29 protein-coding genes, 2 tRNA genes and 1 pseudogene (2 of these 32 running past the window's edge) are annotated in these 57671 nt (G+C 54.0%); 18 read left to right on the plus strand and 14 right to left on the minus strand.

The window, feature by feature from the left end:
- From DXX3274_RS08780 to DXX3274_RS22765, 12 genes and pseudogenes are all read left to right on the plus strand, one after another.
- Positions 1–4884, plus strand: the end of a protein-coding gene (locus DXX3274_RS08780) for an SDR family NAD(P)-dependent oxidoreductase (RefSeq protein ID WP_042859472.1). It extends 15540 nt beyond the left edge of the window; the window shows 4884 of its 20424 coding nt (coding positions 15541–20424); the start codon falls outside the window, past its left edge; its stop codon occupies positions 4882–4884.
- Between the two features lie 45 nt (positions 4885–4929).
- A complete protein-coding gene (locus tag DXX3274_RS08785) occupies positions 4930–5199 on the plus strand; it encodes an acyl carrier protein (protein ID WP_040001544.1) in 270 nt (89 codons plus the stop codon).
- Between the two features lie 25 nt (positions 5200–5224).
- Positions 5225–6388, plus strand: a complete 1164-nt coding sequence (locus DXX3274_RS08790; RefSeq protein WP_042859473.1) for a cupin-like domain-containing protein — start codon at positions 5225–5227, stop codon at positions 6386–6388.
- Positions 6388–6750: a hypothetical protein gene (locus DXX3274_RS08795; protein WP_238556097.1), complete on the plus strand. Its 363-nt coding sequence runs from the start codon at positions 6388–6390 to the stop codon at positions 6748–6750. Before DXX3274_RS08790 ends, DXX3274_RS08795 begins: the two co-directional genes overlap by 1 nt.
- Positions 6751–6877: 127 nt before the next feature.
- Positions 6878–13915, plus strand: a complete 7038-nt coding sequence (locus DXX3274_RS08800) for an SDR family NAD(P)-dependent oxidoreductase (RefSeq protein ID WP_238556098.1) — start codon at positions 6878–6880, stop codon at positions 13913–13915.
- Positions 13908–30554: an SDR family NAD(P)-dependent oxidoreductase gene (locus DXX3274_RS08805; protein ID WP_042859474.1), complete on the plus strand. Its 16647-nt coding sequence runs from the start codon at positions 13908–13910 to the stop codon at positions 30552–30554. The genes DXX3274_RS08800 and DXX3274_RS08805 overlap by 8 nt, the downstream gene beginning before the upstream one ends.
- A gap of 79 nt (positions 30555–30633) precedes the next feature.
- Positions 30634–31461, plus strand: a complete 828-nt coding sequence (locus DXX3274_RS08810; RefSeq protein ID WP_042859475.1) for a hypothetical protein — start codon at positions 30634–30636, stop codon at positions 31459–31461.
- A gap of 23 nt (positions 31462–31484) precedes the next feature.
- On the plus strand, positions 31485–32924 hold the full coding sequence (locus DXX3274_RS08815) for a PfaD family polyunsaturated fatty acid/polyketide biosynthesis protein (protein ID WP_238556099.1): 1440 nt from the start codon (positions 31485–31487) through the stop codon (positions 32922–32924).
- 89 nt (positions 32925–33013) lie between these two features.
- Positions 33014–34912, plus strand: a complete 1899-nt coding sequence (gene fabD, locus DXX3274_RS08820; RefSeq protein WP_071603931.1) for an ACP S-malonyltransferase — start codon at positions 33014–33016, stop codon at positions 34910–34912.
- 68 nt (positions 34913–34980) lie between these two features.
- On the plus strand, positions 34981–36114 hold the full coding sequence (gene fabD, locus DXX3274_RS08825; RefSeq protein WP_042859477.1) for an ACP S-malonyltransferase: 1134 nt from the start codon (positions 34981–34983) through the stop codon (positions 36112–36114).
- 39 nt (positions 36115–36153) lie between these two features.
- Positions 36154–36873, plus strand: coding sequence for a 4'-phosphopantetheinyl transferase (locus DXX3274_RS08830; protein ID WP_050569844.1), 720 nt, complete (start codon positions 36154–36156; stop codon positions 36871–36873).
- A 72-nt stretch (positions 36874–36945) separates the two neighbouring features.
- A pseudogene (locus DXX3274_RS22765) lies at positions 36946–37059 on the plus strand (DUF736 family protein); the annotation flags it as partial.
- Positions 37060–37512: 453 nt separating this feature from the next.
- Here DXX3274_RS22765 and DXX3274_RS08835 read toward each other — a convergent pair.
- Together DXX3274_RS08835 and mtfA are read right to left on the minus strand one after the other, a co-directional pair.
- A tRNA-Asn gene (locus DXX3274_RS08835) sits at positions 37513–37588 on the minus strand.
- A gap of 109 nt (positions 37589–37697) precedes the next feature.
- Positions 37698–38489, minus strand: coding sequence for a DgsA anti-repressor MtfA (mtfA, locus tag DXX3274_RS08840; protein ID WP_042859478.1), 792 nt, complete (start codon positions 38487–38489; stop codon positions 37698–37700).
- A gap of 94 nt (positions 38490–38583) precedes the next feature.
- On the opposite strand from mtfA, the gene DXX3274_RS08845 reads away from it, so the two are divergent.
- The 4 genes from DXX3274_RS08845 to DXX3274_RS22775 all read left to right on the plus strand — a co-directional run bounded on the left by DXX3274_RS08845 (position 38584) and on the right by DXX3274_RS22775 (position 42088).
- Positions 38584–38673, plus strand: a tRNA-Ser gene (locus DXX3274_RS08845).
- A 430-nt stretch (positions 38674–39103) separates the two neighbouring features.
- Positions 39104–39451 carry a DUF3168 domain-containing protein gene (locus DXX3274_RS22770; RefSeq protein WP_071603932.1) on the plus strand — a complete coding sequence of 116 codons (348 nt, stop codon included), beginning with the start codon at positions 39104–39106 and terminating at the stop codon, positions 39449–39451.
- Positions 39452–39555: 104 nt separating this feature from the next.
- The gene (locus DXX3274_RS08850) at positions 39556–41748 is read left to right on the plus strand and encodes a discoidin domain-containing protein (protein ID WP_042859479.1); all 2193 of its coding nucleotides are present in this window, start codon (positions 39556–39558) and stop codon (positions 41746–41748) included.
- A gap of 172 nt (positions 41749–41920) precedes the next feature.
- Positions 41921–42088: a YqaE/Pmp3 family membrane protein gene (locus DXX3274_RS22775; RefSeq protein WP_042859480.1), complete on the plus strand. Its 168-nt coding sequence runs from the start codon at positions 41921–41923 to the stop codon at positions 42086–42088.
- 72 nt (positions 42089–42160) lie between these two features.
- Here the strand turns inward: DXX3274_RS22775 and DXX3274_RS08860 are convergent, their stop codons facing one another.
- From DXX3274_RS08860 to bioA, 12 genes are all read right to left on the minus strand, one after another.
- The gene (locus DXX3274_RS08860) at positions 42161–42715 is read right to left on the minus strand and encodes a flavodoxin family protein (protein ID WP_038922460.1); all 555 of its coding nucleotides are present in this window, start codon (positions 42713–42715) and stop codon (positions 42161–42163) included.
- A gap of 283 nt (positions 42716–42998) precedes the next feature.
- Positions 42999–44051, minus strand: coding sequence for a glycosyltransferase family 2 protein (locus DXX3274_RS08865; RefSeq protein WP_042859481.1), 1053 nt, complete (start codon positions 44049–44051; stop codon positions 42999–43001).
- 116 nt (positions 44052–44167) lie between these two features.
- The gene (locus DXX3274_RS08870; protein WP_042859482.1) at positions 44168–44563 is read right to left on the minus strand and encodes an acyl-CoA thioesterase; all 396 of its coding nucleotides are present in this window, start codon (positions 44561–44563) and stop codon (positions 44168–44170) included.
- A gap of 213 nt (positions 44564–44776) precedes the next feature.
- Positions 44777–45535 (minus strand): molybdopterin-synthase adenylyltransferase MoeB, encoded by a 759-nt coding sequence (moeB, locus tag DXX3274_RS08875; RefSeq protein ID WP_042859483.1) that lies wholly within the window; start codon positions 45533–45535, stop codon positions 44777–44779.
- Positions 45535–46770 (minus strand): molybdopterin molybdotransferase MoeA, encoded by a 1236-nt coding sequence (gene moeA / locus DXX3274_RS08880; RefSeq protein ID WP_042859484.1) that lies wholly within the window; start codon positions 46768–46770, stop codon positions 45535–45537. Before moeA ends, moeB begins: the two co-directional genes overlap by 1 nt.
- A 236-nt stretch (positions 46771–47006) precedes the next feature.
- Positions 47007–48704 carry an NAD-dependent malic enzyme gene (locus DXX3274_RS08885; RefSeq protein WP_039695702.1) on the minus strand — a complete coding sequence of 566 codons (1698 nt, stop codon included), beginning with the start codon at positions 48702–48704 and terminating at the stop codon, positions 47007–47009.
- Between the two features lie 281 nt (positions 48705–48985).
- Entirely contained in the window at positions 48986–49873 is an 888-nt protein-coding gene (gene cdd, locus DXX3274_RS08890; protein WP_042859485.1) for a cytidine deaminase, read from the minus strand.
- 190 nt (positions 49874–50063) lie between these two features.
- A complete protein-coding gene (locus DXX3274_RS08895; RefSeq protein ID WP_042859486.1) occupies positions 50064–51392 on the minus strand; it encodes a PD-(D/E)XK nuclease family protein in 1329 nt (442 codons plus the stop codon).
- 103 nt (positions 51393–51495) lie between these two features.
- The gene (locus DXX3274_RS08900; protein ID WP_042859487.1) at positions 51496–52191 is read right to left on the minus strand and encodes a CidB/LrgB family autolysis modulator; all 696 of its coding nucleotides are present in this window, start codon (positions 52189–52191) and stop codon (positions 51496–51498) included.
- Positions 52191–52601 (minus strand): CidA/LrgA family protein, encoded by a 411-nt coding sequence (locus tag DXX3274_RS08905; protein ID WP_042859489.1) that lies wholly within the window; start codon positions 52599–52601, stop codon positions 52191–52193. Before DXX3274_RS08905 ends, DXX3274_RS08900 begins: the two co-directional genes overlap by 1 nt.
- 144 nt (positions 52602–52745) lie before the next feature.
- The gene (locus DXX3274_RS08910) at positions 52746–54722 is read right to left on the minus strand and encodes a glycoside hydrolase family 3 protein (protein WP_050569845.1); all 1977 of its coding nucleotides are present in this window, start codon (positions 54720–54722) and stop codon (positions 52746–52748) included.
- 428 nt (positions 54723–55150) lie between these two features.
- The gene (bioA, locus tag DXX3274_RS08915) at positions 55151–56434 is read right to left on the minus strand and encodes an adenosylmethionine--8-amino-7-oxononanoate transaminase (protein ID WP_042861995.1); all 1284 of its coding nucleotides are present in this window, start codon (positions 56432–56434) and stop codon (positions 55151–55153) included.
- Positions 56435–56523: 89 nt separating this feature from the next.
- Between bioA and bioB the strand changes: the two genes are divergently transcribed.
- Both bioB and bioF read left to right on the plus strand, forming a co-directional pair.
- Entirely contained in the window at positions 56524–57561 is a 1038-nt protein-coding gene (gene bioB / locus DXX3274_RS08920; protein ID WP_042861996.1) for a biotin synthase BioB, read from the plus strand.
- Positions 57562–57671 carry the 5' portion of an 8-amino-7-oxononanoate synthase gene (gene bioF / locus DXX3274_RS08925; protein ID WP_042859490.1) on the plus strand. It continues 1045 nt past the right edge of the window, so the window shows 110 of its 1155 coding nt (coding positions 1–110); it begins with the start codon at positions 57562–57564; its stop codon lies beyond the right edge, outside the window.

Genomic DNA, 57671 nt, shown 5'->3' on the forward strand with positions numbered 1-57671 from the left:
TTTTTTGAATACCCGACCCTTTCAGCATTAAGTGGTTATCTGGCTAACACTTATCAGACGGTGTTGGCGGCGAAATTCGCCGATTTCTTGCACCAGGCAGGCGCGCGTGGCGCGTTTGTTCATCATGAGCGCGTTGACCCGTCTCAGGCGGATCATGCAGAACCCGCGATGGCCAGCTTCCGGCCAGGCGAGGCCGTCGAGGCGCGCCATACTGAGCCTGACAGGCAGGCGTTGCATGAGGCGATTGCGTCGTTGCTGGTGCAGGAAGTCTCCACGTTGTTGCATGTGGAGACGGCCGACATTGATATCGATACCGAGCTGAATGAACTGGGCTTCGACTCGATTCTGACAACCGGGTTTGCCAATAAGCTAAACCGGCAATATACGCTGGAGCTGCTTCCGACCGTGTTTTTTGAATACCCGACCATTGCCGGGTTGACCCACTACCTGACCGAGAACTATCAGGACTACTTCAGTCGCTTGTTTGCCGCAAAAGTGATGTTGCAATCACCGCTATCCAGCCATCCGTCGGCAGATGACGCCTCACCACTGCATGACGTTCGAACCTCGCAGGAAGATACATGCAGTGGCGTGCAGGCCGCGAGCCACCTGCCGCCGGCGCCAGGTTACCCACGTGATGAACACGAAGCGATTGCGATTGTAGGAATGAGCGGTAGTTTCCCTATGGCGCCGGATCTTGAAACGTACTGGGAAAACCTGCTTCAGGGAAAAGACTGTATCAGCGAAGTGCCGCCGGCGCGTTGGAATTGGCGGGATTACCTGCAAGAGGTGCATGCCGCTGAAAACCGCGACAGTATTCGTTGGGGGGGATTTATCCAGGATATGGCGGAATTCGATCCGCTGTTTTTCGGCATTTCTCCCCGTGAAGCTGAATTAATGGATCCACAACAACGTTTGTTGATGACCCATGCCTGGAAAGTCATTGAAGATGCCGGTTATTCCGCTGCTTCTCTGTCCGGCAGCACGCTGGGTATTTATGTTGGAACGGGGAACACCGGTTATTCCGGTCTGATTGTTGATGCGAAGCTGCCGGCGGAAGGTTTCACTGCCACGGGAATTGTGCCGTCGATCGGGCCGAACCGCATGAGCTATTTTCTCAATGTCCACGGTCCAAGCGAGCCGATTGAAACGGCGTGTTCATCCTCGTTGATCGCGATCCACCGTGGGGTATCGGCACTGCGCCATGAAGGTTGCGACATGGTGATTGTCGGTGGGATTAATACGCTGGTCACGCCGGATACGTTTGTCAGCTTCTGCAAAGCCGGCATGCTTGCTGCCGATGGCCGCTGTAAAACCTTCTCCAGCCAGGCTGACGGTTATGTCAGAGGCGAAGGGGTCGGGATGTTGTTGCTAAAACGCTTACCGGCGGCAGAAGCGGACGGTGATCACATCTATGGTGTGATCCGCGGCAGTGCGCAGAATCATGGCGGTCGAGCCAGCTCGTTGACGGCGCCGAATCCGAAGGCTCAGGTGGCCTTGCTGGAAAGCGCCTACCGGAATGCCGGCATTGACCCCGGCAGCGTCAGTTATATCGAAGCCCACGGTACGGGAACGAAACTCGGTGATCCGATCGAAATCAATAGTCTGAAAGCCGCATTTAAAGCCGTAAAAGCCACCTCTCCGCAGGAGGGAGACCACAACGTCGGCTGTGGTATCGGTTCGGTAAAAACCAATATCGGACATCTGGAAATGGCGGCGGGTATTGCTGGCGTGATTAAAGTGCTGCTGCAAATGAAGCATCAAACCTTGGTAAAGAGCTTGCACAGTGAGGCGCTGAACCCCTACATCGATTTCACCGGAACGCCGTTCTATATCGTTAGCGAAAATCGCCCCTGGCAAGCGCCGAAAAATGCGCAGGGCGAGCAACTGCCGCGCCGGGCTGGCGTCAGTTCTTTTGGCTTTGGGGGCGCTAACGCGCACGTAGTAATTGAAGAATATCGTGATACCCGCCCGGTATCGCAGGCAGTACAGGATCGGTATGTGATTCTGTTGTCTGCCAAAGACGAGGTGCGTTTACTGTCGGTTGCCCGGAATCTCAGGCAGTATCTGGAGCGACATCAAGGCGATGCCGAACTGACCTTGACCAATCTGGCTTATACGCTGCAAGTCGGGCGCGATGCCATGGATGAACGTTTGGGATGGATCGTCACGTCACTCGACGACCTGATGGCGAAGATCGACGATTTTCTGCAAGGTACCGCGAACCCTGACGATACATACCGGGGCCAACGCGGCGCTCATAAAAGCCTGATGGCCCAGTTCTCGGCGGACGAAGAGTTGCGCGAAGCCGTTGCCAAATGGGCCGAGCGCGGCAAGTACGCCAGGTTGTTGAATCTGTGGTGCCAGGGGCTGGCGTTCGACTGGTCGGCTCTGTATCGGGGGCTGCGCCCGCGCCGCCTCAGCCTGCCGACGTATCCCTTCGATCGTCAGACGTTCTGGCTTCCGGCGAGTCAGGAGAAAAACGGCGTTGTCAGGCAATTACCTGAGTGCCGTGCCGACCACCTGGTGCCGGACGAGTCTGCCGAGATGCCGCCGTCGTTATCGCAAGACGGAGGGGCTGAGAGCGACAGCGCTGACGTTAATCTTGAAACCTATCTGAAACAGCTCATCAGTCGGCAGCTCAAAGTCGCCGAAGAGATGATTAGCCCGGATCGCGCGCTCGATGAACTGGGGATGGATTCCGTCGTCTCCGTCGCGTTGTTGAACACCATTCGGGAAACATTCCCTGAGGTGTCTCGCTCGCTGTTTATGGAGTACCACACCCTGGGGGAAATTCAGCAGCATCTGCGTAGCCATCTCGGCGGGCAACGGATTATGCCGGGCAGCCCAACCGTGGCGGCAGAACGCGTGGTTCACACCAACCCGGCGAGCGCCGATAGCGCGCCGGCCCAAGACGAACCGGGGCGGAATGTCAGTATTATCGGCATGGCCGGTATTTTCCCTCAGGCAGAGCAGATCGCCGAATTTTGGGAAAACCTGAATGCCGGTCGTACGACGCTTTCTGTCTTGAGCGACAAGCGCAAATATCTGATGACGTTGCAGACGCGAGACAGCGGCTACAGCCGTATTGGCGGTTATCTCGACGGAGTGGAGTATTTCGATCATAAGCTGTTCAAAATTCCGCACAAAGAGGCGCAAAAGTTGGATCCTCAGCTACGCAAGTTGCTCGAAGTTATCTGGCAGGCGGTGGCGGATGCCGGATATACCCTCAGTCAGTTCCGTGAAAAACGAACCGGATTGTTTGTCGCGACACGGGGACATTCCGGTTATCAGGATATTCCCGCCAGACTGGACCCGGCCCAGACGGCACAGTGGCGCTTTCAGGCAGAGCAGATATCCGCTTATGCCAACCGTATCTCCAATATCCTGAACCTGGCAGGGTTAAGCGAAATTGTTGAAACCGGCTGTGCCAGCTTTCTGGTGGCAATCCGGCACGCCATGTGCGCCATCAGGGAAGGCCGCTGCCAGCAGGCGATTGTCGCCACGGCGGAGTTGGGGCTCTCTCCTTTTGTGCAGAATCGTACGGATGATCAGGCCTTATATAGCTCTCATCCTGTCACGAAAAGTTTTGGTCATGACTCAGATGGTTATGTGAAAAGCGAGGTGATCGGCGCCATTATCCTGAAAGCAGAGGATACGGCACTGGCGCAAGGCGATGCCATTTATGCCAATGTGAAGGCAGTCGGGGTCAGCCATGGCGGCAAAGCACCGCTGAAGTGGTATAGCCCGAATATCGAAGGGCAGAAATCAGCCATTGAGGCCGCGCTCAGCGAGGCTGGCATTGATCCAGCCACCGTTTCTTATATCGAACCGGAAGCCAACGGTTCCCAGTTGGGGGACGCGTCTGAATTGGTTGCTATTCAGGCGGTGTATGGTCCGTATTTGCAGAAGAAACAGCGTACGACGCCGGCACATCCTCTCCCGGCAGGCCGACCGACGCCGTCGATTGCCATCGGGTCTCTGAAGCCGCTGACCGGGCACGCGGAAACGGCATCGACCTTCCCGGTACTAGTGAAAATGGTGTTGTCGATGTGCTACCGCCGTCTGGCAAAAATCGACGGGTTGGGAGAACTGAACGAAGGTATCACGCTGGCTGATGGGTTTGAGCTGATCAGAGAGGACCGCACCTGGGAGAAACAGGGCGATGTACCCCGGCGAGGCGCTATCCATTCCATGAGTATCGGCGGGGTGAATGCGCACCTGCTGCTGGAAGAATTCGAGGTTAAGCCGCAGGTCGTTCACGGCGATGAGGTATTTCAGCCGTCTTCCGGGCAGGCGAACCAACCTTTTGTTTTCCTGTTTTCCGAAGCCGATGACGCCGGGTTACATACCCTGGTGGGCGACTACCTGGATTTCTTGCCCCGCATCCAGGCCGATATTGCTGCGGGTCGGTGGATGGCACCCGTGCCGGCGGCGGAAACGCAACCTGCGCGTGAGGCGTCCTATCTGGAGCAACTCGAATATACCCTGCAACAGGGGCGGGAACACCGGGCGGTGCGGCTGGCGGTTTGCGCTGTAAACATGGCGCAGTTGCAGGAACGTTTACAGCGTTGGCAGGCCCATGCGGGCAATCCCCTCAATATTGATGATAGCCGCCAGCCATCACCGGATATTTCCGGCGAACTGTCCGATTGCAGCAATGCCATACGGCAAGCGGTGATGGATTGGCTGGCGGGGCAGTCGGTGGATTGGATGACGTTGCGTCAGGCTGAAGGCCGGGGGAGAACGTTACAAAAACTCCATCTGCCGGCTAATCCATTGCGAAAGGTCTTTTGCTGGCATGAGGGTTTCGACGATATCAATACATTTGATGAAAACAATTCAGTATCGACAGACGCGGAGCCGCGCTCTGTTGTGGCGTAAACACGGAGTGAGTGTAGTTATTTCCGGATGAAATAGAGGTGAATAATGAATGAGTTAGATGAAGCGTTGTCAGGCTATCTGGTTGCATTGGCAGCCAGGATACTGAAATGTGAGCAAGCGAATATCGAGTGGGAAAGCGATATTGATGAATATGGTTTTGAGTCGATGGAAGTGAATCAATATTGTGCTGAGTTGAACACGTTTTTTTCTATCAAGTTAACCCCGGTGGTTTTTCTGGAAGTTAATTCGCTTCAGGGGTTGAGTGACTATTTGAAAAAGCATCATTTCAATAACCTTGAAACCGCTCTTCTCTGAGTCTGAATCCAAAAGGAAGATATTTATGGAAAAATATGACATCCAAAGCGAAACGCAACGGAAAGTGTTTGAAATGATGCCGTCTTTCTTTCTTGATCAGGAAGAACAGGCAAATTTTCACTTTATGATGCATATGCGTCTGCTATTGAAATCCCCCGATTTTATGGATACGTTCGAGCGTGATTTATTCGAGAAAAAATTGGCGGATTTGCAGGCAGCGTATCCTGATTTGGCCGATACGGACTGTGCCGATACGTTTATTAAAATGAAGTCTTACGATTTTTCAGATATGGATCGCACGACTTTTCAGAAAATGATCAATGATGCCAGTACGCCGCCGATTATTGCAAAAGGTTTTCTCAATGATACGAAAGCCGTTCAGGAGTGGAGCCATGATTATCTGATTGAACACTATAAAGATACGGAGATTATTGCAGTCGGTTATGATGAGAAGGGAAACAGTTTGAAAAAACTCAAGCTGGAGAAAATACTCCGTTCTCAATTGGACAAAGATTCCAGAGTCAGTTATTACATTAATAACTCGGCGGAAATTTTTAATGACTATCCTGACCTGATTGATGAAGTGGGGGCGGGTAAAATCCTTGATCTTTTCCATGGTCACTCAGCGAATAGTTTTAGTCAGTTATTTGTTGGTAATCTGCGAACCTGGGGAACTAACTGGCATCAGGGGAATGATATTTCCTGTGCGTTGATGATCAGCGGGGTAAAACGCTGGTACTTTGTCGATCCCCGGTTGGGGTATATCTTGCGCCCATTCCTTGATGGGGCAAATGGGATGTCAGCGAAAATGGATGCGCGTCTGGATATCAACTTCCATAAAATTCACAACCCACTTTACGCTTATGCGCCCAAGTTCTATGTCGATTTGGAACCGGGCGATGTCCTCTTTTTCACCAAATACTGGCCTCATGCCGTCATCAATACGACGCCGCTGCAGATCATGGCTAATATGCGGATGACGGAAGTGAATCTGGAGACCATGACAAAAGGGAAAGATGTCCCCACGCTTATGCCGGTGTATGACAATATCCTGAATTCTGATCCATCCTTTATCAAATTCAAATTCGATATTTTCAATAGTCTGGGTAAAAAATCCAAAACTATCGGAGATGATAACTATTTTTCTGCCTACAACACCACCAGTGAAGTTCTGAGTAAGGAAGATTAATGATGAGCGAGTATCTGATAAATTCCGGAAACTTTAATATGATTATCTGTCCGGCGGATAAAGCCTACTATATTCTGAATGATGATCAGGCATCGGAAGAGACGATAAAGGAGTTTCTGGCAGGAGGGAAAGTCCAGTATAGTCGGCTTAAGCCTCTCTGGTTTCGGTATCGGGCTGATGAATCGTGGCAGGATTTTGATAAAAAAGAATACCGTTTAGGGCGGGAGCTTTCTGAAGCAGAACTGATCGACCGTTTTGTATTGAAGAAATTTAACTTTGGCAGTCTGGTCGCGGTCAGGGATTCTCAGGACGGGACCATCAAAGTATTTAAGCGGGACAAATTGCAATTGTCGGCGAATTAGCGAACTGTTCATCTGAAGAGAAAAGGAATGCACGCCATCGTTTAATTCCCGGTCGCTGCACTAAGCACAAAAAACCGTGTGCAGCGATCGGGTAACGGCGTCAGGTAAGGCAATTGGAGGCTTGAACGTGACGAAGCAGAATAACGACAATAAAGAGGCTGCGGTATTAACGGAGATACAGGACGAGGTTACTAATAACGCGTTCTGGGCTAATGATCTTTTTTCGGTTTACGAAAAAGAAGCCGTGGCTATTATCGGCGTGGGCGGATTTTTTCCCGGCTCTGATTCTATCGAAGATTTTTGCCGGAAACTGGATCAACAGGAGTCGCTGTTTTCTCTCGTGCCGAAGAATCATTTTCCGGGGTCGGAGATGCAAACCCGGTATGGGGCATTTCTGAATGATATAGCCGGATTCGATCCCGAGCTGTTCAATATGGGGCCGATGGAAGCCGAATATATGGACCCCAGGACCCGCTTATTGTTGATGTCAGCCTGGCACACGCTGGAGGATGCCTGTTATCTGCCTCAGCAGTTACGGGAGGCGAAAGTCGATGTTTATATTGCTTCTGAAGGGGCTGCTTATACGCCTTTTCTCTCCAAAGCCGAACTGACCAGTTATTCCATCTTGGGCATGATGTCCTGGTCTTTGCCGAATTATCTCTCTCATGCTTTTCGTTTCAACGGTAAAAGCCTCTATATCGATACCGCCTGCTCCGGTGCGAGTGTTGCCTTGCATCAGGCGAAAGAGGCACTACTGCGGGGTGAGGCCGATTACGCGCTGGTGGGAGCGGCCAACCTTTTATTCGGCGATGCGCTGGCCGGTTCGTATTTAGGGCAGGAGTCTTTAGGTATTCTCGGCGGAGCGATGGCCTGTTTCCCTTTTCAGGCCAATGCGCAGGGCTTTTTGCCCGCCGAAGCCGCGGCGACCGTTTTGCTTAAACGCTTATCGCAGGCCATTGCCGATCAAGACAATATTCATGGGGTGATTTTAGGTTCGGATGTAAACCACACCGGAGGCTATGGCAGCCTGACGATGCCTTCAGCGGAATCGCAGGCGAAGGTGATGGTAAATGCATACCGCCAGGCCGGCATTGATACGGACACCGTTACTTATGTCGAGGCCCACGGCGCGTCGTCGCTTCTGGCTGATGCCGAAGAAATTAAAGGGTTGAAACATGCCGATGCGCAACTCACGACGCAGGCGGAACCGTCAAAGAGAAACCCATGTAAAATCAGTACGCTCAAGCCTAATATGGGGCACGCTAACTCGGCTTCCGGGATGGTCTCGCTGGTTCGCGTACTGCATGCATTTAAAACGCAGAAAAAACCGGGAATTAAAGACTTTTCAGTCTGTAGTGACAAAATCAGGCTGGATGGCTCACGCTTTTATATCAATGACAGCACAGAAGAGTGGTCGCCTCTGCAGGATGAGCACGGCAGAGACATTCCCCGCCGGGCCGCAATTAATAACTTTGGCGCCGGAGGAGTCAATGCCCATTTGTTGCTGGAGGAATATCCCCGCGTCGCTGATGTTCCGGCACACGGAAATGCCGTTGACGATGCAATGAAGCCGCAGGGGGGCGTCTACTTTCTGGCGCTGTCAGTCATGCATGAATGGCAGTGGATTCATTACGCTAAATCCATTCTGGCCTTTTTGCAGCAATCTCATGATATTCATCCCGATGCGCTGGAATATTTCTATCTGACGGCAAGAAACAAGTTTGAGCGGCGGGTGGTTTTCCGTTACACCAGTATCGACAATTTACAGGAAAAACTGGCTCAGTTTATTGCTGCGAATGGACAGAAATCGTACTACCTGAAAACCGGGCAACACGATGAAAATAAAGCCCTCGACATATTTACCCGCCATAACCGACTGTCTGATTTGCTAAAAACGCTTAGCTGGGAAAATGACAAAAGTGCGCTGATGGAACTTTGGATGAGGGGTGTCGATTTCCCTCTGACCGACCTCGCCGGGACATCGGGTTTTAGTAAGATCTCGTTGCCCCGGTATCCTTTCCACCTTGAGCCCTACTGGAGTACCGCCGATACCGCGGCATTATCAACGCCGGAGCCTCGTGAACATCGGATGTGGCGAGAGATTCACCCGCTTGTGCAGCAAAACACGTCGGATTTCAGCACTCAACGTTACCGCAGTTTTTTTAGCGGACTCGAGTTTTTTCTGGCCGACCATATTGTTAAAAGGCAGAAGGTGTTGCCCGGGGTGGCCTATCTGGAATTGGCCAGAGCGGCGATAGCGGATGCGGCCGGCCATTCTCAGTCGGTCATGCTGAAAAATGTGAGTTGGTTGAGGCCGATGATTGTTCAGGAGGTAGGATTGAATGTGTCCGTCGACCTGCATCCTGAAGACAGCGGTTATATCAGTTTTGAGATATACAGCGAGGAAACGTCTGCTGGCGGAACCGACCGCGTCACGCATTGCCGGGGCATGGCTCAGATGACGGCGTCGCCTGATGGCGATGCGCCGCTTCCGACTCCTGCTACATCATCAGTCGTCGATATCGCCGCGTTGCAGGCCCAGTGCACCGCCAGACATCTCGACAGCTCCGCGTGTTATCGCGCTTATACCGCGATGGACATCCTGCATGGGCCAGCTTATCAAGGTGTGATATCGATTGATGAAGGCGATAGCCAGGCTATTGCCAGGATTGTATTACCCGACTGTGTGGCGGATACCCGACATCAGTTTTTTTTGCATCCAAGTGTGATGGATTCAGCATTACAGATAGCGGCCGGCTTACTGGTGGATGCTGAACACCCTGAATTTGCCTTGCCGTTTGCGTTGGAAAGTCTGGAAATGTCCCCTCGGGATACGGCGACGGCTTTACCTGAGAATCTTTGGGTGTGGGTGCGTTTTACCTCCGGTTCATCGAAAACCGACCGAGTCAGAAAAATGGATTATGACTTATGCGATGAGCGCGGTTATGTCTGGGTCAGGCTCCGTGGTTTTTCATCCAGAGTGGTTGACGAGGCGACGAAAGGAACCGCGGCATTGACGATATCCGCCGATGCCGATACGCATTCGGTGATGCGGGCGGAGCCTGAAGCAAATGAAACGACCGCCGCAGGGAAGGCTTTGGCGGACGCAGCCCCGACGGCGAGTACAACGACAGGGGCGCTGCGAGAAACGCTGATCCCGCTGATGCAAAAATCACTGGCAAGGCTACGTAAGCTGGAGCCGGGCAAGATCAGTCTTAATACTGAACTGTCGCAGTTTGGTCTGGATTCGATTTTGCTGACGGAGTTTAGCAATCAGTTGAATCGCCAATATCATCTGTCGCTGACGCCAACGGTATTTTTTGAATACCCGACTTTGGGCGAGTTTGTTGATTATCTGGCGGCGACGCACCCGGCGGCATTCACAACGCCGCATTCTGAGCATGAATCACGTTTGCCGTCGGCGTTAACCACGGTATCAACGCCGACCAAGGCGGCGATACACGAACGCACCTTAAACGATGTCCCTTCTCAGCGTGAAGTTTCCCAACGCGCAACATTCCGCTCCCCGGGGCATGCGAATCCGGTTTTACCACCGCTACCGTCTGATAAAAAAACACTCGCTATAAAAACAACGGCTCCTGCCAGTGAGCCGATAGCGATTGTCGGAATGAGCGGTCGTTTCCCGATGGCCCGGGATTTGGACGCCTTTTGGGACAACCTGGTTAGCGGAAAAGATTGTATTCAGGAGATCCCGAAACAGCGGTGGGACTGGCAGGCGTTGTATGGCGATCCGGTTCGCGAAGTCAATAAATCCAATGTGAAATGGGGAGGATTCATTGAGGGTGTTGATGAATTCGATCCGCTGTTTTTTGGGATTTCGCCGAAAGAAGCCGAGTTGATGGATCCCCAGCAACGGTTGCTGATGACTTACATATGGAGTGCCATTGAAGATGCCGGTTACAGTGCCGGTGAAATTTCCGGCACCGAGACGGCGATTTTCGTGGGAACCGGCATGAGCGGTTACGGCGCTCTGCTCAGTGAAGCCCGGCTGCCGATTGAAGGTTATTCCCTGACCGGGATCGTTCCGTCGGTCGGACCGAACCGAATGAGCTTTTTCCTGAATATCCACGGCCCCAGCGAGCCGATAGAAACGGCGTGTTCGTCATCCCTGATTGCGATTCACCGGGCTGTTCAGTCCATCGCTGCCGGCGAATGCGAACAAGCTATTGTTGGTGGAGTGAACACGCTGGTGACTCCCGATGGTTATATCAGCTTTAGCAAAGCCGGCATGTTGTGCCAGGACGGTCGTTGCAAAACGTTCTCCAGTGCGGCCAACGGCTATGTTCGGGGGGAAGGGGTCGGGATGCTCTTTCTTCGCAAGCTCAGTGTTGCTGAGGCCGCAGGCGATCATATTTATGGTGTGATTCGGGCCAGTGCTGAAAACCACGGCGGCCGAGCCAACTCATTAACCGCACCGAATCCGAGAGCGCAAACGGCATTGTTGACGCGAGCTTACACCGACGCCGGGATCGATCCGCGCAGCGTCGGATACATTGAGGCCCATGGTACGGGGACGCCGCTTGGCGACCCGATAGAAATTGATGGGCTGAAAAGCGCTTTTCAGGATCTCTATCGTCACACGCCAGCCACAACGGATCTGGGAAACTCGCCGCAACATTGCGGTCTGGGATCGGTTAAGACGAATGTCGGCCACCTGGAGATGGCCGCCGGTATTGCCGGAGTCATTAAAGTCTTACTGCAGCTTCAGCATAAAACGCTGGTGAAAAGCCTGCATTCTGAACAAATTAATCCTTACATCCGGCTGGACGATTCCCCTTTTTATGTGGTGCAGGAGAACCGGCCCTGGGCCGCGCCTGTGGGCAGTCAAGGGCAGGCGCTGCCTCGCCGGGCCGGCGTCAGTTCTTTCGGTTTTGGCGGTGCCAATGCACACGTCGTGCTTGAGGAGTATACCGGAGGACAGAAAGCGCCGGATGTCGGCCAGCAGGCAGGGAAATCGGAATCCGTCATGGTCATACTGTCGGCAAAAAATGCGGATCGTCTGATGGCGGCTGCGGGAAATCTTTTGGCCCGGATTACAGCGGAAAATAAACCACAACCGGCACTGAGCGAACTGGCTTATACCCTGCAAGTTGGGCGGGACACGATGGAACAGCGTCTGGGGATCCTTACCTCGTCTATTGATGATCTGGCTGAAAAGCTGAGGGAATTTCTGGCGGGAGAAGACATCATTGATGATTTGTTTCTCGGTAATGTCAGGCAAAACAAAGAAATGCTGGACATATTCGCAACCGATGAAGACATGATGTCCACGCTTGATCAGTGGTTCCATAAACGTAAATACGCCAGAATTCTGGCGTTATGGGTCAAGGGAATGCCGGTTGACTGGTACCGGTTATACCCGCAACCGCGCCCAAAAAGAATCAGCCTGCCGACTTACCCGTTCGCCACCGACCGATACTGGATCAGCAATCCCCGTCATGCCGCGATGACCGTGCCGCCTGATGCAACGATAAACGCTTCAGTCACGCCGCTGCGCGCGAGTCAGTCGCCGACGGCGGAACCGGTCAATGAGCTGGCCGGGCGCGACGCCACGCCGGGTGCTCTCGCTGAGGTGCCGGCCATAAACCGGGCTGATGAGTACTTCAGCTATGTTGCGCGGTGGGAATCGGATGAAACCCCTCACGTCAGAACCTCGGCAACGGGAAGGGCGGATAACGTGCTGGTGGTCGGGAGCAGACAGGAAAACGAACTGGAAAATGCGTTAGTCGCTGAACTGGCCGGTCAGTCCGGGCGCCTGCTACGTCTCTCGCTGAGCAGCCAGGAAGGTCAAAAAGTGTACCGGATCGGGCTGGATCACTGGGGGGGTGATATTCAGGATGAAAACGCGATCCACGATTGTCTGGATGAGATAGGCGCGGTACAGCAGGTCTTTTTTATTGCCGCCGCCGTCGAGCAGTCGCTGGCCGACGCGGAAGCGATCACGGATAGCCTGAAACAGAACGAACTGCAACTGCTGCGTCTGGTGAAGTCGCTACAACAGCGGTTGGCAAAAGAGGCAACGATAGACTTTAGCGTGATCACGCAGGATAACCATCCATCTTCTCCCCGGGAAATTCGTTATCACGGTGCCGGAGTCAGTGGGCTGGCTTACTCGGTTGCTCAGGGGGATCACCGTTTCAGAGTCAGAAATCTGGATGTGTCCAGCCGCGATTTACAGACGCCGGAGCGGCGAGAAAAACTGATGCAGCAGATCGTCGGCGAGCGGATGAGTGAGCGGGGCGAACAGATTCGGTTGCTCTGCGGACGTCGCTACCGGCAGACCTTCTTTCGCCTGGATCCGCAGAGTTTCAGTAATGAGAATGGGATCAAGCATGGCGGCGTCTACCTGATTCTGGGAGGCAGCGGGACTGTCGGCCGTGTGGTGACCCGGCAGTTGCTGGAGCATTATCAGGCAACCGTGGTCTGGCTGGGGCGTCAGTCGGCATCCAGTCCCGCCGTTCAGAATGCGTTGGAGGCGATGGCAACCGTCGGTATCCGACCGGATTATGTTCAGGCAGATGCAACGGATCCAGCCTCTTTGCAGGCGGCGATGGCTCAGATCAAGCAGAAATATTCCCGCATTAACGGCGCGATATTCGCCGGTCTGGTCTTTGATGCCGAGAATACCGTCAGCCAGACAACAGAAGAAACATTCTGGCGGATACTTCAGGTCAAGGCGTCGGGGAGTTTTAATTTCTACCAGGCACTTCGGCACGAAGCACTGGATTTTCTGGTCTATTTCTCCTCCTGCCAGGCTTTCTCTTTCTCGGGTGCCGCGACGCTATCGGCTTATGCCGCAGGGATTACTTTCTCTGATACGTTGGTGCGGGCTTTACAGCATCACGCCGATTTTCCCGTAGGGATTATCAATTGGGGATTCTGGCAAGCTTCTCTTGCCGGGTTACCCGCCAGTCAAAGCATTTCTGCTCTGAGCGATGCAGAGGGTTTTGCCTGTTTTGAACGTTTTGTCACGCTGTTACAGCAAGGACGCCTGGAACAGCTGGTGTGCCTGAATGCTTCTGCACCGGTACAGCAACTGATGAACCTGCATCCGCAGGAGTCCATTCTGTTGAGCCATCAACGCCAACCATCATCCACGCCATCTTCATCTGATAAACGCAGCAGGAGGCTGAAAAATGCATAATATCTCTGACAATCAATGGGATGAAGAGGCCGATGCACTGCTGCAATCCCATCATCCTGATGCCATTAATCAGTGGTTGGTGAAACTGCTTTATGTACAGCTTGACAGGCTTGGCGTTTTTTCGGCGTCGCTGGATGCCGCGGATTTTTCTTCGCTTGCCGGCCGTATTGGGCTGGAACAGCAGTTCCGCGCCTGGTGGGCGGAGTCAATGGCGCAGTTATGCGAGGCGGGATATCTAACCCGGCAAGGCGACGCGTTGATTCGCCGACAGCCGTCGGCGGAGTCGCCGGAGGCGGTATGGCAGGCGTGGGAGGCATATCGTGACCGTTATCGACATGATCACGCACGCATGACGCAGATGAGCCTTGTCGAGACCTGCCTGCGCCATTTGCCCCAGATCCTGACGGGGCAGGTGCAGGCAACGGAGGTGCTATTCCCCAATGCATCGATGGAGAAAGTCGAAGGGATTTATAAAAATAATCCGGTCTCTGATTTTTTTAATCGGGTGTTGACGGCCGCGGTGAGCGACTACGTGAATGAAGTCTTGCAGTTTGATCATGATGCGCTGTTGCGTCTGGTTGAAATCGGTGCCGGTACCGGTGGAACAACGGCCATGGTTTTGCCCGAGTTGATGAAATATCGGCACAATATTCAGGAATATCTGTATACGGATCTCTCTCAGGCATTTTTGATGCACGCCCGCCGTCACTATGGGCCGACGTGCCCGTTTCTTGGCTATGCATTGTGGGACATTGAACAACCGCTGGTGACACAGCCGATTGCGCAGGGATCGTTTGACGTGGCGATTGCGACAAATGTACTACACGCCACCAAAGATATTCGGATCACGCTGCGGCATTGCAAAGCTGCCCTGCGCCGCGGGGGAATGGTGGTCATTAATGAGCTGAGCGATAAGTCTGTTTTTACTCATTTAACGTTCGGGTTACTCAAAGGATGGTGGTTACATCAGGACACGGCATTACGCATTGTCGGTAGCCCGGCCATCGCGCCTGAAACCTGGCGGGAGATACTGGAAGAAGAAGGGTTCTTTGCGGTTGAGTTCCCGGCGCAACGTGGACATGGATTGGGGCAAACCGTTATTGTCGCCAGAAGCGACGGGATGATTCGCCAGCCAATGCAACCCGCCGAGCAGGCGCTGACGGCAGAGGCGTCGCCAGCGGTTCCGTTGGCCGCGCGTTCATCGGCGGCGGCCATACTCACTACGCCGATAACAGACGATCACGTAACCGACGAGCACATTGCGGAACATGTCCATAAGGCCATCGTGTCTGCTTTGGCGCAGGCGGTTAATCTGTCGGCTGCGCAAATCGATGCAGACATCGCTTTTTCCGAATACGGAATCGATTCTATTTTAAGTGTCAATTTTGTAAATAAAATCAATGAAATACTCGGCGTTCACCTGAATCCCGCCATCCTGTATGACTACAGCTCGGCCACCGCGTTGAGCCGCCATATCGTCCGTACTGCGGAGCGTGACGTGCTTTCTGTCGGTACACGCGAGACGCTGTTTGCCGATACGAAAACGCCATTCAGGCGTAGTGATAATCTGTCGTTGCCGGCCGATGAGGAAGTGGCGGTGATAGCCCAGCCTGTGGCCCCGGTCCGCCAGACGTATGACGCCGGGCGAGCAAATAGGCATGATGAAACAACACGGGAATATATAACGCGCCGTGTAATCAATGCATTAGTCAGTTCAGTTAATTTACCGCCTGAGCAGATTGATGAGCAGCGGGCGTTTTCCGATTTTGGTATTGATTCGATTCTTAGCGTTAACTTTATCAATCAGGTCAACCAATCACTGGGGATCACGCTAAATCCGGCGTTGCTCTATGATTATTCGACGGTCGAAACATTAAGTGCGCATATCGCGCTGACGTGTGCCGATCAGATGGTTATCCCGCAGGCGTCGTCCCCATCACGGCAACCCACGTCACCACAGTGGCAGGCGCCACTACAGTATGAGCCCACGCCGCCGCCATCGGCGACATCCCCGTCTGCCGCACAGCCGACGTTCCACCAGGACTCAGGGCTGGCGAGACAACCGGCCGAGCCGGTGGCCATTGCCGTGATTGGTATGTCGGGGCAATTTCCCGGCGCGGAGAATACCCAGCGTTTCTGGGAGAACCTGATTGCCAACCGCTCAGGAATAGAAGAGTTACCTGAGGATTATCTGGATCAAGCCAGATATTTTGTCGATACGAACAGCAGCGATACAGGCACAAAAGAAGCAACACAGAGCGGAAAAACCTATTGCAAATGGGGAGGGATCGTCAAAGACCGACACTGCTTTGACGCGACGTTCTTCCGGATTACCGAGCAGGATGCGTTGTCGATGAGCCCGCACCAGCGCCTGATATTGCAGGAAAGCTGGAAAGCACTGGAAGACGCGGGCTATAACCCCAAAGCGCTGGCCGGTAGTCATACGGGCGTTTTTATCGGCGCTGAACCATCGAATTATCATCATGGCTCTTTTGTCGGGTCGTCTGAGGCGATTGTTGCATCACGTGTGTCTTACTTTCTGGACATGAAAGGTCCGGCACTGGTGGTGAATACCGGTTGTTCATCTTCTGCGGTAGCGATACATCTGGCGTGTGAAAGCCTGCGTCGTGGTGAGACCGATTTGGCGCTGGCCGGCGGTGTCTTCGCAGCATTGGATGCCGGCGCGTTGGCCAGTTTGTCCAGTATCGGCATGTTGTCTCACCGCGCAGAGTGCCCGATTTTTGAGCAGGTAGCCGACGGCATGCTGCTCTCTGAAGGGGTCGGGATCGTTGCATTGAAACGTCTGGATCAGGCCATCGCGCAGGGGGATCCTATCCACGGAGTGATTCGTGCTTCCGGTATCAATCAGGATGGTGCGAGTAACGGTATTACCGCGCCGAGCGGTACGGCTCAACAACAATTACTGGAGCAGGTCTACCAGCAATATCACATCAATCCTGAAGAGATCAGTTACGTTGAAGCCCATGCAACCGGCGGTAAATTGGGCGATACCATTGAGGTCAATGCCCTGGCGCGAACATTTAAGGCGTTAACCGACAAACGACATTACTGTGCTCTGGGCAGCGTGAAATCTCATATCGGCCATACTTCGGCGGCGTCCGGGGTGATCGGCCTCATCAAGATATTGTTGTCGATGCGCCATGGTCAGCTACCGGGTTTAAGGCATTATCAGCAGGCAAATCCGCTATTTGAGCTGCAGGATTCTGCTTTTTACATTCAAAACGCTACGTCGGCCTGGAAAAGCCATGCCGGCAGACCACGACTGGCGGCCCTGAACTCTTTCGGTCACAGCGGCACTAATGCGCATTTGGTTATCGAAGAGTATGTATCGACGCGGGTTGCGGTTGCTGAGCCCGCTACCGCCGGGTGGATTATTCCGTTATCGGCGAAAACGACGCAAAGCCTGCACGCTCAGATTCAGGCGCTGAGCCTCTATCTTGCTGATGCTGAGCGACAAGGTCGCGTGCAACCTGATGATGGCTTGTCCTTCATCCAGTCAATGGCGTATACGTTGCAGGTTGGGAGGGAAGCGATGCCGGAACGCTTTTTCCTGATTGCGACGGACAATCACGATTGTTTGCAGCAGTTACAGGCATTCTGCCGCCGGCATATAGCGACGAGTCACGCTTTCGGTCAGTCCCCGACTGCGGGGAAAAAACAGCCGCCTCTGACTGCCGACGCTTATCAACACCGTGGTATGCACCAACTCTCCCGACCCGAGTTGGAGGCGATTGGGCTCACCTGGCTACAGGGTAAACCGGTTGAGTGGCAAAGTTTCTATCCGCAGCCGCCAACGCGAATTCATTTGCCCGGCTATGTCTTTGCGGAAGACGTTTTTCGGGCGCAGTTACCGGCATCAGAAACCCGTATGGCTGAAAACATCGCAACTGACGGCAGCCGCATTGGCGAAGGGCGTTATCCTATCGGTCGTGCAGGGTTTTTCGCGGAAAATCATCCGTGGAGTCAACCATTTAACCACCATCATCGCATTTTGCGTAACCATCAGGCGTTCGGCCAATCGCTGCTGCCCGGACTGGCATATATCGATCTGCTTTTTCAGTTTTTCCATCGGCAGGGGATGGATTACCGGCAACTGGAAATGCGGAACCTCACAATTCATTACCCTTTTACTATCGGTGATGACTATGGCGTGGAGGCACAAATCAGCTGCCAAAAGCAGGCGCAAGGATACTGGCAGTTGAAAGTGGAAGGCAGTGAAGTGTCGGATGAGCACTCGCAGTCCGGGGTGAAGTTGTATATGAGTGCGGAAATGCACCCGGTTTCGGCGTCGGTATTTCATGAAACACTCGATCTCGACGGGCTGAAAAAGGCGGCGGTCAGTCAGCTCAGGTTACAGGATGCGTATGCGGAATTTGGTGGAGATGACATCCGTCACCGCGGGCCGATGGTCGGTGACGGCGTGATCTATCACCTGCCTTCGGCAAATCTGATTGATATTGCCGTTCCTGACGATGCGTTGTTTGGTGCGGAACAGTATCTGTTTCACCCGGTTCTGATTGACGGGAGCGCTATCGGATCAGGGGATCTGTTTCTGGAGCAAAACCAACAGCAAGATATCTTTTTACCGCTTTATTATGAGTCCTTCCGCGCTTCAGAACCGTTGTCAGGGCGCTGTATTACCCGTGTCAGCCGTGACTCGCTCAAGCAAACCAGCCAACTCTCTTACCTGACTATGGAGTTTTTTAAGCCAAGCGGTGAAAAGATTGGCGAATTGAAAAATTTCACCTGTAAGCGCGTGCGCGATCCTGCAGCGATCAACGCATCACGAACCCCGGCGGCGCCAACCCATGCTGATGAGCTCGTCACTGCGCCTGTCAAACCGGTTGCACCGATGAAAAATGACGCTTGGTCTGTGGCGTCGGAGGCTTCGGCTATCTCGACGAGTGAGAATGCGTCGGCATTGGAACATGCTGAAAATACGGTGAAAAAGATACTTGCCAATACGCTGGCGAAAAGTACGACGGAAATCGAGAGCGATATCGGTTATTACGAGTTGGGGTTGGATTCGGCGGGGCTGTTGCAAATGGTGCAGTCACTGGAACAGTCGCTCAAGGTCAAGTTGAATCCAACGTTGCTGTTTGAATATGCCAATGTCGGCGCACTGGCTGAGTATTTGCTGGAACGTTACCCGGAATCATTCGGTGCGCTTGCCGACGTCGAGACCGATGTCGCCGCCGTCGCCGGGCAGGATGAGGTTCATCGGGTGGCATCAACGTTATCGGATACGGGGGTGTCCGCCGGCGTTACTCAGGCCGGTGCGGCGCAGATAAACGCCGGTCAGTCGGTTTCTCATTCCGCTTCGATCATCCAGTCGGCATCGGAAAGCGAAGATATTGCCGTGATCGGCATGTCGGGCCGTTATCCCGGTGCGAAGCAGATGGCGGAGTTTTGGGATAATCTCAAAGCCGGTAAAGATTGTGTCACCGAAATTCCAGATTCGAGATGGCAGAAAAGCGTACTGGATGGCATTACGTCGCCGTCTGGCCGGCCGATTCCTCAATGGGGCGGATTTATTGAGGATGTGGACTGTTTTGATTCCCAGTTTTTCCGGGTCTCTCCCAGAGAAGCACAGTGGCTTGATCCTCAGGAGCGGTTATTTCTGGAAACATGCTGGGCGGCAATCGAAGATGCGGGCTACACCCCGGAAACGTTGGTAGCAGAACAGGGGCCGAACAAGCGTCGTGATGTCGGGGTTTTTGTTGGGGTCATGCACAATGATTACGCCTTGATCGCATCTGAAATCGTCAATCGTGGCCAGATAGTGCCGCTGTCAATGAATTATGCTCCGATTGCTAACCGGGTATCGTATTTCTGCGGCTTCCATGGCCCTTCTTTTGCCGTAGATACGGTGTGTTCTTCTTCTCTGACCGCGTTGCATCTGGCTCTGGAAAGCTTGCTCCGAGGAGAAAGTAAAGTTGCATTAGCCGGCGGAGTAAACCTGTCGTTACATCCCTATAAGTATATGACTTATGGGCTGGCCGATATGTATTCCACGGATGGTCGTTGCCGAACGTTCGGCGACGGCGGTAATGGCTTTGTTTCCGGCGAAGGGGTCGGGGCGGTGTTGCTCAAACCGTTGTCGCAGGCTGTCAAAGATCAGGACAATATTTATGCGGTGATCAAGGGCAGCGCCATCAATCACGTCGGGCACGTGAGCGGAATTACGGTGCCCAGCCCGGTTGCGCAGGCCGATTTGATGTTGCGCTGTTACGAAAAAACCGGGATTGATCCACGCACCATCAGTTATATCGAAGCGCACGGCACAGGCACGGCACTGGGTGATCCGATCGAAGTTCAGGGCTTGGTGAAGGCCTTCAGGCAATACACGAAAGACAACCAGTTCTGTGCGATCGGATCGGTCAAATCGAACATCGGCCATGCCGAGTCGGCGGCCGGCATCAGCGGGTTAAGTAAAGTTATTCTCCAGTTGCATCATAAGACGCTGGTTCCGTCACTGTTGCATGCAGAGCACGTTAACCCTTATCTGGAATTGGATCATTCACCTTTCTATATCCAGCGTGAAACCCAGCATTGGGAACAACCTACGGTCAACCACAACGGTGAACAGATCAACGTTCCACGGCGGGCGGGGATCAGCTCGTTTGGTGCTACCGGATCGAATGCCCATGTGATCGTCGAAGAATTTCTGCCGCCAGACGTCAGGCAAGTGGGTAACCGCCAACAACAGAGTACGCCGCTGATTGTTCCGTTATCAGCGAAAACGGAAGAGCGGCTTCAGGAGATGGCCCGAAATCTGGCTCAATTTCTGGCGACGCACCCGGATATTGACGGCATTCATCCTGCGGATCTGGCCTTTACGCTGCAAGTTGGACGGCGGACGCTGGAAGAACGGGTGGTTTTTGTCGTGCAAGATCTCAGAGAACTGCAGAAAAAACTGACTGCGTTTGCTGAAGATGACGCCTTACCGGAGCGCTGCTGGCGAGGGGCTGCCGGTAGCGGTGCTAAGGAAAATGGCCGGGATACCGGGTTTATGTCGGCTGAGGACAGCCGCACTCTGCTTCAGCTCTGGGTGGAACAACACGCTTTTCACAAAATAGCCCGATTCTGGGTGGAAGGCTTTCATGTGGACTGGTATTCGCTCTATTCGATAGAAACGCCGCGCCGTATCAGCCTGCCGGGTTATCCGTTCGCCCGGGAGCGGCATTGGATTGAGGCGCCGGATGATCTGGGACGGATCGGTCAGAATGCATCATCTGGCGAGGCATTGCCCCGGGCGGTATCGACGCAGGAATCAGCGCCGCAGGAAGAACGCGAAGCGCTGATGCTGTTTACCGAATCCTGGCAGAAGATGCCTCATCCGGCCGCATCCTCGCAGGACCATCGATTTAACACCGTGATCTGCTTTTTGTCGGAACTGGAAAACCAGCGTTTGCTGCAATCGCAGATGGCGGTGCTGGCACCACAGACGGACATTGTGTTTGTATCCCGGCATCCGCTGGCGGATGGGGTGAATGGTGTTCATCTGCCACCAGTCGAAACGGATCAGGAAAATACCGAAAGCTATCAACGCTGTTTTGCACAACTGAAATCCGCCCGGATAGAACCTCAGCACAGTGCAATTTTATACTTATGGCCACTGGAGGATCGTAGTCATCTACAAGATGCCGCTGCGCTGCACGCGTTGTTGTTTTCGATGGTAGCGGCAAACATGGCACCGGCGCGCTTACTGCTGGCCGGTGTGAGCCATCACTCACTGGAGCGTGCTTACCTGGAATCATGGATCGGCATCGAACGTTCCCTTACGCCGGCCTTACCCGGCACGCAATGCGCGGTTGCTATCAGCGTTGCGCCAGAGGTGGGTACGGCGGGAGCGATAACGGCTGTTACCGTGCAACCGGCCTTCAGCGAGCAATATATAACAATGCTTTATCAGGAGTTGACGGGGCAACATTTCGACAGTGTCTGCTATGAAGGCGCGGAACGATATGTCCTGAAGGTGCAACCTAGCCCGGTCTCTTTGGCCCATGCCTCGGTGGCGGAATCGGCGATTAAACAGGGAGGAACCTACCTGATCACCGGTGGATTCGGTGGACTGGGGCTGATCTTCGCCCGGTATCTGGCACAGCAATATTCAGCCAGACTGATTCTGACCGGGCGTTCCGCGATGGATGCTGAGCGCCAGGCGCTTGCTGAGGAACTGACTAGCCTGGGAGGGCTGGTACATTATATTCAGGCCGATGTCTGCGATGTCGGCACGATGCGTTTTAATCTGGTGCAGGCCAGACAAGTGATGGGCCCGATCCTCGGTGTTATCCACGCGGCAGGTTTGGAAGCCAGCGAGCCGGTATTCGAGAAATCCCGCCGGGCGTTTGATGCCATCCTCCGCCCGAAAGTCGACGGAACGCAATTATTAGACGAACTGCTGATGCAGGATCCGTTGGATTTTGTCTGTTATTTCTCCTCCAGTGCCGCGTTATTAGGGGACTTTGGTTCTTGTGACTACGCCATGGGGAACCGTTTCCAGATGGGGTATGGCAAACACCGAATGGCGCAGGTTCAGCAGGGTACGCTGCGTGGTAAGACGCTGGTGATTAACTGGCCCTTCTGGAAAGAGGGAAAAATGGGCGTCCGTGACAGGGATAGCACCGAGTTTTATCTCAGGTCCAGCGGCCAGCGAGCGCTGGAAAGCGACGAAGGGGTGCGGATCGTTGAGCAATTGCTGCGGCAAAGTGAAGGTCAGCATCTGGTGATGGCGGGAAAACCCAGCCGTGTCGCCCGCTTTCTGAAGCTGGCAGCGCCTTTGGCTGACGAACGCAACGAACATCATCCGGTAAGCGGCAAGGCGGATATCGCCAATCAAGCGGCTATCCGTGCGGCGGGGCAAAAACACCATCAGGAGACGACGTCGCGCCCCGGAGGGCTCAGTGTACCGCTGCCCGCCGATGTCACAGACCGGCGGACTGCGGTGAGCCACATTCTGAAAACGCAGATTGGCCGGTTACTGGGTACGCCGGTTGAACGTATCGGGTTGAATAGCAGTTTTGCTGATTTTGGCTTTGATTCGATTACGCTGGCGTCATTTTCCCGGGAATTGAGTAAATATTTTGACGTTGAAATCACGCCGGCGGTGCTGTTCGGTCACTCCTCGGTTAAGCGGCTGACGGAATATTTTTGTCGTGAACACGCACAGGTGTTGGATGCGCTGTTTTCACGTCAGGCGTTGCCGGAGGCAGAAGCAAGCCACGTATCCTCGGTAGCAGACCATGAGCTATTGATCGCCGGGCAAGAAGAGGCTAATCCGGCCTTGGGCCACGACACCGGGAAGACAAACACAACTACCGTGTTTCACCAGCCAACTGTGGCGACGGCGAGTACGGTTGCCGACGACGTCATGGATGAACCCATCGCCGTGATCGGGATGAGTGGGCGTTTTCCGCAGGCGGATAATATTGATGACTTCTGGGATACGCTGATTCAGGGGGAAAGCTGTATCGGCGAGATGTCCGGCGCGCGCTGGGATTGGCAGTCTGTCAGCGATAGCCAGTCTTCAGGATCGCCAGATGGTCGGGACAAGCATAAAACGTTGCCGCAGTGGGGCGCGTTCATGACGGATATTATGCAGTTCGACGCCGCATTCTTTGATATTGCACCGAAAGAAGCGATGGATATGGATCCCAGACAGCGTCTCTTCCTGCAGGAGGCTTGGCACACATTTGAAGATGCCGGCTATATGGGGCAACGCATTCAGGGAATGTCCTGTGGTGTGTATGTCGGGGCGGAAGAGAGTGATTACGGTGCCATTGTTGGCGATCAGGGATCGATAAATGGCAATCAGAATGCGACCCTGGCCGCGCGTATTTCTTATGCTCTCGATCTGAAAGGCCCGAATATGGCCCTTACAGCCGCGTGTGCATCGGGGCTGGTGGCTGTTCATCAGGCTTGTCTGGCGCTGCGTCAGGGGGATTGCGAGATGGCACTGGCCGGGGGGATCAACCTGTTGATGACTCCGTGGGTGTATCAGAGTATGCATCGGACGGGAATGCTGTCTCCCGACGGCAAAGCCAGCGTGTTTGATCAACGCGCCAACGGGCTGGTTCCGGGAGAAGCCGTGGCCGTGGTTTTACTCAAACCCTTATCAAAAGCCAAGGCCGATGGCGATCGAATCTATGGGTGTATCAAAGCCAGCGGGGTGAACTACGATGGAAAAACCAATGGCATTACGGCGCCGAACCCGGTTCGCCAGGCTGAACTTCTGAAAAATATCTATGACCGATACCGAATCGACCCGGGGAATATTCACTATGTGATTTCCCACAGTACCGGTTCTCAGTTGGGCGACCCGATTGAGGTTCAGGCGCTCACCGATGCCTTTGCCGGCCGATGCAGCGATTCGCATCGCTGCGTCTTAGGCTCGATTAAGCCCGTCATCGGCCATACGTTCGCTGCGTCCGGCGTTGTGAGTCTGATAGCTATGCTCAAGGCTATGGCGCATCAGACGATTCCGGCAACCCAGGGATTTGAGACGTGTAACCGCTACATTAAATTAGAGCGGACTCCCTTTACGATTCAGCAGCAGAATCAACCCTGGTTGCGTCAGGGCCGGCAACCGAGGATCGGTGCCATCAGCGCGACGGGGATCAGCGGTACCAATGCGCACGCGGTGATTGAAGAATACATTGCCGATGACCCCGAATCGTTAACAGGAACGGATAACTATTCGCCGGGAGCGGGTGCTCGACGCCCGTTGGGCCTCGCCGCCCGTCAGGCGATTGTTCCGCTATCGGCGAAAACCACTACCGCCCTGCAAGCCTATGCCCAGGCCCTGGCGCAATTTCTGCTGCGTCATCCGGCAACGCGACTGGATCAACTGGCCTATAGCCTGCAAACCGGGCGAGAGGCGATGACCAAACGCGTCGCTTTTGTGGTATCCGATATCACGGAGTTGCGCGAAAAATTAGCGTTGTTTATTACCGGGACTGCGTCTCCCGGCGCGTATTACCTTGGCGAAGCATCAAGCGATGATGCTGAATGGGCAAGAGAGAATACATGGGATGATGGATACGCGGCGGCACAGCGTGTGCAGCGTCAGGAGTGGATCGTATCGGAACAATGGCAAGAATTGGCGCGAGCCTGGGTTAACGACGTCGAGGTGGATTGGTTTGATTTATATCGTGGAGCCCCATTGCCGCAACGAATCAGTCTGCCGGGTTACCCGTTTCAGGGCCGGCGTTACTGGGCCACGTCGGCCCCGACCCAGCTAACCGCGCAGGCTCGAGCTGACAGTGCATCTGTGGTTAGTGGCGAGAAAAAGGTAGTGACGCTAGAGGATGGCGCGAGGCGTCAAGACGATACCTCGCCGCGTGAGAGCATTGTCCGTCAGCTTCGCGCTTTATTAATGCAAACTCTCTATTTTGAAGAGAGCGAAATTGAGAACCATCAACCGTTTACCGAACTGGGACTCAACTCAATCAATGCGGTTGGCTTTATTGACGCGGTGAACCGGGCGTTTGCATCCAGGCTGACGGTCAAGGCCATTTTTGACCACCCCAATATTGATGCACTGTCGTTGTATCTTGATGACCAGATGCCGTCTTCGGTGCCCAGCCCAAAGGACAATACCCTTGCATCGGTATCGGTGAGCGCGGGTGAAGCGGTTGTTCAGAAAGAGGAGAATGATTCGCTCAGGGCATCGGGTGAAACAGTCGCGGCATTGCAGGGCTGGCCTCCGGTTAATGCGTGGTTGAAACACTATCCGGAGTGTATTCCGCTGAGCGCGCGATTGCGTCAGGTCGGGATTACCGATCAACCGAAGCCCGAAAGTGCCCGGTTCTGGATTCATCCACTCACCGGCTCGACAGGGTTATATCTGAAGATCGCCGACAATCTGGGAGATGAATATGCCATCTGGGGCATTCAGTCGCGTGGATTCCTTACCCGGTTCCAGCCGCTGGAAAGCATCGAAAGTATGGCGCGTTACTATATTGAAATCATTCAGGCTGCCGATGCGACCGGGCCGTACGCGCTGGCTGGGTATTCTATGGGCGGCATTATCGCCTATGAGATGGCCAGACAATTGCAACTGGCCGGCTATCGGGTATCGAGCCTGATTCTTTTAGAGCCGCCGTTTTCACAGCCGGACAATCATCCTGTCTCGTCACCATTCTGTTACCGCGACGCGTTACTGATGAGTGCAAATTTCTTCTTGCATTACAGCCTGAGCGACGTGCTGGCATCCGGTCGGATCAGGTTTGAAAGCATCGCCTACACCGAACAAGAATTGCTGAGTGTGGATGCCGATGAACAACTGGCGTGGCTGGCTGAAGGGTGCCTGAAAAAAGGGGTGACGCAGCCGCTAGCGGTAGTGAAGGACAAAATTGAAAACATGGCGCAGATCCTGACGCGTAACCGCGAAGCCATGGCGGCTTATTCAGTAAACGCGTTACCGAATGCCCATGAGATTGACCTGCACTATATCACCATCACGTCATCATACGATGACAGTCCACACCGCCGGGACAGGTTATCGGCACTGGCTGAGAATAATCGTCACGTGCTGGGTGAAGCGTTGACCCATGATGAAAGCCATTGCCAGCGCTGGCTGCGTTATTTGCCGGGCGCTCAGGTATTTCGCACCCACGCCAGGGATCATTTCCATCTGTTGTCTGAACGCGAGAGCGTTGACATGATTTCTGAGCATTGTCGGGAGATTTATCAGCATGGGGCGGCGGGTAACACCATGGCGCATGAACAGCCTCTCCAGGCAGAACCGCCGCAGAGCGAGGGCCGGAATTCAATCGCGATTATCGGCATGTCCGGGCAATTTCCCGGGGCGAAAACCCCTGACGACTTTTGGCGCCTGCTTGAACAAGGTCAATCCGCGTTTACCACGCCGCCGGATAGCCGCGGGTGGTCGATGGCCCCGGCGAGTGAGGGCGAGTATGCCGGTTATGGCGGTTTTCTCTCAGATATTGAATATTTCGATCCGCTGTTTTTTCAGATATCGCCACACGAAGCATCAATGCTGGATCCTTGTGAGCGTCTGTTTTTACAGGAAAGTTGGAAAGCCATTGAAGATGCTGGGGTTGTTCCGCAAACGTTGTCCGGCAAGCGTTGGGGCGTTTTCTGCGGCAGTGCCGGCGACTATACGCTGCGTTTTGCCGAGGGCGAGCATTTTGCTCCGAACATTACCTTGTCTCAGGTTCCCGGGCGGGTCTCTTACACGCTGAACCTGACAGGGCCTTGCCAGACGGTCGAAGCGGGGTGCGCATCTTCTCTGCTGGCTGTCGCACAGGCTTGTGATCAACTGGTGCTGGGGCAGTGTGAGGTGGCGATTGCCGGCGGGGCGATGATTTATTCCACGCCGAATATGTTGCGCAGCGCCTCTCGCCTTGGGTTGTTGTCTTCGTCTGATCGTGGCGGTGCATTTTCGGCACATGCCGACGGCATGATGCCTGGAGAGTCTGTTGGGGTGGTGGTGCTGAAGCCATTGCAGCAGGCGCTGGCGGATGGCGACAGAATTCATGGTGTGATCGAAGCCTGGGGCAGTAATCACAATGGTAAAACCAATGGGATCATGGCGCCGAGCGCCGATGCACAGGAGGCGCTGCTATCTGATGTATACCAACGGTTTGATATCCAGCCGGAGAGTATTACGTTGGTCGAAGCGCATGCTACCGGGATGCCGGCGGCAGATGCCGCAGAAGTCGAGGCTCTGACAAATGTCTTTCGACCGCATCGCCGGCAAGCGCGTTCAGGTCAGCCTGCATGCTGTGCATTAGGGAGTGTTGAGAATAACGTCGGCCATGCTTTCCACAGTGCGGGGATGAACCATCTATTCAAAGTGTTGTTAGCGCTCAGGCATCGGAAAATTCCCGGAACGCCAAATACGCAAGACCAGGCCTCCTTGTTGGCGCACGACCAGAGTGCCTTTTATATCAATCCGGAAACCGTTCCCTGGAATGTGGAGCCCGGTGAGACACGCCGGGCGGCGATCAGCTCGTTAGGGGCGACGGGGATCAATGTGCATATTGTTGTCGCGGAGCCTCATAAAAACGAGGGGCTGCGCCAGGGGGCGCCGGAAACAATAGCCCAGCCTGGATCGCCACAAACAGGAGCGTCGCCGGAGCATGGCGGTAACCCGCCGGTATGTATTGTGTTGTCTGGAAAAAGCTTCGGTGCGTTGCAGCAACGCTGTCGGGATCTGCAACAGATTGTGCAGACCGGACAAACGTTGAATTTGAAACAACTGGCCGCAAACTTGTTGTTGCGCCGTAGTCATTTCTCCTATCGGTGTGCCTGTGTAGTTTCTGACGTCAACGCGTTGCACACGTTTCTGGCGCGGGTGATCGCCGGTGCGGCATTGACACCGCAGGACAACGGCTATCAGGGGAAAGTCGACTCTGGCCGTCAGGCACCGGCAGAGGGTGATTTGCCTGTCGCTGAACGAGTCCGCCAGGCCGTTCTGGCGCCGGCAGATAGCGATAATTTGCTGGCGCTGGCGCGGCTGTACGTCAGCGGCGTTGATCTTTTCTCGCCGGACTTCAACGCTGATGCTCGAATCGAGGCCGCATTTTCTCCGGCGGAAAAATTCCCGTTATCGTTGCCTGGGTATCCTTTCGACAAACGTTGGTGTTGGTCCGGCACCGTTCAGAGTGACCCGGTCAGGGAAGCCCCAGATCGTACGGCGAAGCAACCAGCGCAAGTACAGCAGGTCGCGCAACGACTGACGGGGATTTTGGCGGAGCTCGCGGGTTTGTCTGTCACGGAAATTGATCTGGATGAACCGGCAGCCAGCTACGGTATCGATTCACTGTTGGGGCTGCGTTTGTTAAACAGGATCAATGCCGCTTTTGCGACTGAGTTTGATGCTTACCTGCTGACGAAAGAGTCTCTTCGGTCTGTTGCGGTGGAGATTGCCGCGCATCTTGCGGATAGTTCGCGCCATGTCGCGCACGCGGCATCTTCTTCATCCGATGCCGAGGTACCGCCGCTTGTTTCTTGCAATCAAATAGCAGAGAGTCGCCCAGCATTTATTCAGTCGGTTTCGCTGGCTTTACCGTTGGCGGCGACTCCAGCCGACGATCCGACGCTGGGCCGCGCCGAGTTAAGCCGGTTATTACAACAAGGCATCGGCGTCTGGAAAGATGCAACCGGTCTTCATTTTGAGTTTTACCGGCAGGCTCACCGTGCCGAAGAGGTGCTTGATCGCGTGCAGCGGCCGGCTTGCTTATGGTCGTGTTTAGCAGAAGGCGTTCGCTACTATCCGGTCAGCCATATTCAGGCGTTTATTCTGCATGAGACCGAGGTGAAAAAGCGGTCGACCTTTAATATCGGTCAGGGCTTCTGGATTGAGATGCCTGTCGATCTGCCGTTGTTGAATCAGGCGTTGAACGAGATGGTGCGCCACCATGCCATTCTGAGAACCGGCGCTGAATGGGTCGAGCAACAATGGGTGCAGGTCGTTCACGACGGCGTAATACGGCAATTCCGGGAAATCTGTTGGCCCCATATCTCTGACAAAGAGACGTTTGAGCAAACCGTCGCCGGTTTTCAGAAAGCGACCAATATGAAGCTGTTTCAGGCGGATCGGATGCCGATGTTTGAACTGTATCTTGTTCATAACGGCGCAGACCTGGGCGTGGTCTACTTTGTTACGCACCATTTCCATGCCGATGGGTTTACGTTATTCCTGTTTTTGCAGGAGCTGTATCACCGCTATCACGCTTTGTGCAACGGTACGCATTTTTCTTGCTCCGCACCGACAGCCGAATATGCACATTTTGCCTTGAGCCAGTTCGGTGAACATCAGGAGACGGCGACCCGATATTGGTTGAGCCAATTACATGACAAGCGGACGTCTTTTACGCTGCGGGATAAGCAGATTCACAGTTCGGAGACAGACAACGAGCAGCCGGAAAAAGCAGGGGCCTATGAACTGAATATCTCTGATGAGAGACTTGAGCGGCTGCAATTATCGAATCGTCGCCAAAATACCACGCTCACACAGCTGGTTACCTGTGCTCTTGCCGCATTGGTGTATCGCATCACCGGGAAAAATATGCCGATCCAGATGGCATATAACCTCAGAGACCGCTATGAATTTGAATCCGTTTACGGTGATTTCTCTTCATCGGTTCCGCTGGTGTTAACGCTTCAGCCCCATTTTAGCTTACGGCAAGTCTGTCGCATCTATGACGACGCCGTATTACGGGTACAGAAATATAAACACTTTGATTTTGTTGCGCTGCACCAACAGCTTGCTCCTGAAGGGCAAGATGCGCACGACCATACTTTGTTAGGTAGCCTGGCGGTTGATAGTAATGACCGCGATACCTTCGTTGAGGTGACGGCGTTCGCCCACAAATTGCTGCCGATGGTGCTGGAAGACCGGGAAGCAGTCGCTCCACTGTGGGTAGGGTTATTGAAAACGCACGGCAAGTTGAGTCTGCCGTTTATATATGACCGTCGTTATTTTTCACCGGATGTGATCTCAATACTTGCCGATCACGTATTGGTCTTATTGGACATGATGGTGGAACAGCCAGATCTGACCATTGACGACATTCCTGTTCCGAAAATACTGCTGGAACGTTTGTCGCCGGAAGATATATCGACCTTGACGGTGTTGGATGTTTAACATCCGGAAGTCTTAGGGAACGACAAAGCCATCTATAACCGGCTTGCCGGTTATCAGTGAAAAACAACAAGGAGCTTCTATGCAGTTACGTACATTTAAACGAAAAGCCGCAGCCATCGCCGTTTTCTCTATGGCTTTGATGACATTTAATGCGCACGCCGGCGAGCGTTTACCTAAACCCATGGGATTTAAGCAGGTACTGGTTTTTATGGGGACCGGCTCGCTCAATATTGCGAATACTGAACCATTCCCCGGCATATCAGGATGTCAGGGAACGTTATGCAGCAGTGATTATTTCTACACCCAGATTATGGGGCTGAATGAAAGTGAATTAGCACAAAAAAGAGAAGAGGCGATTGCTTATTTTAATCGGGAATTCGGTATTGATGTTGAGACGCTCGTGGCTCAAAAACGTATTGAGCTGAAAACATATACCGGCAACCCGGATGGTCATTATCGGCTGTATTCGATGGCCGGGATGATCTTACCTTCCGAAGGTTGGATTGCCCGTGACGGTGGTTTCTATATTTCGGTACTGGATAGTAATGGCATTCCTCTGGCCGGCAACCATAGCGGTGAAACGGCAACACCGCTGAATCAGATGTACTACGGGAGCTATAACATTCTGGTGAGCAGTGATTTCAATAAACCGAGAGAGATCATTATTAATTACGAGTCGAATGAGATGGCGGTGATATCTCCGGACCGTCTGCGAACGACGTTTAATACCAGAACTCACAGCAAACTCTGGGGCGAAGGGCAAAGTTACGTCAGTTATGAGTTTGAATTGCGTGGCGGTAATACCGTGTTGACCAATGGCCGTGAGGTGATGACTTTCAGTAAGTACCCGTCGACGACCAATTTTCCTGCTTATCCCCCCTTTGATATGAAAGGCGACGCTTTCTGAACAGGCTAAATGGGGAGAGCGCGATGATGACACATGTTGGGCAAACGAGGCCGGCTGAACGCCGTGAAGGTCCTCCCCCTCAGGGGGGGGGCCGCCGACAAGAGCCGCGTGTTCAGGCCGAACAATTGGGAAGTGCGGCATTTCGTCAGGACTATGGGATTAAGTATGCCTATGTCAGTGGTGCCATGTATCAGGGTATTGCCTCCCGCGAACTGGTTGTGGCGATGGCCCGAGCCGGCATGATGAGCTTTTTCGGTTCAGGGGGGGTGAGTCTTCGTGCGCTGGAAGAGGCTATTTTAGGGATTCAATCTGATTTGAACGGGGAATCTTTCGGCATGAATATGCTGGCGGATTACGATTTCCCTGAAAGGGAAATGCAGCGGATTGAACTGTTTCTGACCCATGGCATTCGTTTTATTGAAGCGGCCGCTTATATAACGATGACGCCGGCATTAGTCCGTTATCGGCTGAGTGGGATTCATCGGGGAGAGGATCAGCGATTAGTGATCCCCAATACGCTGATGGCGAAAGTGTCACGCCCCGAAGTTGCCGATATTTTTGCTCACCCGGCGCCGCCTGAGCTGGTCGCCCATTTATATCAGCAAGGGTTGATTAGTGCTCAGGAGGCTGAATTGGCGCCACTGGTGCCGATGGCCCAGGATATCTGCGTTGAATCGGATTCGGCAGGCCACACCGATCAGGGGAATGCGTATGTGCTATTCCCGGCCATAGCCCGGCTTTGCCGGGAGATTTCAGCCCGACAGCAATATCCCCGGTCTATCAGAGTCGGCGCTGCAGGCGGTATCGGTACGCCGGAAGCCGTAATGGCGGCTTTTATGCTAGGTGCTGATTTTGTTGTCACCGGTTCAGTCAATCAATGTTCGGTTGAAGCGGCCACCAGCGATGAAGTGAAAGATCTCCTGCAACGTATCAATATTCAGGATACCGACTATGCGCCTGCCGGCGATATGTTTGAACAGGGCGCCAAAGTTCAGGTGCTAAAGCGCGGTGTCTTTTTCCCTTTGCGAGCTAATCGGCTTTATCAGCTCTATCAACAATATGCTTCGTTGGAGGCCATTCCGCCGGAGGTTAAACGGCAGCTTGAAGACAAGTACTTTAAGCGCCCGTTATCCGATGTCTGGAACGATGTCAGGCAATATTATCAGGCTAATCGTTCTCAGATGCTGGCGCAAATCGAAGCGAATCCCAAGCGTAAAATGGCAGCAATCTTTCGCTGGTATTTCGCCTATAGCTCGCGGCTGGCGCTGGCCGGCGATCCGGAGAACAAAGTGGATTATCAGGTGCATTGCGGGCCGGCTTTAGGCGCGTTTAATCAGTGGGTGAAAGGTACGGTTTATGAAAGCTGGCGCGCTCGCCACGTCGATGAAATCGGGAAAATGTTGATGCAGGAAGCGGCTTCCCTGTTATCACGACAAATCGGTTCACTGGAAAACCACATGTAAAACTACACGTTATCTGCGTAGCAACGCGCGGCTAACGGCTCGACGGTCTGACGGCGATGGCCTGACAGAATAGTACAGCGGGGAAACTTATGAAGACAGTCTATACCTTTCCAGGGCAGGGATCGCAATATCGTACGATGGGCTATGACCTATTTGAGCACTATCCGGATCTGGTCGAACAAGCAAATCAGGTTCTGGGCTATGACATAGCCAACCTGTGCGTGAAAGATCCTCAGCGGGTGTTAAATCAGACGCAGTATACCCAACCGGCATTGTACACCGTGAATGCGCTGACCTATTTAGAGCGTAAGGCGCGTGGAATGCCGCCGCCTGATTTTCTCGCCGGACACAGTCTGGGGGAATACAACGCGTTGTTTGCTGCCGGCGCTTTTGATTTTGTCACCGGGCTCCGGCTGGTGCAAAAACGTGGTCAGTTGATGAGCCAGGCCCCCAAGGGGGCCATGGTCGCATTGCTGGAGATTAATCTGGATGATATTGAGCGTATTCTGGCCGATAGCGGCTTTCAACATGTGGATATCGCCAATATTAACTCCCGGCGGCAGTGCATTATCTCGGGGAATTATGACGAAATCTTGTCGCCAACGCTTGAGCAGCGTTTTCTGGATGCCGGAGCCCGTTTTGTCCAATTGAACGTCAGTGCGGCGTTCCATTCTCGCTGTATGGTGGATATTGAGCGGGAGTTCGCCGATTTCTTGTCTACATTCACTTTTCATCCTTTGGCTGTTCCTGTGATGTCGAATGTAACAGCCAGAGCGTATCCCACGACAGGATACCAGACACTGTTGACCCGGCAAATTTCCAGCCCGGTTTGCTGGTATGAGTCTATCTCCTGGTTGCTGGCGCAAGGCTATGATGATTTCACGGAAGTTGGCCCTGGTGATGTGTTGACGAAACTCCATCAGCGTATTGTCGAAGACCCGATGCCGATCGGTGAAGCGCTTTCAGCCCCTGTTGTCTCTCCGGCCTTGATGTCAATTCAGGAGCCAGGCGGGCCGATACCGGCAACACCGCCCCCGTGCGTTTTCATGTATGCAGGCCAGGGCAGCCAGTATTATCAGATGGGGCGTGTTTTTTACCATAATGATGAGCATTTCCGGCAGGCGATGGACAGCCTTTGTCACAAAGTCTATAAGCTGAACGGTGTCAATCTGCTGGAAAAACTCTACGGAGAAGGTCATTCCGGGGAGGCGTTTGATGATATTCGTTACACGCATCCGGCACTGTTTTGTCTGGGCTATAGCCTGACTCAGATGTTGATTGCCCGTGGTATCCAGCCCTCGGCGGTGGTCGGCCATAGCTTAGGTGAGTACATTGCCGCCGTTGTTGCCGGTATGCTGCGACTGGATGATGCGCTTAAGCTGGTTGTTGAACAGGCCCGGTTGCTGGTGCAGTATGCGCCGGAGGGGGAGCTGGTCGTGGTACTGGCTCCGACGGAGACGTTCTATAGCTACGCAGACATTTTTTCACGATGTACGCTGGCTGGAGTGAATTTTGACAATAACTTCTTCATTTCCGGAGATAAAACAGCCATCACAGAAGCGAAACGGAAACTGTCTGATAAAGGCATCCTGTCTGTTACGCTGCCGGTACGCTATGGCTTTCATTCGGATGAGATTGAAGCGATCAAACCGGAATATCAGAAACTACTGCATCAGACACCGGTATTTACTCCTACTATTCCCCTTTATTCATCCGTACTGGGGCGGGCTGTCGGTGAGTTATCACACGCTGATGCTCAGGCTTACTTATGGCAAATAATCAGAAGTAAAGTCGATTTTTCTGCCCTCGTCAGTTCAACCTTTACCGTAATGAAGGACCCTTTCTTTATTGATGTATCGGCTACGGGTAGCTTGTCCAACTTTCTGAAGTATTCGAAAGGTATCGAATGTCGGCATGGCTATGTATTGAACCAGTTCGGTGACGGAGTGAAATCGCTTGATTATCTGTTATCGCAATTGAATGCGTGACGGGGAGCCTGTTAAACAGGCAATACGCAAAGAGAGCTAATAAAATCTATTCAAAGGAGTGAACCATCATGTCAATTCAGGTTTATATGTTCCCTGGACAAGGCTCCCAAAAGCGAGGAATGGGGGAGGGGTTATTTAGGCGATTTGCTGATTTAACCCGTATCGCCGACAATATCCTGGGTTATTCTATTGAAACACTCTGCCTTGATGATCCCGACGGCAATCTAAATCGGACGCAATATACCCAACCTGCAATTTATGTCGTTAATGCGCTGTCTTATTTCATGACGCTGGAGGAAACCGGTACACGTCCGGATTTCGTTTTAGGCCATAGCTTAGGGGAGTTTAATGCATTACTGGCCGCCGAGTGTTTTGATTTTTCCACCGGGTTGAAGCTGGTGAAAAGACGCGGCGAACTGATGGGGCAGGCCGACGGTGGTGGTATGGCTGCGGTACTGGGAGCAAGCGAAGCACAGATACGAGAGTTATTGCAAATCAAAAGATTGGGTCATATTGATTTGGCTAATTTTAATACGCCATCGCAAATTGTGATCTCGGGGCCTCGTAGCGATATTATGAACGCCGTAGACGCATTTGAAGAGAGTAATATCAGATGCGTCCCTTTAAATACCAGTGGTGCTTTTCACTCCAGATTGATGCAGGAGGCAATGGTTCAATTTGAAAAATACTTGCAGAGCTTTCAATTCTTGGCGTTGAAAATCCCGGTTATCGCCAATAAAACGGCGCGACCCTATCAAGAAGAGATGCTATTAACCTGCCTTGCCCAACAAATTGCCAGCCCGGTACGTTGGAGCGAAAGTATTCAATATTTGATGAGTCTGGGAACGGTTACGTTTACGGAGATGGGGCAGGGTAACGTTGTCGGTGGGCTGGTCGAAAAAATAAAAGCAGAGACGACAGAAGCCGAACTACAGGCCATTCGGTCACACTCTGAGGCCAATGGTGTGAAGGGGATGACTGAATCTACAAACCGGTCGATGCATAGCAGAGCATTAGCGGCCGCCCGGAGGGTGGAACAATGGAATAGCCGGTTCCGGATCGGGCAAAAGGTTTACTCCAGTATTTTGAACACCGAGGTGGAAACCCGGACAGACGCTGTTTTGCTGTTTCAGCATCGTGCGGCGATCTATCTGAAAGGTTACAACGGTTATTTCGAGCTGGATGAACTGAAGCCGGTATAAGGTGGATAGGCCGGGTATGACGGCAACAGGGATTGAACGATGTTTTTTCAGGAAAATCAGTCTGGTGATTGGTTTGATACCGACGTTGAACTTTATCATTGTATTTTTGCCAGAGAGCACTATCACGATAGCTTGTTCCAGCTGTATCAGATAAGGAACGCCGGGTATTTGAGTCGCGCCGTAGTCAAAAGGCGCGCCGAGTATTTAGCGGGCCGCTTCTGTGCCGTACAGGCGTTAAAAAAATGGGGAATCCATGTGCGGCATATCGGCCGGGGTGAGCATGGCGAGCCGCTCTGGCCGCAAGGCATGATCGGCTCGATTAGTCATTGCCATAACCGAGCTGTGGCGCTGGTTGGCCATGCCGCGGGGAGAATCGGTGTCGGCATCGATGTTGAAGATGAAATCAGTCATGAGGTGATTGGCAATGTACTGACTCAAACTCTTGATGAGCATGAAATTGACGTAATTTCTGTCAATCCGGCGTTGTATCAGGCGTGCTTTACCTTATTCTTTTCCCTCAAAGAAAGTTTTTTTAAGGCGGCTTACAGTCATGTCGGCCGCTATTTTGGTTTTGAGGCAATTTCAATATTCAAGATTGATTTTACCCATCAGAGCATGGATTTTGTCTTAAAAAAGACACTGAGCCCGCAGCTTGTCAAAGGTAAAATCTTACGCGGTTATTTTAAGGTATTGCCTGAACAGCAATATGTAACCATTGTTGATTTAACCGATGGCCGCCCCGCAGTATTCACCGAATGATGCACAGTGCTTAGTCAAACACCGAAAAGAGAGTAAGCCGCTCAAGCGTATGCAGCGGCAACGTTTATTGTGATACGGGTGACGCTCGACGATCCTTCCTTCCCGGCAACCCTCTATGCTCGCCTTATCGAAGAAGAGAATGGCAAGCACCACTTGATCTGGTCGCGCAGCAAACCGACGGCCTGACGGTCAGACACCAAGCCCCGCCAGTCATGACGGGGCGCACGCTGTTTACTCCGGCAATGAACCCGTGGCTCATTGCGTTTTTACGGCTATTGAGGTGGTCAGCATCATGCAGATCGGCATTGTATGCTGATCGGCATTGATGCAGAAAACAGGACAGTGACACACTGTTACTGCATGCCATCTGAAGATGGTGACAAGACATTCACTATTGGACTGCGCCCACACCGGTAGACGATCCTGCCCTATAGTTGTGGGGTCAGTCCATTCAGGGGAAGCATTATCATGCCGGAATTCTGTTTCTGAATGGAGCAGGATTTTGGGTCAGGGTCAAAAATGTCAGGCTTGGTTTTTCTTATGCAGTGTATCGAAATGTCAGGCTTGGTTTTTCTTATGGAGTTTTTCTGAAAGTATTCTGAAATGCAAAGGGCTGCATACGCAACCCCTTGATAAATTTGGCTCCTCTGACTGGACTCGAACCAGTGACATACGGATTAACAGTCCGCCGTTCTACCGACTGAACTACAGAGGAATCGCTTGAACGGGGCGCATCTTATCCGTGGTGCCCGTAAGCTGTCAACGGGCAAAACCGACATTCTGCGCTGACTGCTTGGCTTCTGTACAATCCGTAGGATTCCGCGTCATTCTGATGACAAATCAGCCTGTGGATGGCTCGCTTGCCAGTGCTGCAAACGTTCTAGCGGACTTTGGCGGTAAAAACCGCAAAAGTGTTGGTATACCGTCGGGAAGCGCTCCGCCAGCAGGTCTGGCGCGCTGAAAAAATACTCGGACAGCACGGCGAAGCACTCCGCTGGATCGGTTGCGGCGTAAGGGTCCATACTGGCGGCGTCTTCTCCCACCAGCTCTATTTCCTCGCGCAGTTCTTCCATCGCGGCATGCAGTACTTGCTCCCAGCGTGCTACATCACGCAGCGGCATGGAAGGAACGCCAGACGGGCGTTCGTTGCCGCGCATATCCAGTTTGTGCGCGACTTCGTGGATAACCAGATTGAAGCCGGAAAGATCAAACGAATCCTGAATCTCCAGCCAGTTCAGTACGATCGGTCCCTGATCCCAGCTCTGACCCGATTGTACGCTGGGGCCGCTATGCACCAGACCGAATTCGTCCATCCATTCGCCATCAACCATAAAAGGTTCGGGGTGAATCAGTACGTCATGAAAGCCGTCAAGCCATTCGATACCCAGTTCCAGCACCGGGAGCGCAAACAAGAGCGCGATGCGCTGCGCCATTAGTTCAGTCAGCGCCAGCCCCTGCAGCGGCACCAGGCGTTTCTGGCGCAGAAACTGCCTGGCCAGCATGACGATACGCTGGCGCTCAGTCTCTGCCAGCGGCGTCAGCAGCGGGATAGACAATGCCTGCTGCCAGTCCGAAAAAGCGTCGGGGGTAGGGGATTTCCATTGCCACTTCATCATGGTGTTGCTCGCTAAGTCATCACTTGAATTCAAAGGCGTCGGTTTGTTCTTGTTAACATGCCATAAAACAGGGCATTATAGGCACCACTTTTACGGAGAGATGCCGGAGCGGCTGAACGGACCGGTCTCGAAAACCGGAGTAGGGGCAACTCTACCGGGGGTTCAAATCCCCCTCTCTCCGCCACTTAACTTTCTTCAGTTCTTTGTTTTTTCCTGTCTGAATATCATTTTTCTTCCTGATACATTGTATGTCGGTTTCTCTCGCAATTACGTATGACATAGCCTAACACCCAATTGGATGATGTTTCTGGCAGAAGCGTCATGAAATCACTATTTTTACATCATGAATTATCATCGTTGATGCGTTGATTTATGGTAAACGACCTAATTTCGTAGTTATCGTCATTTTTTCAGTTCTTATCGTTCGACAGGGATGAATATTAATAGACCAGAATTGTTATTTCTGGTTAATGGCACAATAGTGAATGCGAGAAACATAGTCATAAAGTCATTATGATAATGCTCGAAACGATAAGTTTTCGAAAAAATCTATTTTCTGGTTTCTTATGTGAGAATGGATTTGATTTTATTTATTATCAAAATAGGCGATTAAAATGACTGAAGAAGATATCTATCCACTGTTGGGTAAATTGGCTAATGGTCGTATCTATGCGTATGCCGTACCGTGTTGCGATTATCATGTACCTCATCAGAAATGTTCGTTTATTCTTTTCTCGTTGAGCCAGGAGAATAATTATAATACCTCGCAACAGCTAAATGGCCAGAAAATTACCGTCACTGTGGATTGCTATGCTCATACGGTAGTAGAGGTTCGAGCCTTATGCGAACAGGCCAGAACAGCTCTGTCAGTATTGCTGCCGAATAAAACAGTCGAATATAACGACTTCGATGTGGAATATGAGAAGTTCCGTATGACACTGGAGGTTGATATTTCTCGTTAATTATCTTTGTGTGTGCGGATTTTATTTTCTATCTCGGTCAATCTCCATCCTGGTATTGGAGTGGTCGACTTTTGACTGCTTCATGGAATAAAGGACATAATGTTATGTGGTATAAGTCAGGTAGTTTATCTTTATTTTCTGGTAGTAAGGTTGTTCTGGGGGATAATACCCTTTGGGCGGATAAGAATAATGGCGTTATTGCCGGCGGCATGTTACTGATTTTTGCTGATTGCAGCATTAAGATTTATGAAATTGCATCCGTGGTATCGGATACCGAGCTGGTGCTGGCCAGTGAATATAGTGGTTGTACGGCAAATGGTGTGCATTACGCTATTCCCGCATTTGGCAGTAACGATACCTTCGATCACGCCGCCTATGTGGCGCAGATTGCGGCGATACTGGCAGGTTATCAATCCCAACTGACGCAGTGGAAACAGGTACTGACCGAGCACGGTCAGGTGGCCCTGACGGACAGCAACGGTCAGAGCGTGGTGGTGAAAACGCTGCCGGATTTGACCGACGCCGTCAGCCGGATGATGGATAAAACCCTCAATGGCGCGGATATCCCGGATAAAGCCCAGTTTGTCGCTAATCTTGGATTGAGCGATGTGGTGCATAAGTCTGATCTTGCAAACCACACCCATACTGCCTCGCAAATTACCGATTTCACCGACGCGGTGCGCAAGGTACTGGCGACGACGCTGGCGGCTGGACAGGGTGTTTCACTGAATTATGATACAAACAGCAATCAGTTAGTTGTTAGTGCGACAGGCGGCAGTGGTGGTAATGGCGGCACTGGTTATACCGTGCTGACGCGTAGTGGCGCGACGGCAAATCAGGTGTTTGCCTTCCCGATTAGCCCGAATGGTCAGATGGACTATAGCTTCGATGCTTATGCGTTGAAGGAGGAGGCGGGGTTAACATCACAGACGGCAGTTATTGATACATTTTCAAGCACAAGTTCCGCCAACTATGATCAGACAAACAACGTTGTATTTGATGGGCAACTGAAGCCGTATACTGGTGAAACCTATTCAATTGATTCCGACGGTTCTTTTTATTCTTCAGTTATCAAAGCGGACGGCATGTCATTATCAGTGTCGAGCTACTCAAAGTCCACAGTAGTCCCAGCAATGACGTCAGCAAACACACCTGCTGGATATGTTGCCTCGGCGTCTTCAGCATACAACGCATCATATGCCGCCTATTACGCCTTTGACGGCAGTGTATCAGGTAATGGCTGGATCAGCGCTAGTGCGCCTACTGCTGCTACGCCGCAGTGGTTAGAGATTGAGTTGCCGTCTCAAACTCAGATCACGGGCTACATAATAACGAACCCAAACTCAGTGATTGGCGGCCTTGCCAGTCCGAAATCGTGGTTGTTGCAGGGTAGCAATGACGGCAGTGTTTGGACAACTGTTCATTCTGTCAGCAACAGCACGAATAACACGGCTGACATCGATCAAGAGTTCCCTTTATCGATTGCCGCGAATTATTCAAAATATCGCTTATATATTACTGATAAAAATTCTTCCTATGCGTTTGTTAGTATCAAAAAACTGAAACTGGTTGTTGGTGATAAGTGCCTGATTTCTGATCCCTTCGGGAATTTCTATACAGCATCATCAGGTGTGTTAACGAAAGTAAACTCGCCATCCTCTGCATCAGAATTTTCTACATTTGGCTTCGTTTACTCCGGCGTTATTAGCAGTTCCACGCTATCAGGTAAACTGCCAATCAAAGTTTGGTTCGCATCAAACCCGACAAACAATTATGTTAAAACATCCTACGGAACAACCCCTCAGATTATCATACCCAAATCGCTGACCAGTGTTAGATCCTTACAGGCGATTAGCTCAGCACAATTGTCAGCAACTCTGTCCGGCAAGGGAGCAGTATCTATAGCGGTATCGCGTGACTTGAATGACTGGGTTGTATGGAGTGGGAATTCCTGGGTGTCTATTGGTTCATTGTCTGCAGATGCAGCTGGGGCAAATAAGCTGATAGCGAGTGGTATGACTGCATCGTCCTTGGGCCAAATTACCGCAACACAATGGGCTTTGTTGTTTCCTAATACCAATGGTGTGCCTGATAATCTGGCGTTTGCGTTAGTGCTGAGTGTACCTGATCCATCAATAGATGGTGTTGTAGTCAATGATCTGACTCTTAATGTGACCAACGGCTCCGCCTGGAAGAAACAGACCGAAGCCGAAGTGGAGATCCGCTGGTATCCCGATAAAGTGACGTTTAAAACCGTCGCGGCGGGTAACTACAAGCTGGCCTATCAACAGCCGTAATACCTGACTGTATCCCTAAACAACACGGGCGGACTGATATTCTCAGTCCGCTTTTTTTATCTGTGTTAACGCATATCAGCGACAAAACCTTACCCGCTGTCATCAGAAACTGACATTCAACCGATTATGCTGGTGTATCTAACCCGATTACTGGCCGCAATGGAGGTTACCAATGGGTTTCTGGCGTATTCTGTTCACCATTATTTTGCCGCCGTTTGGGGTGTTGTTGGGCAAAGGTCTTGGCTGGGCATTCTTGTTGAATATCGTGCTGACGCTGCTGGGCTATCTGCCGGGCCTGATCCATGCGTTCTGGATTCAAACGCGACCCGAACGGTATTAGCCGGGAAAACATAGTGATCAATAAAAAATGCCCGGAAAACCGGGCATTTGAATCTTAGAAGGGATGGGGTGATTAACCGTGCAGGCGACGGGTAATTTCAGCAACGCGCGCGCCGTACAGTTTGGCGGTTTCCAGATCGCCTGCCGGAATCGCATCGGCGCCGGCGTCGGACGGAGACTGAATCAGCGCACCGCCGGAACCACCGAGGTTGTTGGCGTCGTTGCGGGTGGAAGCCAGAGCGTTAGCCGGCAGTTGACCCAGGCTGACCCAGATGCCGCCGTGCTGTGCAGCCAGCGTCTGCAGATAAATCAGCGTCACTTGTTTGTCGCCGTTCAGGCTGGCGCTGTTGACGAAACCGCCAAACACCTTGTCCTGCCAGCCGCGGGTAAACCAGACTTTGGAGCTGGCGTCGGCGAATTTCTTGAACTGCCAGGGGGCGTTGCCCATGTAGGTCGGCGCGCCGAAGATGATGCCGTCTGCGGCGTTCAGTGTTTCCCAATCCGCGTCGGTGATATCGCCATTGTTATCGATAGCGATCAGGCTGGCTTTGGCGCTTTCCGCAACCAGTTCAGCGATAAGTTTGGTGTGGCCGTAGCCAGAATAGTAGACAACTGCAATCTTGCTCATAGCATTTCCTCAAGTATGGCCAGATAAAAACAGAGCTTAAAAACGATAAGTTCTGCTCAGGTATGGCGACATATTATCGCGTCAAATTTGCATAAACAATGAATTACCTGAAAGTGCCTAGGTTACTTCGCGGTAACCATATAACGGTAATATGATCAGGGATATTAATAGAATGCAGCGGTGCCGTATCGTTTTAAAATAGATTATGAAGAATATGAATAAGTGATTCGGCTTTACACGCCTCCGCTGGAAAAACATGTCAGAGGAGGCGTATCAAGTCGTTTCAATGAACCAGTCGTTGAATACCGTCGCGCGCCAGCGCGTAATCACCGCATTTTTGATAAAATTCCAGCGCTTTCTGCTTCATGTCGACACATTCCAGAATAACGCCGATATTATAATTGGCTTTATACGAGTTGACGCCTTCTTTATTTCCCGGCGGCATCTTTGTACAGTGGATAAACAAGTCAACCGCGTTTTGAAGCTGACCATTATTCATCAGAATCAATGCTTTTAAAAACATAAAATCGGTGGATGAGAAATGGGATTCATAATGAAGAATATCCATGGCCGCCGCATAGTCGCCCTGATTGATCAGCGCATAACCATAGGTCTCGACCAGGTCTTCGGTATATTCGTACGCAAAATTGGTTTCAAAACGTAATGCCTGCCGGAAATAGTCAATCGCGGAAGGATAATCTCGCTGCAGATAATAACTTTTCCCCAGTTGAAACAGCAGGTAAGGATCGTCAGCCTGTGTTTCAAGCGCCTGTTTCAGCAGGGTGATGTTTCGTGAGATTTTATCGGTTTCCTGCAGGATTTCTTTTTTATATCCCACATGATTCAGGCGTATCGGGGCGATAAATGAGGGGACGGGCGGCGCGCTGATTTCCCGCGGCGTCACCTGCTCATGAATAATGCCGCTGTAATGATAACGATCTTTTCGAAATAACCGATTGATTGATTCCCGGACGGTCGTGGTATCGCTTCCCTCATCCAGATAATTGATACGTTCCACACGACCGATCGCCTGCGGGTGTGCTTTTATCTGTGCGTATAACGCATCGATATCAATCGATTCGATTTCTTCATCGGCATCGATCACCAGCACCCAATCGTGACGGGCATAATCCAGCGATGCATTACGCGCGGCGGAGAAATCGGCTACCCACTCGAAATCATGGATATTGGTTGTGAACTGACTGGCGATGGCCCTGGAGTTATCGGTGGAGCCGGTATCGACAATAACGATATCGTCAAAATGGGCGGCGATGGATGCCAGCGTGCCGGCAAGATGCCTGGCCTCGTTTTTGATTATCATGCAGACGGAAATCATTATTTTCACCCGCCAGAAAAAAGTTTGATGATGCCAAGGCGACCAGAGGCAACCGTTGACGAAACGTTAGTGTGTCAGTGTTGCCTTATTCACCGAAAAATGAAAGCGACCGGCCATCACAATAACGGAATCGGGCGCCCTTCGTCATTGACCGCCACAAAATTGAACTGACCGGTAATCACTTTGGTGCGGCCTTCGGCGTACATTTGCTCCAGATACACCGACACATCCACCGTCAGGCTGGTGCGTCCGACCCGGCTGACCTGCCCGACCAGCTCCACAATGGTGCCCGACGGGATAGGGGTAGTGAAGTTGATCTTTTCGGTGGAGACGGTAACCAGCGGTTTATGGCAGAAACGGGTGGCGGTAATAAACGAAATTTCATCCATCCACGCCAGCGCGGTGCCGCCAAACAGCGTTGAATGGTGGTTGATATTGGTGGGGAAAACCACTTTGGCGACCCGGGTGATGGAATGCTGAATACGCTCTTCAATAGTTAAGGATTGCGTCATGATACGGCGACCTTGTGGATAATCAGAACAACGTCATGTTACATCAATTTCATCCCCGGCGGGACTTAGAGCCTATCCCACCAGGGCTATTTTACTTGCCATTTTGGACCTGGGCGGTGCTCGAGCTCCTCACGTACTGCGTGTACGCTCCAGGTTCTCCGCGCTGTCCGAGTCCAAACTGGCTGCGCCAATGACGCCTATTGGGATTGGCTCTTAGCTTGTCTGCCCGCAGATGTCGCAGTCCGGATTTTTCGGCAATCGCATCTCACGAAATTGCATCGTCATGGCGTCAAACAGCAGCAGTTTACCGGCCAGCGGCTGACCATAGTGGGCCAGCAGCTTGATGGTTTCCAGTGCCTGCAATGAACCGATCACGCCGACCAGCGGCGCCATGACGCCGGCTTCGACGCAGGTTAGCGCGCCGTCGCCAAACAGGCGGCTGAGACAGCGGTAGCAGGGCTCCTCTGGCTGATAGGTAAAGACGCTGATTTGCCCCTCCATCCGAATCGCCGCGCCGGATACCAGCGGCGTTTTTTGCATAAAGCAGAGGCGGTTGAGCCGATCGCGAATCGACACGTTGTCGGTGCAATCCACTACGGTATCGTGTTGCATCACCAACGCCAGCAGCGCGTCATCGTCCAGATTATCCTGAACCGGCGTGATATGAACATGCGGGTTGATGCCCTGCAAGGTCAGGCGGGCGGACTCCACCTTCGGCATACCGATACGATCGTCGCGGTGCAGCACCTGACGTTGCAGGTTGGACAATGAAACGGTATCAAAATCCAGCAGGGTCAACCGACCGACCCCTGCTGAGGCCAGGTACTGCGCGGCGGCGCAACCCAGGCCGCCCAGCCCGACGATCAACACCCGTGAGGCTTTCAGGCGCTCCTGCGCGTCAAAATCAAATCCGCGCAGGACGATTTGCCGGTTATAGCGCAGGGTTTCTTCATCAGTCAGTTCAGGCAACATCAGTAATGACTCTGCAACAAGGCGTTAAACGGTTCGACGTCGACCCATTCGCCCGCTTCCACCCGGCCGCGCTCGGCTTCCAGCACGATGAAGCAGTTGCCCTGGCTGAATGAACTGAACACATGGGACCCCTGGTGCCCGGTGGTGCGCACTTCCAGATCGCCCTCGGCGGTGCGGGTCAAAATGCCGCGCTGGAAGTCCAGCCGACCGGGCGATTTTTTTAACGCTGTCGCCGTCTTAACCCGAAAACGCGCCGGTAATGACCAGCCGGTATGACCGGACAGCCGTGCCAGCAGCGGTTGCACCAGTTGGTAAAAGGTGACGGCGGTGGACACCGGGTTACCCGGTAGCCCGCAGAACCAGGCGTGGCTCAGCTTGCCAAAGGCAAACGGCTTGCCGGGTTTGATCGCCAGCTTCCAGAAGCGGATATCGCCCAACGTTTCCAGCATCTGTTTGGTGTAGTCCGCTTCTCCCACCGACACGCCGCCGCTGCTGATCACGACGTCAGCCGCCTGATCCGCTTCCTGAAATACCTGACGCAGCGCCGCCGGGTCGTCACGCACGATACCGAGGTCGATCACCTCATAGCCCAGTTGTTCCAGCATCAGGCGCACGGTAAAGCGGTTGGTATCGTAAATCTGCCCGGCCTGTAACGGCTTGCCGACCGGCTGCAATTCGTCGCCGGTGGAAAACAGCGCCACTCGCAGGCGGCGCACCACCTCGACCGTAGCAATGCCAAGCGACGCCAGCAATGGCAGTTCGGCGGCGCCCAGTCGGCTGCCGGCTGGCAGCACCTGCGCCTGACGGCGGATATCCTCACCGGTGCGGCGGATGTTCTGGCCCGGTTTAACCGCGCGGGTGAAATGGACCCGGCCGTCGGCATCGCTTTCCGTGTCTTCCTGCATTACGACCGCGTCGGCGCCGATGGGAATCGGTGCGCCGGTCATGATGCGGATGCAACTGCCTGCGGGCCAGTTGGCGTCGAACGGCGCGCCGGCAAACGCTTTGCCCGCCACCGGCAACAGCTGGCCGGTCAGTTCATGACAACGCACGGCATAGCCATCCATCGCAGAATTGTCGAACGGGGGCACGTCGAGGGGGGAGTTCACCGCTGTCGCCGTGATGCGACCGGCGGCTTGATAAATCGAAACCGTTTCTGTGGCGGTGAGTGGCGAAACCTGCGCCAGCATGGTTTGCAGCGCCTGTTCCAGAGAGAGTAAACCCGAAGTATCCATGACAGCTCCACAGTTCTGTTCGCCGCATCAATGGGCGGGCAGAACAGGCATCGTATTGAAAACAGGTAGTGTATTGAAAACAGGTATCGTATTGATGTGTCGTCTATAGGTTGCCATTATGGCAGAAATCGCCGGGCGGGAGAATGAGGCGTGTCAGAGGCGCGGGTGGTAAAAAAACGCGGCCGGAGCCGCGTCTGAGATGGTCGCGCTGAAATCAGCGCGACCGGAAAGCGCGATCAGAAAGAGGTACGCTTGTAGGTGCGGTACTGCGGCTGCCAGAAGTTGTGGGCAATCGCTTTCACCAGCGCGTCTTCGGATGTGACTTCCGCAACGCCCTGCAACTGGGCCGCTTTGGCGACTTCCAGCGCAATGTGCTTGGAGACTTCCTGAATGGTGCTGACTTCCGGCAACAACGGGCCTTCGCCCTGGCTTGCCAGCGGCGAGCAGTCGGCCAGCGCGCGGCTGGAGGCCATCAGCATGCCGTCGGTGATGCGCTTGGCGCCACAGGCCAGTACGCCCAGACCGATGCCGGGGAAAATGTAGGAGTTGTTGCACTGCGCAATCGGATAAACCTTGTCCTTGTGCTGTACCGGGGCGAACGGGCTGCCGGTCGCTACCAGCGCCGCGCCGTCGGTCCAACGGATGATGTCTTCCGGACGCGCTTCCACGCGGGAGGTCGGGTTGGACAACGGCATCACGATCGGGCGGGCGCAGTGGCTGTGCATTTCACGGATGATCTCTTCCGTGAACAGGCCGGGCTGGCCGGATACGCCGATCAGGATGGTCGGCTTGCCGTTGCGCATGACGTCCATCAGCGAGATGGCGTCGCTGTTGATGTCCCATTTGGCCAGGTTTTCGCTTTTTTGCACCAGTTTGCTCTGGAAGTCGAGCAGGTTCGGCAGTTTGTCGGTCAACAGGCCAAAACGGTCCACCATGAATACGCGGGCGCGGGCCTCTTCATCGCTCAGGCCTTCGGATTTCATTTGGGCGATGATCTGCTCGGCGATGCCGCAACCGGCGGAACCGGCGCCAAGGAAGGCTACGGTCTGGTCGCGCAGCTGGCTGCCGGCCGCGCGGCTGGCGGCGATCAGGCTGCCCAGCGCTACGGCGGCGGTACCCTGAATGTCGTCGTTGAAGCTGCAGATTTCGTCGCGGTAGCGGTTCAGCAGCGGCATGGCGTTGTTCTGGGCGAAGTCTTCAAACTGCAGCAGCACGTTCGGCCAGCGGCGTTTCACCGCCTGAATGAATTCGTTCACGAACTCGTAGTATTCGTCGCCGGTAATACGCGGGTGACGCCAACCCATGTACAGCGGGTCGTTGAGCAGTTGCGGGTTGTTGGTGCCGACGTCCAGCACCACCGGCAGGGTGTAGGCCGGGCTGATGCCGCCGCAGGCGGTGTACAGCGACAGTTTACCGATCGGAATACCCATACCGCCGATGCCCTGGTCGCCCAGACCGAGGATACGCTCGCCGTCCGTCACCACGATGACTTTTACGTTTTGTTTGGTGGCGTTTTGCAGCATATCGTCGATATGCTCGCGGTTGGGGTAGGAGATAAACAGGCCGCGGGCACGACGGTAAATGTCGGAGAAGTGTTCACAGGCGGCGCCCACCGTCGGCGTATAAATGATCGGCATCATTTCGCTCAGGTGGTTTTCCAGCAGACGGTAGAACAGGGTTTCGTTGGTGTCCTGAATGTTACGCAGGTACACGTGCTTTTCCATGTCGTTCTTGAATTCCTGATACTGCCGCCAGGCGCGCTCTGCCTGTTCTTCAATGGTTTCCACCGCTTCGGGCAGCAGGCCGTGCAGGTTGAACTGGGCGCGCTCCGCCTCGGTAAAGGCGCTGCCTTTGTTCAGCAGGGGAAATTCGAGCAGGATAGGACCGGCATAAGGGATATAAAGCGGACGTTTACTTTCGTATTCCAATTCCATGACTTTCGACTCTTTGGGTAGCGGAAATCGGTTCGAAGAACCAACGAAACGATAGGATAACGCGGATCTTAAAGTACCCCAAAAATATGTACAGGGATTGTTAATTAAAATAATTACAGATGACTTGCATATGAAAAATATGTGGGGAAAGTCACATATTATCGCGCTTCTGCTGGAAAAAGAGGGGGATTGGGAGGCTGGTCTTACTCACACGGTGTGAATTTTCCACCACCGGATCGAAGCCGCGCCGCCATATGAATGTCATGGCGGCGCGTCATGGTTTAGTGCGCCGGTTCGCGGCACAGAGCGGTACAGCCGAATGACGCCAGCAACGGCTGGGCCAGACTCCACTGGCTGAGCGTCACATGGCTGGATTCCACCAACACCGCCCGCTGAATGTCGCTGAACGGCTCGCCGGCCAGATTGACCAGATTCAACGCCGCCTGCAATGGCGGCAGGCTGGGATTGAACGCGGCGTTTTCCGCATAACGCCCGGCGTAACGGCGGCCGCGACGGGTTTCCAGCGCGATGCCGCTGAATGCTTTACTGTACGGTGCGTGGCTGCGGTTGGCCGCCGCCAGCGCCAGCTGACGCAGGGCATCGTCCGTCGTCAGCGTCAATCCGTTATCGATGTCATCCATCAACAGGGTGTTGATCGCCAGATCGCGCGGGCCAAACGCATCCGGCAGGTAGTGGCCGAGCAGTGCGGGTGAACGCCCCGGCAGGCAGATACGCAGTTCGGGCGCGCTATTGAGTTCGTTCATGAACTGGCGGCAGTGCCCGCAGGGCGTGTAGTTCACCGTCACTGCCCGCAGCGCCGGTTCGTCGCGCAGCCAGGCATGGCTGACGGCGCTTTGCTCGGCGTGGACGGTCTGTTGCAGCGGCAGGCCGTCGAACTCCATATTGGCGCCCCAGTAGAAGGCGCCGCTAACGCCCTGTGCTATCGCGCCGACGTGAAAGTGAGACACCGGCGTCAGTGCGCAGGCGGCGGCCAGCGGCAGCAGGGCGAAGGCCAGACTGTCGGCGTCGAGTCGGCACTGGGCGCAAATTCTGCCGACATCATCGGCGGTCAGCATGGCGGCAAAATCATCACGCGCCAGTATCGGCGCCAGCGCGGCTTGCAGCGCCGCAGGCAGTTGCGTGAAAGCGTCGTGGAAGCGTGCTTGCATGATGGTCTCTCTTTCCCGGTTTTCAGAGCGTGTTAACCAGAGTCTGGTCAGCCACACGGCGATTATTTGTGATTATTATCACTTTTTATATGAAATACATGAAAAAGAAATCACAAATGCGAGATGTATCTCAAGTTTATCGGCGCAATCCAGGTTGGCAGTGCGGCGGCGGTTATGAACCGCCGTCCGGTCATGCCGCTTTATTTTCCTGCTGAATGATCGCATCTATTTTTTGTGCGAGTCTTTTCGCCTGCTCAACCACCTCCGTTGCGCTCAACCCGTATTGATGACTGAGTGTTTTCCAGTCATAAGCTCTGGATTTTCTTCCCTCAGGAAAGTGTTGATAGAGCAAGTCGTTGAATGCGGAATGCGAAGAGGAGAAGGCTTCATTCAGGTAGGCCTCGGCATAAAACACCCGTAAGCCGAAGCGAGGATGACGGCTGTTTTCGCTTTTCTCTCTGAAAATGTTCACGTAGAGAGGCCAGTACGTTTCCGCGCTGATTTCCAGCATGGCGTCGGTGACAAAATTAAACCAGGTGCGGCTGATTTGCAGATTATTGCTGTACGACCCATCGTCACCCTGCAAGTCCGGCAGGGCTTTTTTCATGTTAACCAGCACGCCGGCGATGCCGCGGGATTGGATCAGCTTGTCGCAGAGCGGGCGGTGCTGTTGCAGGAACAGCAGCATTTCGGCGTCTATGCCGGCGAATTTGCTGACGCGCCACTGCACAGGCGAGCAATTTCTTTGCTGGTAAAAGTGTTCCACCAGCGGCGCATAGCGGATTGCCAGCGTGGCGGAGAGTTCTGAGATTCTTTGCTCGGCCGGGCTTTGCCAGTCGGCCTGTTTCTGGCAGTACGACAACAACAACTGCACCGCGGCATGATGATTTTCGGATTGCAGGCGGGCGCGATACGCCGCTTTATCCAGCCACTGGTAGTTCATAAATGCCCAGCGATTGGCCTGGCTGACAAAATCGTTATCGGCTGACTGATTAAACCATTTGTCGATGGCGACGAACAGGAAGTTATAGCCGTGAAAGCAGGCGTTGCGCGCCAGCGCTTTTTTCACCGCGGCGTGATAGTCGTCAAGCTGAGTGACATCGGGGGTTGAGCCGGCTTTATTCTCTATCGTGACGATAAATTTGTTTTGCGGGTCGATCAAAAACAGGTCAAGACGGCGGCGACCCCCGTCAAGGTCGACAATGCTGAATTCCCGGCAGACAAACAGCGAACCAAAACTGCTCTGATGAATTAAGCCGGGGGTCCAGATGTGGAAGAATTTTTTATTGTCGTATTTATGTTCGGTACTGGCGTAATAGGCGGCGGTCAGAAAATCTTTAATTATCGCGTCTCGCTGACCGTGGCCTTCATGCGGATTCAGGCACCAGGCCAACATATGGGAGTGCTGATTTTCCGTTAGCGTAATCACATCAAGGATGTCATCCGATGTCTTGAGCAGCTCTTGTAACTCGATGAAATGTTTATCTTCAAGAAAGGTATAAAATGTCTGTTCGTCCATGTGGCCGTCTGAATGTTTTCTTATCATGTGGCGGGAAGCAGGCCGACCTGCGTTTCGAGGTGCGGACCTGCAACGTAGATGACGTCAGGGCGTCTGGCGGCGGTTAGCCCATCAGGCGCACGATCACCGGAAACAGAAACGGGGCGATCAACGAGGTGATGATGCCGCAAATCACCAGCGCCAGCGAACTGAAGGCGCCTTCCTGAAAGTCCACTTCCGCGCAGCGGGCGGTGCCCAGCGCGTGCGACGCCGTACCCATCGCCAGCCCGCGGGCGGATTTGGCATGGATTTTCAGTCGATTGAACAGCGCGTGGCCGAGTACTGCGCCGACGATGCCAACGAATATCACGCACATGGCGCTGATGGCCGGAATGCCGCCGATGGAACTGGCGACCGCCATGGCGATCGGCGTGGTGACCGATTTCGGCAACACCGAGGCGGCGATTTCCCGCGACGCGCCCAGCCACAGGGCGATGACGGTGCCGGAAATAATGGCGGTGACGCTGCCGATAAAACAGACGCTGATGATGGATTTCCAGCGCGCGCGGATTTGATGTAGCTGTTCATACAGCGGAAACGCCAGCGCCACCACCGCCGGTTGCAACAGGCTGTTGAGGATGGCGCTGCCGCTAAAATAGTGGTTGTAGGGGATATCCAGCACCAGCAGCAGCGGAATGATCACCAGCATCGACACCAGCAACGGGTTCAGCAACGGCATTTTTAGCGTCATCGCCACCTTGCGGGCGCCAAAGAACACCGCCAGCGTCAGCGGCAGCGACCACCACAGATAAGTCAGCATTATTTTTCTTCCTTCGTTTCTGCGCCGTTCCGGCTGCCAGCCTGCCGGTCGCCGTGCATCATCTGGGTGGTGTAGCCGACGACGATCATCACCACAAAGGTGCTGACCAGACAGGAAACGACAATCGGGCCGAACTGGTCGCGCAGCACGCCATAGTAGTTCATCACCCCGACCCCGATGGGCACGAACAGCAGCGCCATGTAGCGAATCAGCAGATGACAACCGGGTTTGACCCAGTCGGGAGGCAGAATCTGCGACGCCAGCAGCGCGAACAGAATCAGCATGCCGAGGATGCTGCCGGGAATGGTGATGGGAAGTAACGCGGATATCGCATTGCCGGCGAACAGACACAGATAAATCAATGCGAAAGCGCGTAAATACTGCCAGCAAAGCGTGATGGTATTACGCATAAGGGAAAATCCTGATTAACCGTAGAAGTGATGATAACGCTAATATTGTCAGTGTGCTACGAATCACAAAACGCGGAGTGTGGTTTTCCCTGGACGAGCCCTTCGGCGGGAATGGTCGCCCCGGACGAACCGGGGCAACGAGGGCTAGTGGGGCAGGCCGTAGCCGAACGGGAACAACGGCTTATTGCTGTCGTACGGCAGGTCGGGCTGCTGTTTCAGCACCGCCTGCATGGAAGACGGCAGTTCGAAGGGCAATTTTGCGGTGTAAGCCGCGCCGGAGACCAGCCGGTTCAACAGTACGCTATCGCTGACGCCGAAGTTGGCGACCAGCGCCCGGGTTTTGTCCACCACGTTGGTGAGGATCGCCGGGCGCTCCATGTAGACGGTGACCAGCGTCGGCACGCGGGCGCTGGCGCGCACGATGGCCTGATAGTCCGGGTTGTCGGCGTGAAACGCCAGCGACCCTTCATGGTGACGGCTACCGAAAAAGAAGTTTTTGTGCGGCTGCTCGTACGGGGCGTGAGTACGAATCAGCGCCACGTCCGCCTTTTCCGGCGCATCCACGACGATAAACCCTGCCGCCTGCGCGGCTTTTGCTTCAATGCCGTGCAGCCAGACCCGGCTGCCTGTACGCAGCGGCAGTAGATTGTTGTTTTGCAGCAACACCAGCGCCCGCGCCTGGGTATCGTCCGCCAGTTGCTGCCAGTCCGTTCTGCCGACGACATCGTTGGCCTGCGCGGCATTGACGTAAGGGCGCTCGAATAACCCGGTCTGGAATTTCTGTTTCAGGATACGGTTGACCGAGGTATCCAGCCGGGCTTCGCTCAGCAAGCCGTCCTGTACCGCTTTCACCAGCAAGGCCGAGTCGGTTACGCCGCCGAACTGATCAACCCCGGCGTTAACCGCCTTGATGAAACGCTCGGCGGGCGTCAGGTTTTCCACGCCCCACGGCATGCCGCGCGGCACCGGTTTTTCACCGGGTTTGACGCCGGTCAGGCAGTCCCCTTTGCAGTCGTTGGTGATCAGCCAGTCGCTGAGGATCACGCCATCAAAACCGTACTGGCCGCGCAGCAGGTCGGTGAGCAGGAAACGGTTGAAACCGGCGCCGACCGGCTCGATCGGTTTACCGTGCCAGCGGGCGTTTCGCAGAATGGAATAAGTGGGCATGATGCCGGCGGCGTGGGCTTCAAACGCGCCGGTAAACGGGTCGATATGCCATTGCAGGTTATTTTGACGGAACAGCGCGTATTTGCCATAGGCGTTGTGGCTGTCCCAGCCGTCCTGCGCCGCGCCGTAGCCGACCCAGTGTTTCACCACTGAAATCACGCTCTGGCCGTTAAGGCCGTTTTTGCCGTTCTGCATGCCGGTGACATAACCGCGCACCATCTTTTTGGTCAGATCGGGGTCTTCGCCGAAGGTGCCGTCGATACGCGGCCAGCGTGGCTCGGTGGACAGGTCGGCCTGGGGCGACAGGGCTTCGGTGATGCCGACCGCGCGATATTCCTGACGCACGATATCGGCGAAGCGCCGCACCCGTTCTTCGTCGCCGATGGCGGCCAGACCGAGGGTTTCCGGCCATTTGCTGAATTTGCCGACCGACACGCTAACGCCGACCAGCGACTGGAATGAGTTGCGCGGGTCGGTGCTGATGGTGGCGGGGATGCCCAGCCGGGTGGCTTCCGCCAGTTGCTGCAATTTGTTGTTTTCTTCCGCCATCTGGGCCGGGTTGTCGCCGGAAAGCCGGGTAATAAAGCTGTTGACGTAGCGTTCGGCGATCATGGCTTTGGCCGCCGTGAGGTCGTACTGGGCGCCGGCGCCGGTGACGCTGCCGGCGGTGGGGGCGGAGCCGTGCATCATCACCCCGGCTTTTTCGGCCAGCGTCATGCGCGACACCAGGTCCGCCGCACGTTGCGCCGGCGGCAAACGCCAGTCTTCGTACGGATTGAGTTTACCGTCGCGGTTGAGATCCTTGAATGTCAGTCCATTGACGGTGATCAGCGGGGCTTCGCGGGTATCAAGCACCGCTTGCTGTACGGCTCCCGCCAGCGGGGAAAACAGCAAGGGGAGGGTGGCAATCCAGGGCAGAACCACCGCAGTGTGCGGCGAAAATCGTGATTTCATGGTGGTCTTTCTCATTATGTATGGGCCAGAGGAAAAAACAGCGGGCACCCGTGACGGTTCAACGCGACAGACCATCGGAAAAAAGAAAAGACAGGCTGTGTCCGCTGAGTGGAATAACGGTGAGCGCCAGCGATTAATTCCTGTCACGCTATGCCAGTCTTAATTGGGGATTCAAGCGGGTAAATAGCAATTCTGAAGATGGATCAAAGAATTGGCGCAGGTGGTTGCTGGTGGATGAGAATTATTCAATCACCATCATTGGTGATAATTTCTTATTGTGATTGTTCGATTTCAATTGCTGGAAAATAACAAGGAAGAGGGCGAAAAGCGCGGGCGGCAAATAAAGGAAAATAAAACCGGGCGCTATTTGCGGCCCGGCTTTGGTAGGCGTGGGATTTACCTCACGCCGGATTTACCTTACGCCGGATTTACCACAGCGCCGGACTGAAAACCGCCTGCCTAACCGCATCGGTCAGCGCTTGCAACTCGTCCGGCTGAATGATGAAGGGCGGCATGAGATAGACAAGCTTGCCGAACGGCCGAATCCACACTCCTCGCTCGACAAAGAACCGTTGCAGACGCGCCATATTGACCGGCTGACGCGTTTCCACCACGCCGATGGCGCCCAGCACCCGCACGTCGGCCACGGTCGGCGCCTCCCTGAGCGGCAACAACGCCTGACGCAACTGCGCTTCAATAGCGGCGACCTGCGTCTGCCAGCGGTTTTCCGCCAGCAGGGTCAGGCTGGCATGGGCCACGGCGCAGGCCAGCGGGTTACCCATGAAGGTGGGGCCGTGCATGAAACATCCGGCCTCGCCGTTGCTGATGGTTTCCGCCACCGCGCGGGTGGTGAGCGTGGCGGAGAGCGTCATATAACCGCCGGTCAGCGCTTTGCCAAGACACAGGATATCCGGCGTCACCCCGGCGTGCTCGCAGGCGAACAGGCGTCCGGTACGGCCAAACCCGGTGGCGATTTCGTCGGCGATCAGCAGAATGCCGTGCCGATCGCATAACTGGCGGACCTGCCGCAGATACTCGGGATGATAAAACAGCATACCACCCGCGCCCTGCACGATCGGCTCCAGGATCACGGCGGCGATGTCATGCTGATGCTGCTGCAACAGTGCGCTGAAGGCGGTGATGTCTTCCGGCTGCCAGGGCTGGTCAAAACGGCAGCGCGGCGCGTCGGCGAACAGATGCGGCGGCAAATATCCCTGATAAAGACTGTGCATCGAATTATCCGGATCGCACACCGACATGGCGCCAAAGGTGTCGCCATGATAGCCGTGGCGCAGCGTCAGGAAGCGCTGGCGGCGCTCGCCGCGCGCTTGCCAGTATTGCAGCGCCATCTTCATCGCCACTTCCACCGCCACCGAGCCGGAATCCGCCAGAAACACGCACTCCAGCGCCGTCGGGGTTATCGCCACCAGTTGGCGGCACAACGCCACCGCCGCCGGATGGGTAATGCCGCCGAACATCACGTGCGACATCTGCGCCAGTTGGTCCGTCAGCGCCTGATTCAGCCGCGGGTGATTGTAGCCGTGAATGGCCGCCCACCATGAAGACATACCGTCCACCAGTTGGCGGCCGTCGGCCAGTTGCAACTGACAACCGCTGGCGGCGATCACCGGGTAACAAGGCAGGGGAGCGGTCATGGAGGTGTAGGGGTGCCAGATATGGCGCTGGTCGAAGTTCAGGTCATCCTGATTCATACTGATGTAAACCAATCGGATCTCAATTTGGTTGACAGTATACCCACATAAATTACACTGGCGATACTTTTTTACCCGGAGCAATGATGATGACCGAACGCGTAAACTGGACATTGGAACAGGCGCAGGCCCTGTTCGATAAGCCGTTTCTGGAACTGATGTTTGAAGCGCAACAGGCGCACCGCCAGCACTTTGATCCCCGCCAGGTGCAGGTCAGCACGCTGCTATCCATCAAAACCGGCGCCTGCCCGGAAGACTGCAAATACTGCCCGCAAAGCGCTCGCTACCGTACCGGCATTGAAACCGAACGGCTGATGCAGGTCGAGCAGGTGCTGGATTCCGCCCGACAGGCCAAAGCGGCCGGTTCTACCCGCTTCTGCATGGGCGCGGCGTGGAAAAACCCCCATGAGCGCGATATGCCGTATCTGGAGTCAATGGTGCGCGGCGTAAAAGCGATGGGAATGGAAACCTGCATGACGCTGGGCACGCTGCATGGCGATCAGGCCGAACGGCTGGCGGCGGCCGGGCTTGATTTCTACAACCACAATCTGGATACGTCGCCGGAATTTTACGGCAATATCATCACCACCCGAACTTATCAGGAACGGCTGGATACGCTGGGCAAAGTGCGTGGAGCCGGCATCAAAGTGTGCTCCGGCGGCATCGTCGGCCTGGGGGAAACGGTGCGTGACCGCGCCGGGCTGCTGGTACAGCTGGCGAATCTGCCGACGCCGCCGGAAAGCGTGCCGATCAACATGCTGGTGAAAGTGAAGGGGACGCCGCTGGCGGAAAACGAGGATGTGGATCCGTTCGATTTTATCCGCACCATCGCTGTGGCGCGTATCATGATGCCGGCTTCTTACGTGCGGCTGTCGGCCGGGCGCGAGCAGATGAGCGAGCAGACGCAGGCGATGTGTTTTATGGCCGGCGCCAATTCGATTTTCTACGGTTGCAAGCTGTTGACCACGCCGAATCCGAAAGAAGACAAGGATCTGCTGCTGTTCCGCAAACTGGGGATTAATCCGCAGCAGACCCAAACCGAATACGGCGACAACCAGCAACAGCAGCATCTGACCGAACGACTGCTGCATGCCGATACCGCGCAGTACTACAACGCGGCGGTGTGAATGGGCTGGCAACAACGGATCGATCAGGCGCTGGCGCAGCGGCAGGCGGAGGACGCCTACCGGGTGCGCTTGCCCAATGACGGCGGCAGCGGTCGCTGGCTGGTGCGCGA

It is taken from the genome of Dickeya sp. NCPPB 3274, assembly GCF_000406205.1.
In the GTDB taxonomy this organism is placed as follows: Bacteria; Pseudomonadota; Gammaproteobacteria; order Enterobacterales; family Enterobacteriaceae; genus Dickeya; species Dickeya fangzhongdai.

Excerpts from the sequence above, each read along its gene's own strand:
- DXX3274_RS08785 (WP_040001544.1), top strand. The coding sequence starts at position 4,930 with ATGAATGAGTTAGATGAAGCGTTGTCAGGCTATCTGGTTGCATTGGCA.
- DXX3274_RS08790 (WP_042859473.1), top strand. The coding sequence starts at position 5,225 with ATGGAAAAATATGACATCCAAAGCGAAACGCAACGGAAAGTGTTTGAA.
- DXX3274_RS08795 (WP_238556097.1), top strand. The coding sequence starts at position 6,388 with ATGATGAGCGAGTATCTGATAAATTCCGGAAACTTTAATATGATTATC.
- DXX3274_RS08805 (WP_042859474.1), top strand. The coding sequence starts at position 13,908 with ATGCATAATATCTCTGACAATCAATGGGATGAAGAGGCCGATGCACTG.
- DXX3274_RS08810 (WP_042859475.1), top strand. The coding sequence starts at position 30,634 with ATGCAGTTACGTACATTTAAACGAAAAGCCGCAGCCATCGCCGTTTTC.
- DXX3274_RS08815 (WP_238556099.1), top strand. The coding sequence starts at position 31,485 with ATGATGACACATGTTGGGCAAACGAGGCCGGCTGAACGCCGTGAAGGT.
- fabD (WP_071603931.1), top strand. The coding sequence starts at position 33,014 with ATGAAGACAGTCTATACCTTTCCAGGGCAGGGATCGCAATATCGTACG.
- fabD (WP_042859477.1), top strand. The coding sequence starts at position 34,981 with ATGTCAATTCAGGTTTATATGTTCCCTGGACAAGGCTCCCAAAAGCGA.
- DXX3274_RS08830 (WP_050569844.1), top strand. The coding sequence starts at position 36,154 with ATGTTTTTTCAGGAAAATCAGTCTGGTGATTGGTTTGATACCGACGTT.
- mtfA (WP_042859478.1), bottom strand. The coding sequence starts at position 38,489 with ATGATGAAGTGGCAATGGAAATCCCCTACCCCCGACGCTTTTTCGGAC.
- DXX3274_RS22770 (WP_071603932.1), top strand. The coding sequence starts at position 39,104 with ATGACTGAAGAAGATATCTATCCACTGTTGGGTAAATTGGCTAATGGT.
- DXX3274_RS08850 (WP_042859479.1), top strand. The coding sequence starts at position 39,556 with ATGTGGTATAAGTCAGGTAGTTTATCTTTATTTTCTGGTAGTAAGGTT.
- DXX3274_RS22775 (WP_042859480.1), top strand. The coding sequence starts at position 41,921 with ATGGGTTTCTGGCGTATTCTGTTCACCATTATTTTGCCGCCGTTTGGG.
- DXX3274_RS08860 (WP_038922460.1), bottom strand. The coding sequence starts at position 42,715 with ATGAGCAAGATTGCAGTTGTCTACTATTCTGGCTACGGCCACACCAAA.
- DXX3274_RS08865 (WP_042859481.1), bottom strand. The coding sequence starts at position 44,051 with ATGATTTCCGTCTGCATGATAATCAAAAACGAGGCCAGGCATCTTGCC.
- DXX3274_RS08870 (WP_042859482.1), bottom strand. The coding sequence starts at position 44,563 with ATGACGCAATCCTTAACTATTGAAGAGCGTATTCAGCATTCCATCACC.
- moeB (WP_042859483.1), bottom strand. The coding sequence starts at position 45,535 with ATGTTGCCTGAACTGACTGATGAAGAAACCCTGCGCTATAACCGGCAA.
- moeA (WP_042859484.1), bottom strand. The coding sequence starts at position 46,770 with ATGGATACTTCGGGTTTACTCTCTCTGGAACAGGCGCTGCAAACCATG.
- DXX3274_RS08885 (WP_039695702.1), bottom strand. The coding sequence starts at position 48,704 with ATGGAATTGGAATACGAAAGTAAACGTCCGCTTTATATCCCTTATGCC.
- cdd (WP_042859485.1), bottom strand. The coding sequence starts at position 49,873 with ATGCAAGCACGCTTCCACGACGCTTTCACGCAACTGCCTGCGGCGCTG.
- DXX3274_RS08895 (WP_042859486.1), bottom strand. The coding sequence starts at position 51,392 with ATGGACGAACAGACATTTTATACCTTTCTTGAAGATAAACATTTCATC.
- DXX3274_RS08900 (WP_042859487.1), bottom strand. The coding sequence starts at position 52,191 with ATGCTGACTTATCTGTGGTGGTCGCTGCCGCTGACGCTGGCGGTGTTC.
- DXX3274_RS08905 (WP_042859489.1), bottom strand. The coding sequence starts at position 52,601 with ATGCGTAATACCATCACGCTTTGCTGGCAGTATTTACGCGCTTTCGCA.
- DXX3274_RS08910 (WP_050569845.1), bottom strand. The coding sequence starts at position 54,722 with ATGAAATCACGATTTTCGCCGCACACTGCGGTGGTTCTGCCCTGGATT.
- bioA (WP_042861995.1), bottom strand. The coding sequence starts at position 56,434 with ATGAATCAGGATGACCTGAACTTCGACCAGCGCCATATCTGGCACCCC.
- bioB (WP_042861996.1), top strand. The coding sequence starts at position 56,524 with ATGACCGAACGCGTAAACTGGACATTGGAACAGGCGCAGGCCCTGTTC.